Source organism: Streptomyces sp. NPDC030820 (assembly GCF_055572075.1).
In genome coordinates this window covers 380337-436924 of the sequence record NZ_JBVIEB010000002.1, presented here as the reverse complement: position 1 = coordinate 436924, position 56588 = coordinate 380337, and the positions used below count along the sequence as shown (strand labels likewise).

Sequence of the window (56588 nt, the reverse complement as noted above, 5' to 3'; positions counted from 1 at the left end):
TGCTCGCCGGTGCCGGGCGCGACGCCGAAGAAGCCGGCCTCGGGGTTGATCGCGTACAGGCGGCCGTCCTCGCCGAAGCGCATCCAGGCGATGTCGTCGCCGATGGTCTCCACGGTCCAGCCGGAGATCGTGGGCTCCAGCATGGCGAGGTTGGTCTTGCCGCAGGCGCTCGGGAAGGCGGCGGCGACGTACTTGGACTCGCCCTGTGGCGGGGTGAGCTTGAGGATCAGCATGTGCTCGGCCAGCCAGCCCTCGTCACGCGCCATGACCGAGGCGATACGCAGCGCGTAGCACTTCTTGCCGAGCAGGGCGTTGCCGCCGTAGCCGGAGCCGTAGGACCAGATCTCGCGGTCCTCGGGGAAGTGCGAGATGTACTTGGTGGAGTTGCACGGCCACGGAACGTCGTCCTGGCCCTGCTCCAGCGGGGCGCCGAGGGAGTGGACGGCCTTGACGAAGAAGCCGTCGTCGCCGAGTTCGTCCAGGACGGCCTGGCCCATGCGGGTCATCGTGCGCATGGAGACGGCGACGTAGGCGGAGTCGGTGATCTCCACGCCGATCGCGGAGAGCGGGGAGCCGAGCGGGCCCATGCAGAACGGCACGACGTACATGGTGCGGCCCCGCATCGAGCCGCGGAACAGGCCTTTCTCGCCGCTGAAGATCTCCCGCATCTCGGCGGGGGCCTTCCAGTGGTTGGTCGGGCCGGCGTCCTCCTCCTTCTCGGAGCAGATGAAGGTGCGGTCCTCGACGCGCGCGACATCGGTCGGGTCGGAGGCCGCGTAGTAGGAGTTGGGGCGCTTGATCGGATCGAGCTTCTTGAAGGTGCCCTTGGCGACCAGTTCTTCGCACAACCGGTCGTACTCGGCCTCGGAGCCGTCGCACCAGACCACGCTGTCCGGCTGGGTCAGTTCGGCGATCTCGTCGACCCACGAGATCAGTTCCTGGTGGTTTGTGGGAACGCTGGAAGCCGAGTTGTCGCGCGCCACGGTTGCTCCTAAGTGAGGGATTTTGTCCTTGTGGCCCCGTGGGGGCTACGACCCGGATGCTTCGGATGCTCATCCGGTGCCGACTGCACTCATTTGATCATCCGACGAGAGTGCGCATATGTCCAGGGGACGTCACAAGTGAGCGACGTGAGGAAGACCACGGTGTCCAGGCCTGTTTGCGTTCCCTTTACGTCCAGATTTGGGTCACCTGGAGGTCTTTTTGCGTTCGATCGACCAAGACCCGCGCTGACACCCGACTTACGGTGCCGTAGGTACCATGCCCCGCATGACTGCGTCCGTCCCCGACGCGCCCACGGACACGCCGGCCGATGGCCGCGGTCCCGCGCTCTCGCTGCCGCAACACGTCAAGCCGAAGCTCCGCGGCTGGCTGCACCTCGGTATGTTCCCGGCCGTACTCATCGCGGGCCTCGTGCTCACCGCCCTCGCCGACTCCACCAGAGGCCGCATAGCCTGCGGGATCTACGTCCTCACAGCCTGCCTGCTGTTCGGCGTCAGCGCGCTGTACCACCGGGGCAACTGGAGCCCGCGGATGGACGGCGTCCTGCGCCGCCTGGACCACGCCAACATCTTCCTGATCATCGCGGGCACCTACACCCCGCTGACCCTGCTGCTCCTGCCCGGGGCGAAGGGCGAGTGGCTGCTGTGGGGCATCTGGGCCGCCGCCGCGGCCGGCATCGTCTTCCGCGTCTTCTGGGTGGGCGCCCCGCGCTGGCTGTACACGCCCTGTTACATCGCGATGGGCTGGGCGGCCGTGTTCTTCCTGCCCGACTTCCTGCGCACCGGCGGCATCGCGGTCCTGGTCCTGGTCATCGTCGGCGGCCTGCTCTACAGCGCCGGCGGCGTGATCTACGGCATCAAGCGCCCGAACCCGTCACCGCGCTGGTTCGGCTTCCACGAGGTCTTCCACTCCTTCACCCTCGCGGCGTTCGTCGTCCACTACGTCGGCATCTCACTGGTGGCATACCAGCACGCGTAGACACCCTCCGCCCTCCCCTCACGGCCACGGCTCACCAGCCGTGGCCGTTTTCGTCTGCCTCAGGCCGACAATCTTTTGACAGTCAGGAGCTTTTGCCAGCTACTATCATTTTGTTGGCGCAAGCGCGCCGTCCATCGCCGGGACGGATGCCGGAGAATGACCGCATGACGGCCGCACGCTCCCCCCTCTCCTCCGCCGACCGCCCGCAGCCGGGGCTGCGCGAGCGCAAGAAGATCAAGACCCGGGAGGCGATCCGCGCGGCGACCTACGCCCTGGTCCGGGAGCAGGGCTACGACGCCACGACGATCGACCAGATCGCCGAGCGGGCCGAGGTGTCGCCGTCGACCGTCTTCCGCTACTTCCCGACCAAGGAGGACATCGTCCTCACGGACGAGTACGACCCGGTCATCCTGGCGGAGATCAGGGCGCGGCCCGCCGACGAACCCTGGTCCGAGACCATCCGGTACGTCCTGCACCGGGCGGTCGAGCTCGGCATGGACAACGACCTCGCGGTGTCCCGGCTGCGCACCCGCCTCATGGTCCAGGTCCCCGCGGTGCGCTCACGGATGATGGAGAGCATGTCCGCCACCGGCCGCATGCTCTGCGACGCCATCGGCGAACGCACCGGCCGCGAACCGGACAGCCTGGAGGTCCGGGTCTACGCCATGTCCGTGATCGGCGGCCTGATGGAGACCTCCATGTACTGGGCGGAGAACGACCACCGGGACGACTTCACGGCCCTGATCGACCGCGCCCTGGACGTCATGGAGCACGGCCTCACCGGCGAAAACCGCTGAGGTACGGGCGCCGTCCCGTGCGATCCTGACGAGGTGAACCGACCCGAGATCCACGTCGAAGTCGCCCCCGCGCTCCACCTGTTCGTGCCGCACGCCCGGCGGGCCGGTGCCACGCCCCTGGCCACGGACGGCGTCTCGACGCTCGGCCATGTCATCGAGTCCCTCGGCGTCCCGCTGACCGAGGTCGGCGCGCTGGTCGTGGACGGCAGCGAGGTGCCGGCCTCGCACATCCCGAAGGACGGCGAGACCGTGCAGGTACGGCCCGTCGACCGCCCCCAGCGGGTCCCCGGCGCCCCGCTCCGCTTCCTCCTCGACGTCCACCTCGGCACCCTCGCCCGCCGCCTGCGCCTGCTCGGCGTGGACACCGCGTACGAGTCGACGGACATCGGCGACGCGGCGCTCGCCGCCCGCTCGGCCGCCGAGAAGCGGGTCATGCTCAGCCGCGACCGGGGCCTGCTGCGCCGCCGCGAGCTGTGGGCCGGTGCGTTCGTCTACAGCCACCGCCCCGACGACCAGCTGCACGACGTCCTGGACCGCTTCGCCCCCGACCTGAACCCCTGGACCCGCTGCACCGCCTGCAACGGCCTCCTGAAACAGGCCACGAAGGCCGAGGTCGCCGACCAGCTCGAACACGGCACCCAGCGCTCGTACGACGTCTTCGCCCAGTGCACCGAGTGCGGCCGCGCGTACTGGAAGGGCGCCCACCACGAACAGCTGGAGGCAGTCGTGGAGCGGGCGTTGAGCATGCGTACCCAGGGGGATTGAGTACGGCAGCCGATCTCCGCAACCGGCTGGCGCGGTGGGATGGCTTCATGAACACCACGACCGAGCAGCACGTGACGCCGACCCCGCAGCAGAAGGACCGGTTCATCACCGGCTGGGCCGTCGCCGGACTGCTCTCGCTCCTGCCGATCGTCGCCCTGTCCTGGATCGTCGTGCTCTCCGGTGAGCGCGGCTCGAGGTGCCTGGAGTACGGCGAGCAGTGTTCGACGATCCCCGGCTACGCCCTCTACGACGCCTTCGGGCTGGCGGTGTTCGCCGGTCTGGTGGCACTGGTGTGGCCCAGAGGCCGGTGGATGTACGCCAGGCTCTGGGCCGTGTTCGTGCAGTGGGCCGCTCAGCTCACCCTCGGAGCAATGATCCTCAACGGCGCCTGACGTCCCCCTTCCCGCACGCCACCCCGTCCCGGTTCCGGTCCAGGCCCAGGGGATCGTCGGCGCCGTTGACCTTCAGCCGGCCGTAGTGGTTCTGGCGAAGCCAAGCGCACCGAGCCGCCGCCGTCTTCTTCACCTCCGGCGGGAACACCGTCGGCACGCACACGTTGGCCGAGCCGTAGTGCCGGTCGCAGCCGGAGATGGTCGGGCTGACCGGCTGTGCGGTCTTCCTCTTGCCGGGGCCCGACACCTTGCCGGTGAGGGAGTCGGCGAAGGCGTGGATGTGCGGGGAGGCGGCGCTGAGGGCCGCCGGGCCCGTCAGATGGACCCACTGGGCCACCGAGGGCACCCCGCCCGCGTCGACCGCGAAGAGCATGTACCAGCCGGGCGGGGCGATGTTCGGGTTGTTCGTGACGTTCAGGTCCACGTTGTTGCCGTCCATCGACAGGGGGAGATCCACGAACCGCTGGTTCGGGTCGGAGGAGTGCGTGACCGCCGCCGGGCGGATCAACTCCGCCTTGGCGATGGGGCGGTCGACCGTGATCCGCTGGGTGTCGCCGTACTTCCACTCCTGGTTGATCACCGAGGTGATCGTCGGACGCGTGCCCTTGTAGAGATACGGCGGGGTGTAGATCGACACGTTGTGGTTCCAGGTGCCGTTGCCCGGGTTGTCGCCCGTCGCCATCACGCGGCCGTCGGGCAGCAGGAACGCCGAGGAGTGGTAGCCGCGGGACTCGGGGTCGGCGGCCACGGGGTCGAAGGTGTTGCTGCCGGGGTCGTAGATCGAGGACTCGTACACCGGGTTGGCCCGGTTGTGCAGGGCGCCGCCGGTCTCCAGCACCTTGCCGTCGGGCAGCAGCACCGCGGAGACGTACATCTTGCCCTGGTTGCCGGTCTCCGGCTGGGGCCCGCCGCCCAGGTCGACCGTGCCCTGTGGGATCGGCGGCCCGGCGATGTAGGACGGGTTCGCCTGCTTGAGGTCGATCAGGTCGGTCAGGCGGTTCGCGTCCGGGTTGGAGTCGATGTTGCCGCCGCCGATCGTCAGCACCCGCTGATCCTGCGCGGGCGGCAGCAGCACGCTCGCCGACTGGTCGCGCTCGTCCTTGTTCTGCAGTCCCGGGATCTGGGTGATCGTGTTGGCGCCGTAGTCGTAGATCGCCGAGCCCGTGCCGGGGATGTTGTTGCCGAAGACGTGGCTGCCCGTGTAGAAGAGGCGGCCGTCCTGCATCAGGATCATCGCCGGGTACAGGCCCCAGTACGACCAGGTCTGGTTGACCTGCCACAGCGGCAGCCACTGGTTCTGCGCGTAACTGAACTTCTCCGCGGTCACCGAGCCGGTGGAGTCCTCGCGGAGCCCGCCGAAGGATATGACGTCACCGTTGCCGAGCTCGGTCGCCGACGGGTACCAGTGGCCGTCGTTGAGGTCGTTGGTCTTGGTGTAGGTCTCGGTCTTCGGGTCGAAGATGTACGAGTCCTTGAACCCCTCGTAGCCGTGCCCGCCCACGACCGGGTACGCCTTGTTGCCGCTCAGCACCAGCACCCGGCCGTCCTGCAGCTGGACGTGCCCCGCGCAGAACATGTCCTTCGGCGTCGGGATGACCTTGTACGTGCCGTTCGCCGGGTCGTACACCGCCGAGGTGAACGTGCCCGCGTTGAAGTTCTCCTCGCTGTTGCCGGAGCCGGCGATCAGCAGCACCTTGCCGTTGTCGAGCACGACGGAGTGCATGGAGCGAACCGGGTTCTGCGTCGGCAGCACCGACCAACTGCCGTTGGCGCACTGGTCGCTGGTGCCGGTGCACTGGGCCGGCGGGAGCGGGTCCGGGACCTGGTCCATGGTGTAGTCGTCGGTGGTAGCCGAGCCGGTGCCGTAGACGGAGACGCCCCAGGTGATGCGGTCGGTGCCGGCCGGGACCTCGGGGGTGCGGACCGTGGCCTGGGTCCAGGCGGAGGCCATGTCGAGGGTCTTGAGGTCGGTCCAGTACTGCCAGCCGGCGGTGGTGTCGTGCCGGAAGAGGGTGATGTTGGCGTCGGGGGTCGTGGTCTTGTACCAGAGTCCCAGGTCGTACTGCTTGCCGGCGCTCACCCCCGGTGCGCAGTCCGTCGACTCGGTGATCAGCGCCTTGCGGTCGCCGGAGACCCGGCGGGTCAGCGTGACCTTCATGGCCTTGGTCCCGGAGTGCGCGTCCGAGGTCGTCTCGAAGCTGAAGTCGTTGTCGCCCCAGCCCGACTTCTCCCAGCAGTACGGCATACCGTCCGTACCGGCGGTCTCGAAGCCGGGGTTCTTGATCAGGTTGGCGGCCTCCGCCGGCTGGGGCGCGGTCAGCAGCAGACCGGCGGTCAGGGCGCCCACCCCGGCCAGCGCGGTCCGTCTGCGGCGTCCGCGATACGTCGTCGTACTCACACGGCTCTCCTTGCTCGGCTCCCCCGCCGACGGGGGAGGTAGACCAGCGCCTCGGTGCCGACGAAGCGCAGGACGAACGTCATGACCAGCGCGAGCGCGGTGGCGGGCAGGGCGCCCATGCCGAACCGGCCGACGAGCAGGGCGATCAGCGGGATGCGCAGCACCAGGTCGGCGTTGGCGAGCAGCGCGAACCGGCCGAGCCGGTCCCACCAGCGGCGGTGTGCGCGCCGGTCGCGGAACAGCAGCTGCTCGATGAGCAGGAAGTTCCAGGCGACTCCGAGCTGGTTGGCGAGGATCTCGGCGGGCAGGTAGTGCATCCCGAGGGCGGTCAGTGCCCACAGCCCGAGGAGGTTCGGCGCGAATCCGCTCGCGCCGATCAGTCCGAAGCCGACCATGCGGGCGACCGGGGAGGCGGTGCGCAGGCCCGCCAGGTGGTGCAGGAAGCGCAGGCCCTCCTGGGCGGTGGACTTGGACTCGCCGGCGAACCGGTCCTGGAAGACGAACGGCACCTCGGCGACCCGGCGCGGGCGGCTGCGCACGGCCAGCTCCAGCAGGATCTTGTAGCCGAGGGGCTTGAGGACGTCGGCGGTGACCGCGCTGCGGCGGATGGCGAAGAAACCGCTCATCGGGTCGCTGATGCCGCGCAGTCTGCGCGGGAAGAGCGCCTTGGCGAGCCAGGTCGCGCCGCGCGAGACGGCCACCCGGTAGCCGCCGGCGAGCCCGGCCCGGCTGCCGCCCTCGATGTACCGGGAGGCGACGACGAGCCCGGCGTTCGCCCGCTCGCCGGTGGCCACCAGATCCGGTACCAGGGACGGCGGGTGCTGGCAGTCGCCGTCCATGACGACGATCCACTCGGAGGTCGCCGCCTTCAGCCCCTCGACGACCGCCCCGCCGAGCCCGCCGACGGGTTCCTCGCGGTGCAGTACGGCCACCGGGAACGGGCAGTCCTTGGCGGCCTCGCGGATGACCTCGGGGGTGTCGTCGGTGGAGTCGTCCACGAAGAGGACCTCGCAGGGCAGCCGCGGGGGCACCGACTCGGTGATCCGGTGCAGCAACTGCCGGATGTTCGCGGACTCGTTGAAGGTCGGTACGACGATGGTGACGGCGCCGGGCTCGGGGACTTCCACGGCGTCGAGCCCCTGTGCCGGGGCGGTGTACTCGCTCATCGCGCGCCTCCCACGGCCTGGATCCGCCGGATCTCGATGCGGTCGGGTCCGGTGCCGAAGGTGGCGACCGGCGTGGAGTGCCGGATCGCGGCCCGCACATTGGGCAGGTCCTTGGCGTCGCGGCGGACGGTCGGCGAGGCGACGACGTAGTCGATGTCCCGCCAGCCGTGCGGCATGGTCTTGGTGACGGCCGGGTCGAGGTCGGCCTTGTAGAACCAGATGGCGCCGAGCCCGGGCCGGTATCCGGCGTGCACGAGGTCCAGCCAGAGGGCGTCGTCGACGAGCACACGGGTGTCCTTCGGGTCCGCCACCTCGGTGCTGAGCCAGTGGGAGGCCTGCCGGTAGGGCTTGTTGGCGTCGGCGGTGACGGCGGTGCGGTCGCCGTCGTACCAGTGCGGTACGACGTAGGCGCCGGCGGCGAGGGCCAGGACGGCGGCGAGCGCGTACCGGCCGCCGGTGAGGTGGCGCTTCTCGCCCTCCTTGCGCCACCTGCTGAGGACCGCGTGGGCGACGGAGGCGGCGCCGCCGGCGAGGACCAGGGCGAGGAAGGGCAGCGCGCCGATGACGTACATGGCGGGCAGATAGCCGTTCGGGCGCAGGGCCACCGCGGCGAGGACGGCGACCGTGAGGGCCGGTCCGGCGAGGGCCCGGGCGGTGACCGACCAGCGCCAGGTGAGCAGCAGGAGCAGGGCTCCGGCGAGGCCGCCGAGGGGCAGCACGCGGTCGTAGTACAGCCAGGAGTGCAGGACGCCGTACGAACCGGAGGAGCGGTCCAGGATGAATCCGGAACCGGGCCTCGACATCTGGTAGGTGATGCCGTCCCACAGGGAGACGTGCCCGGCGCCCGGGAACAGCTCGCCCTTGAGCAGGGCGAACAGGGGATAGGAGAAGCCGATCAGGGCGCAGCCGGTGACGGCTCCGGTGAGGGCGAACTTGCGGGTGTCGCGGTGGCTGTGCCGCCACATGGTGACGAACAGGGCGGGCAGGACGACGAGCATCGTCTCCTTGGTGAGCACGCACGCGGCGGCGGCGAGGCCCGCGCCGAAGTGGTGCCAGAGATGCCGGCTGGGCGAGGCGGCGAGGCAGAAGGCCAGCAGCAGCCACATCACGGCGATGTTGTCGAGGAAGATCTCCCGGCTGAGCACGACCGCGAGCGGGGAGAGCCCGAACAGGGCCATGCCGAGTCCGGCGGCCCAGCGGGGCAGCGAGAGCCGGCGGCCGAGGACGTAGACGAGGACCGCGCTGACGCCGCTGACCAGCAGCATGGTGAGCCGCATGGTGCCGACGGTCATCGAGCCGGGGCTGATCGCCGAGGGGATCCAGCTGAGCAGGGCTATCTGGATCCAGCCGAGCGGCGGGTGGTCGTACCAGTAGGTGTAGTGGGCGAGGCCCCGGCCCTGCTGGACGGCCCAGGCCTGGGCGAGGTAGGTGCCCTCGTCGTCGCTGAGCGTCGGATAGGCGGTGATGTTCCAGCCCTGGACGAGGACGATCACCGCGAGCAGGACACCGCACAGCAGCAGGTCGGGGCGGGAGGAGCGGAGCCGTGTCGGCGGGTCTGTGCGGGTGGTCGTACGGCCTTCCGGCACAGGTGGGCGCTGCGCGGGGACCTTCGCTGCGGTCACCGCGGGAAGTGTGGAGGTCACGCAGGGACGTCCTCTCGGATGGGCTCGGCCGCGGTGAGGTGTGCGCCGACGTGTGTGGTCAACTCCCAGTCGTTGCGGCCGCGTTGCTCGCGCCAGACGGCACGGATCGCGGCTCCGGCGAGGAGGACCTGGTAGAAGGGGCCGCCCACGATGAGCTTCACGTAGTGGACGAGGCGGACCTTCAGGCCGTACTGCTTGCCGAAGTCGTGCAGCCCGACCACCTCGAAGACGAAGGTGACGGCGGCGGTGACCAGCGGCAGGAAGGTGAGGAAGGCGACGCCGACGGGCACGTCGAGGAAGAGTGCGACGGCCGCGTTGAGCGGGATGATCACGCCGGAGAAGGCCTGCATGAACGGGGTCATCAGGGTGTACCGGGCGAGCAACCGCTGGCCGAATCCGGGCAGTTGCTGCCAGTCCTTCTTCCGGTACACCTGCAGGAAGCCCTGGTTCCAGCGGGTGCGCTGCTTGAGCAGCGACATGAGGGAACCCGGGGTCTCCTCCCTGGTCACCATGTCGGAGTCGTAGGCGACGACGACCTTCTTGCCGACGCTGGAGAGGCGTACGCCCAGGTCGCAGTCCTCGGCGAGGCAGTTGGGGTCCCAGCCGTCCGCTTCCCTGAGGACGCCGGTCCGTACGAAGACGGTGTTCCCGCCGAGCGGGATGAACCCCTTCTGCGCGTGCAGATGCAGCCGGGAGCGGAACCAGAAGAAGTACTCCAGGCAGTTACGCAGGCTGTACCAGCTGGAGTGGAAGTTGATGAGCTGTACGCCGCCCTGGACGACGTCCGCCCCGGTCGTCCGGAAGGCGTGGTCGACGTGGGCGAGCAGCTCCGGATGGACCTGGTCCTCGGCGTCGAAGACCCCGACGACGTCACCGCGGCAGTGCGGCAGCGCCGTGTTCATGGCCTTCGGCTTGTTCTTCTTCTCGTGGGTGTCGACGACGACGCGGACGCGCGCGTCCCGTGCGGCGGCCTTCTCGGCCACCTCGGTGGTCTCCGGGTCGTCGTGACCGACGATCACGATGATCTCGAAGTCGGTGTGCGTGGATTCCAGCAGCCGCTGGATGGTGTGGTCCAGCACCGCCTGTTCGTGCCGGGCGGGCAACAGCAGTGAGAACGACAGGTGTTCGTCGCCGTCCGGTCTGCCGAACCGGGTGGAGGCCAGCACCTCGGGCGTGCGCCACGCGTGCATCTGCCACCACAGAGTGAAGGCCGCCATCCAGAACAGGGCCAGTGAGACGGCGGCGATGAAGACAGACGTGAGCAAAAAGATCCCCCCAGATCCCTGAATTCCCCCTGTGCGGGCGACGGTGAGTGACCGTCCGTCGACTCGCTGTGGAGAGAGTAGGGGGGATCTGTGAAGTGAGGGAGCTCTTCCGATAAATAGCTTGTTTCGGAACGGTGGTATGAGTAGTGGGACCTATCCGAACACGTACTCTCTTTCGGACAGTTCACGCCTTCCGGTACCTGGGATTCCGAAGGCTCAACGCCTGGTCAGGGACGCGCGGAGGCGTTCCGGATCGGTCGTCGGCGCGTCACAGGTGAAGTTACGGCAGACGTACGCGGTCGGTTCACCTTGCTGCAGGGGCCGGTCGGCGAGGAGCGGGAACTCGTCACTGTCCGCAGTGCCGACGGCTACGACGGCGCCCGGGGCGGTGCCCAGAAGTGCCGTACGGTGCAGGGCCGTTGTCCGCTCGTCCGTGAGGTCGGGTCCCGGTCCGACGACGGCGATCTCCTTGGGTCCGTCGAGGAGGGCCTCGGCGACGGCGAGCCCCCAGCCGATGAACCGGGGCACGCGCGGACCCAGGGTCTTCACGACCCCCAACGCCCGCTCGGCGGCGGTCCGGTGCGGCTCGGAGCCGGTGTGCGCGGCATAGCCCAGCAGGGCACCGGCCGCCGCGGTCCAGCCCGACGGGGTGGCGTTGTCGGTGGGGTCCTGGGGCCGGCGGATGAGCCGCTCGGCGTCGGACGCGGTGTCGAACAGCGCGCCGGTCCCGGGGTCGGTGAAGCGGGCGAGCACATGGTCGAGGAGCAGTCCGGCGAAATCCAGCCAGACGCCCTCGCCCGTCACGGACGCGAGCGCGAGGAAGCCCTCGGCGACGTCGGCGTAGTCCTCCAGCACGCCGGCGTTGGGGCCGACGCGGCCGTCCTTGCTGGTGCGGGCGAGCCGGGCGTGCTCGTCGAGGTGCACCCGGACGAGCAGGTCGGCGGCGCCCAGGGCGGCCTCGACCAGGTCGGGCCGGTCGAAGTAGGCGCCGGTCTCGGCGAGGGCGGCGACGGCGAGGCCGTTCCAGGCGGCGACGACCTTGTCGTCCCGGCCCGGTGCGGGGCGCTGCGCGCGCTCGGCGAGGAGCCGCTCCCTGATGGAGGTGATCTTCTCGGCGTCGAGGACGGTGTTGCTCTGCGGAAGTCGGAGGACGGACTGCCCGTGCTCGAAGGTGCCCTCGTCGGTCACGCCGAAGTACCGGGCGGCGAGGTCGCCGTCCGCGTCCCCGAGGACGGCGCGCAGCCGCTCGGGCGTCCACACGTAGTACGCGCCCTCGACGTGCCGGCCCGTGCCGTCGTCGCTGTCGGCGTCGAGCGCGGAGGCGAACCCGCCCTCGTCGGTGCGCAGTTCGCGTACGAGGAAGTCGGCGGTCTCCAGGGCGACGCGCCGCGCGAGGTCCGATCCGGTGGCCCGCCACAGATGGGCGTACACGCGGCAGAGCAGCGCGTTGTCGTACAGCATCTTCTCGAAGTGCGGCACGATCCAGTCACGGTCGACGGAGTACCGGGCGAACCCGCCGCCGAGCTGGTCGTAGATGCCCCCGCGGGCCATCCGCTCGCAGGTGTCCTGCGCCATCTGCAGCGCGCCCTCGGCGCCGGTCCGGGCGTGGTGCCGCAGCAGGAACTCCAGCACCATGGACGGCGGGAACTTGGGCGCCCCGCCGAATCCGCCGCGCTGCGGGTCGTACTCGCGGGTCAGGCCGAGGAGGGCCTGCGCGAGCTCCTGCTCGTCGGGTGCGCGGTCGCCCTGCCGGACGAGCTCCCGCTGGGCGAGGTCGCGCACGATCTTCCCGGCGACCTCCGCGACCTCGTCACGGCGGGTGCTCCAGGCCTGCTGCACACCCTCCAGCACCTGCCGGAAGGAGGGCATGCCGTGCCGGGGCGCGGGCGGGAAGTAGGTCCCGAAGTAGAAGGGCTCGGCGTCCGGGGTGAGGAAGACGGTCATGGGCCAGCCGCCCTGCCCGGTGGCGGCCTGCACCGCCTCCATGTAGACGGCGTCGACGTCGGGGCGCTCCTCGCGGTCGACCTTGATGGTGACGAAGTGCTCGTTGAGGTAGTCGGCGGTGACCCGGTCCTCGAAGGACTCGTGGGCCATGACGTGACACCAGTGACAGCTCGAATACCCGACGCTCAGCAGAACGGGTCTGTTGGTCCTGCGGGCCTCGTCGAAGGCCTCGGCCGACCAGGGCCACCAGTCGACGGGGTTGTCGGCGTGCTGGAGCAGATACGGGGACGTCTCATGGGCCAGTCGGTTCACCGTTCCACTCTCCCACGGGCTCGGGGACGGCGTAGAAGCGCAGGTTCATGTGGCGCGCGCCTTCGGGGGCGTCCTCGCGGGTGTGGCCGTAGCGGTCGAGCAGGGCGTGGTACTCCCGCATGAAGGCGAGCAGTTCCTCCCTGGTCAGCCAGGTGCCGTGGCGCTGGACCTGGGCCCAGCCCTCGGGGCCGCGGTACTCCTGGTGGGCGCGGCGGTACAGGGCGGTGTCGAACTCGATCTTCAGATGGGCGAGCTGGGCGGCGGCCTGGTACTCCTCGGGGGTCATCGTGGCCGGGTCGGGTGTGGTGTGGCTGAACGGCAGCGAGCGCCACCACCGCTCCCGCCCGCCGGACTTCTCCGGGATCTCCTCGATGAGCCGCTGCTCGGCGAGTTTGCGCAGGTGGTAGCTGGTGGTGCCGGAGCTCTCGCCGAGTTCGCGGGCGAGGACGGTGGAGTTCGCCTCGCCGTGCCGGCCGAGGTATTCGAGGATCCGGCGGCGCAGCGGGTTGCCGAGGGACTTGTAGAGGGCGGTGCGCTCCAGGCTGGTCATCTCGGGCAGGCCGTCGGTCATGCGGCCACCGTAACCCTGAGAACCCTGAGAAGTCCCCGACATCTGCCGAGTTTTCTTTGCAGAACTTTCTCTGCGGTCTACGGTGGAGGCAGTCAGGGATGACGAGCGGGGAGGATGTGAGCGCGACGATGACTGCGAGCGTGACCGGGCGGAAGAAGTGGCCCCTGGTCCTGCTGGGGGCGGCGGCGGTCCTGCTGGTGCCGTGGACGGTGGTGCTGGGGCTGACCCTGCCGGGCAGCACCGAGGTCGACAACTGGCCCCTGGCCTGGATCGGCCTCGACGTCCTCATGGCCACGGGCTGCGCGGCAACGGCCCTGCTCGGCCTGCGTGGTGACCCGAGGTCCCGCCTGACGGCTTCGGCGACGGCATCGGTGGCGGTGCTGGACGCCTGGTTCGACATAACCACCGCGGGCACGGGCGCCCCGCTGGCCGAGGCGCTGCTGTGCGCGGTGGCGGAGGGCGCGCTGGCGGGAGCGTGCGTGTGTCTGGCGGTGGGCAAGGGGCGGCGGACCGCCCGGCGCTGACGGGCCGCGCCCGCCCTCGGAGCGGACTCAGCCGGTGAGCGTGCCCAGGACCCGCAGGGGGCTGATCCGTATCACCACACGCGTCACCTCCGGTGGCAGCTCCAGGTACTCCTGGCCGGCGCCGGGACCCTCGTACTGCTCCGCCAGCCTGACGGCCAGCTCACGGCCGACGTCCTCGGTGACCGTCGCCGTGCCGCGCACCTCGACGTACCGCAGGGGGTCCGCCGGGTCGTACACGGTCAGGCTCACCCGCCCGTCCCGGCGGACGTTCCACTCCTTCCGGCGGCCGGCGGCCGTCGACACGAGCAGGTCGTCGGCGTACGCGATGCTGCTGGAGCGCGGGGTCAGCCTGGAGGACGGCTGGCAGGCCTGGCGGCTGCGCATGACGCCGGACCGCCACGCCCGGGAGGTGATGGGGGTGGCGGTGCCGGTGGCGCGTTGACGGCCGGGGTCAGCCCCGCTCGGCCGCGGAGTCGGCCTTCTCCGTCCGCTCGGCCTCGGGGTCCGGGAACTCCTTGAAGTCGACCTTGTTCATGTGCTTGCTCATCGACTTCATCAGGCCCCACACCGCCAGGGCCATCACCGCGAAGACGATGAAGCCGAGGACGCCGGGGGTGACCTTGTTCTCGTCGACCTCCTTGGCGAGGGGGACGAGGTGCGTCACTGCCAGGCTCACGCTTGCGCTCATGTCAGGCATTGTCGCGGATGCCCGCGAAGAGGTCGTCCTCGGGGAGGGAGGTGTCCACGAGTGACTTCGCCAGCTCGTACTCCTCCGTGGGCCAGACCTCCTTCTGCAGCTCCATCGGCACCTTGAACCAGCCGCCGTCGGGGTCGATCTGCGTGGCGTGCGCGATCAGCGCCTTGTCGCGGATCTCGAAGAAGTCCGCGCACGGAATGTGCGTGGTCAGCGTGCGCTCGACGCGCTCGAACTCCTTCCAGCGCTTGAGCCACTCCCCGTACGGCGACTCCAGGCCCCGGTCGAGCATCGCCTGGTGCAGCGCCTCGGTGCGGGGGCGGTTGAAGCCTTGGTTGTAGTACAGCTTCTGCGGCTGGTAGGCGGGGCCGTACTCGGCCTCCGGGTACTTCTCGGCGTCCGCCGCGCCCTCGAACGCCACCATGGAGATCTTGTGGGTCATGATGTGGTCGGGGTGCGGGTAGCCGCCGTTCTCGTCGTAGGTGGTGATCACCTGCGGGCGGAAGGCGCGGATCTTGCGGACCAGCTCGCCGGCCGCCTTGTCGACGTCCTCCAGGGCGAAGCAGCCCTCGGGCAGCGGCGGCAGCGGGTCACCCTCGGGCAGTCCGGAGTCGACGAAGCCGAGCCACTCCTGCTTGACCCCGAGAATCTCGCGGGCCTCGTCCATCTCCTTCTTGCGTACCTCGTGGATGTGCTCCTCGATGTACGTGTCGCCCTGCAGCTTCGGATTGAGGATGGACCCGCGCTCTCCGCCGGTGCACGTCACCACCAGCACGTCCACCCCCTCGGACACGTACTTCGCCATGGTGGCCGCGCCCTTGCTCGACTCGTCGTCGGGGTGCGCGTGAACGGCCATCAGTCGCAGCTGGTCAGTCAAGACTCATCCTCGGTAAGTCGGCGCCCCGTGGTCTCGGCGCGATCGGCGGCTTCTATAGTGACGGAATCGGGGGGCGAATAATTCCGGGTCCGGTTCCGGCCGAGAGGACGATCATGAGTACGGCGAGCGCGCGGCTGCCCGAGGGCCGCTACGGCCGTTCCTCGGACGAGCGTGCGGACCGCAAGCTCAAGGTCGCCGGTGCGGTGCTCGGCGCGGCCCTGCTCGCACTGGTCGGATACTTCGCCTACCACTATGTCGTGGAGAGCAGGATCAGCGCCCAGGTGATCGCCTTCGACGCGACGGACAACGCGGTCAAGGTGCATCTGGAGGTCCACAAGGACTCCGGTACCTCGGGCTACTGCACCCTGCGCTCCCAGGCGGCGGACGGCTCCGAGGTGGGCCGGGCCGACTTCCGCTTCACCGGGTCGGCCACGCGGATCGACAAGGTCGTCACGCTGCGTACGACGGCGAAGGGGACCACGGCCGAGCTGCTCGGCTGCCATACCGGCTGACCGGGGCCGGCCGGACACTCACCGGCTTCACCCGGAATACGTACACGCCGACCTGCGTTGATGTGATTCTGATGGCTTATGTCCTCCCCCTTCCGGCCTTGAATTGTTAGGCTCGTGGTTTCGCCCATCCATGAGGGAACATTCTTCTGGGTAGGGCGATGCTTTGTATTCCCAGTACCGACGAGGAGCACCCTGTGACCCAGACCAGCGAGAACGTCACCTGGCTGACCCAGGAGGCGTACAACAAGCTCAAGGACGAGCTTGAGTACCTTACTGGTCCTGCGCGCACGGAGATCGCCGCCAAGATCGCGGCCGCGCGCGAGGAGGGCGACCTGCGTGAGAACGGCGGGTACCACGCGGCCAAGGAGGAGCAGGGCAAGCAGGAGCTGCGTGTGCGGCAGCTGACCCAGCTTCTCGAGAACGCCAAGGTGGGCGAGGCTCCGGCCTCCGCCGACGGTGCCGTCGCGCCGGGCATGGTCGTCACGATCGCCTTCGACGGTGACGAGGACGACACGATGACGTTCCTGCTCGCCTCCCGCGAGTACGCCAGCGCCGACATCGAGACGTACTCGCCGCAGTCCCCGCTGGGCGCCGGCGTCATCGGCCACAAGGTCGGCGAGGATGCGGAGTACGAACTGCCGAACGGCAAGAAGGCCTCGGTGCGGATCCTGAAGGCCGAGCCGTACTCGGGCTGATCCCACCCACCCGATGTGACCTCGGGCCCCCGGTGTCCGCCGGATTCCGCCGGACGCCGGGGGCTTCGCCGTGCCGCTACCGGCCGACCGGTGGCGGCAGGTCCTGCTCGGTCCAGATGGTCTTGCCGGCGCGGGTGTAGCGCGTGCCCCATTGGTGGGTCATCTGGGCGATGATGAACAGCCCCCGTCCTCCCTCCTCGTCGCTCGCGGCGTGCCGCAGATTGGGTGCGGTGTGGCCGGTGTCGGAGACCTCGCAGATCAGGGTCCGGTCCCGGATCAGGCGTACCTGGATCGGACCGCCGACGTAGCGGATGGCGTTGGTGACCAGTTCGCTGGCGACGAGCTCGGTGGTGAAGGCCAGGTCGTCCAGCCCCCAGTCGCCGAGCTGCTTGGTGACGGCGGTGCGGATGGTGGCCACCACCGCCGGGTCCGGGCGTACCGACCACTCGACGAACTGGTTCCGGTCGAGCAGGCGGGTTCTGACCACGAGCAGTGTCGCGTCCACGTCCACCGGACCGGGCAGCAGCATGCCCAGCGCCCTGTCGCACAGCGTCTCCAGGGACGCCCGGCCGTCGGCCAGGACGCGGGACAGCTGCGCGAGCCCGGCGGCACGGTCGTCGGCCGCCTGGAGGAGGCCGTCCGTGCCGAGGGCGACGAGACTGCCCGGCGCGAGATCCAGTTCCGCGCTCTGGTAGGGCGGCCCGCCGATGCCCAGCGGCGGCCCGCTCGGCAGCTCCGGACAGTCGACGACGCCCGTGTGCGGGTCGACGACCGCCAGCACCGGCTCCCCCGCCCGCGCGAGACCGCACTTCCCCGAAACGGGGTCGTACACCGCGTACAGGCAGCTCACGCCCAGGGCCTCGTCGACGTGCGGCCTCCGGTGGCCCGGGCCTCGGGCGGGCACGGCCTCGTGGGAGGTCTGCTCGACCAGGTCGGCCAGGCGGGACAGGAGCTCGTCCGGGCTCAGGTCCAGCCGGGCCAGAACGCGCACACCGGTGCGCAGGCGTCCCATGGTGGCCGCGGCACGCAGGCCGTGACCGAGCACGTCTCCGACGACCAGGCCGACCCGTTTTCCCGACAGGGGAATGACGTCGTACCAGTCGCCGCCCACGCCGGACCGGCTGTCGGCGGGCTGGTAGCGGCTCGCCGAGTCGACGGCGGTGTGTGCCGGCAGGTGACGCGGAAGCAGGCTCCGCTGGAGTCTGAGGGCCACGGTGTGGCCATGGGTGACCAGCGGCATCAGCAGGAGACCGATCAGCAGGGCGCCCAGGCCCAGGACGGTGACCCCGCCCGTCCTGCCGATCAGCGGCAGGTCGACGGCGGTCGTGCCGTACCCGGGTTTCGCGTAGACGGCGAAGGCGGCGTAGAGGAACAGCGAGATCATGATCAGCCCGCCCAGCGCCGGGAGTATGCCCTTGAAGACCAGGTCCTTGGTGCTGCGGCTCAGGATCTTGCGGTAGTACCAGACGCAGGCGAAGCCGGTCACCGCGTACTGGAACGCGATCGCGAGACCGACGGAGTCGATCGAGTCGGCCAGGATGTTCCGGCTGGACGACGCCAGCAGGGCGAACAGGGCGATCGAGGCCGCTCCTATGCCGACCGTGCCCCAGGTCGGGGTGAGAAACCTGCGGTGGATCCGGGCGAGCCGGGAGGGGACCGCCTTGTGGACCGCCATGGAGAAGACGGTCCTGGACAGGGGCAGGATGGTGGTCTCGGCGGAGGCCAGCGCGGAGGTCAGCACCATCAGAATCAGCAGTCTCGACAGGATCAGCCCGGTGCCGCTTCTCCCGAACACGGCCTCGCCCAGTCCGGAGAGCACATCGTCCGAGTCACGCGTGTTGCCGAGCCCGATGCCCGAGGTGCCGACTCCCGCGAACGCCTGCGCGGAGGTGGACACCAGGCCGTACGTGATCAGGAGCAGCACGGTGGACATGACCGCGGCGCGCCCCGGGATGCGCGTGCTGTCGATGGTTTCCTCATTGACCGCGAACGCGGTGTCCCAGCCCCAGTAGATGAAGACCCCCGCGAGGACGCCCGAGGTCAGGGCCCTGGCCGAGGGCACCTCGAACGGGTTGAACCAGGAAGCGGACACATGGATCGCCGTCGGGGGCGGGTCGGTGTAGACCCTGACCAGCGCCGCGACGGCGAAAAGGATCAGCATCACCACTTCCAGGCACAGCAGCAAGCGCTGGACAGCCGCCGAGAACTCGATGCCGACGTAACAGATCGCGGTGAGCACGGCGATCCAGACGATGCCCGCAACGGTGGTCCACAGCCGGTTCTCCGCCAGTCCGTTCAGGCCCAGCAGCCGGAAGCCGTAGGAGGCGGCGATGTCGGCGAGGTTCGCCATGACGATGATGTTGGCGACGATGAGGCCCCAGCCGCCCATCCAGCCGACGCGCGGTCCGAAGGTGCGCGTGGCCCAGGTGAAGGTGGTCCCGCAGTCTGCGTTGCCCCTGTTGAGTTCCCGGAAGGCGTACGCGATCAGCAGCATCGGGATGAACGCCAGCATGGTGACGACCGGGGCCTGCAGTCCGACCCCGGCCACGATGATCCCCAGCGTGGCGGCCAGGCTGTACGCCGGTCCGGCGGAGCCAAGACCTATGGCCACCGAGGAGAACATGCCCAGGGCGTCGCTCTTGAGCCCCTTCCGGCCGGCCCCCGTTCCGGGAGCGGGGAGGCCGGCGGACACGCTGCCGCCAAAGTGCCTCACACTTGATTGCACCGCCGGGTCCCTTGCCTCCGCAACACAGAGGCGGCCGACCGCAGCAGTTGAACGCTCGACTTTATGATCATGTCCATGTACAAGTCTGTAAAGATCATGAACGATCTCGACTGCTCCTGCGAACGCCTCGACCAACACGTACGACGAGAACGCCTCGTTCGCCTGGTTCACGGCCTGATCAGCCTGCCGCTCGGCGCGTAGCTTCTTCTGGACTACCGAGGAGTTCTCTTGAAGCGTCGCGCGCGGTCGGCCACCGCTGCACTCGCCTGCTTGCCGGCGGCCGGGTGTTCGTCCTCGGCGGCGGGCTCGTGAACGCTGCCGCCACCGAACAGGCCAAAGCGGCGAGGACCCGGCTCGCCTCGGTCACCGAGGTGCTCCGATGCCCGCATCTGTGGCTCGGCGTCACGCTGTTCGTGATCTACACGGTGCTGTCCGTCGCCAGGTTCGAGCGGTTCGCCACCAGTTCATGGGACCTGTCGATCTTCGAGCAGGTCGTGTCCTCCTACGCCCGTCTCCAGGCACCGATAGCCACGGTCAAGGGACCGGGTTTCAATATCCTCGGTGACCACTTCAGCCCCGGCCTGGTGGTCCTTGCGCCCGCCTACCGGCTCTTCCCGACGCCGGTGACACTGCTGGTCGTCCAGGCCGCGCTGTTCGCCTGCTCGGCCACGGTGATCTCGGCGACCGCGGAGGAAGTTCTCGGCCGCGCCAAGGGCATTCTGCTGGGGGCCGCGTACGGCCTGTCGTGGGGTGTGCAGAAGGCGGTCGATTTCGACTTTCACGAGATATGTCTGGCCATGCCGCTGCTCGCCATGGCTCTGCGGTCGCTCGTGCTCGGCCGGTGGCGCCGCGCGGCGTGGTGGAGCGCACCCTTGGTGCTGGTGAAGGAGGACCTGGGGCTGACGGTGGCGGCGATCGGCCTGTGCCTTCTTCTCGCGGGCGAACGGCGCCTCGGGGCCGCGCTGGGGGCGTTCGGGGCGGCTGCGACCACGGTGGTGATGACGGTGATCATTCCGTGGTTCAACACCAACGGGGACTACGACTACTGGGGGAAGGTCAGCCACGGTTCCGGAACGGGCGGTCTCACCGACGGCATCGGGACGAAGACCGAGACCTTGCTGTGGGTGCTCGGGGTGACCGCCTTCCTGGTGCTGCGGTCCCAGCTCGTGTTGGTCGCCCTGCCGACCCTGGGGTGGCGTTTCCTGGCCGACGATCCGAACTACTGGGGGCGGGACTGGCACTACAGCGCGGTGCTCATGCCGATCGTGTTCGTCGCGCTGATCGACGGCATCCGCCGCGCCGAGGCCTCGCCGCGGGCCTGGGTGCGCGGGTATGCGCGTGGCGGGGTGGCCGCCGCAACGGCAGTCGCCGGCACGCTCTGTCTGCAACTGCCGGTACGCGGGCTGCTGGACCCCGGCACTTTCGACGGCGGCCCACGGGCCGAGGCCGGCACGCAAGCCGTACGGCTCATACCGTCCGGGGTGAGCGTGGAGGCGAACACCGGCCTCATGGCGCATCTCGCGGGCCGCACCCAGGTGTACTGGGTCGGCAACACCGGGCGCGTGGTGCCGCAGTACATCGCCCTGGATCTGGCTTCGGGTTGGTCGTCCCCGATCAAGGACGTCACGGGTTACGCGAACGGTCTGCACCCGGGCACCCGGTACAGGCTGGTGTTCAACGACCGGCAGTACGCGGTGCTCACCCGAACGTAGTCCGACGCGTGTCGGGGAACCCGATGACCAACCGCGGCGCGGGTCCCGCATCGCCCCTCCGTCCGGAGCGGGCGATGCGGGACGGCCGGGACATCAGCCGTGCGCCCGGCGGTACTTGCGGACCGCCAGCGTACGGAAGACCAGGATGATCACGACCGACCAGATCAGTGAGGCCCACACGGGGTGCTGCATGGGCCAGGCGCCGGACGTCTGGAAGCCCGGGGGAAGGTTGCCGAACAGCTCGCGACTCGCCTGCACGGTGGCGCTGAACGGGTTCCACTCCGCGATGTGCCGCAGGAAGGCCGGCATCTGGTTCGCGTCCACGAACGCGTTCGAGATGAACGTCAGCGGGAACAGCCAGATCAGGCCTCCCGAGGTGGCCGCTTCAGGAGTGCGCACGGACAGGCCGATGAGCGCGCCGATCCACGAGAACGCGTACCCGAGCAGCAGGAGCAGGCCGAAACCGGCGAGCACCTTGCCGAAGTTCTCGTGTGTGCGCCAGCCGACCAGGAGGGCGACGACCGCGAGGACGAGCAGGGTCAGTGCCGTCTGTACCAGGTCGGCGAGGGTGCGCCCGGTCAGCACCGCGCCGCGTGCCATCGGCAGCGAGCGGAAGCGGTCGATGAGGCCCTTGTGCATGTCGTCGGCGATGCCGGCACCGGCGCCCGCCGTGGCGAACGTGACCGTCTGGGCGAAGATGCCCGCCATCAGGAACTCACGGTAGGCGTGGGTGGAGTTGGACGACCCGACCTGGATCGAGCCGCCGAACACATAGGTGAACAGCACCACGAACATGATGGGCTGGATCAGCCCGAAAACGAGCATCTCGGGAATCCGGCCCATGCGGATCAGGTTCCGGCGGGCGATGACCAGGGAATCGCTCACGGCGCTCATTTCACGGTCTCCTTGTCCTTCGCCTCGGCCCGGTCGGCCTGGTCGGCTGCCTCGGCCACGTGTCCCGTCAGCGACAGGAAGACGTCGTCGAGGGTGGGGCGGCGCAGCCCGATGTCGTCGATCTCGATCCCGCGGGTGTCCAGCTCGCGGATGATCTCGGCGAGCAGCTTGGCGCCGCCGGTCACCGGGACCGTGAGCTTGCGGGTGTGCTCCTCGACCGTGACCTCGCCCTTGCCGAAGCCGCGCAACACCTCGGTGGCGCTCGCGATGTGCTCGCGCTCGTGCACCACGACCTCCACGCGCTCACCGCCGGTGCGGGCCTTGAGCTGGTCGGAGGTGCCCTGGGCGATGACCCGGCCGTGGTCGACCACCGCGATGTCGTGCGCGAGGTGGTCGGCCTCCTCCAGGTACTGCGTGGTGAGCAGCAGTGTCGTACCGCTGGAGACGAGCTGTTTGATGACCTCCCAGAGCTGCTGGCGGTTGCGCGGGTCCAGGCCGGTGGTCGGCTCGTCCATGAACATCACGGGCGGCGAGACCACGAGGGCCGCGGCGAGGTCGAGCCGGCGGCGCATGCCGCCGGAGTAGGTCTTGGTGGGGCGGTCGGCGGCGTCCGCGAGGTTGAACTGCTCCAACAGCTCCTCCGCGCGCGCCTTCGCCGCTTTGCCCTTCATCTGGTACAGCTGCCCGACCATCACCAGGTTCTCCCGGCCGGTCAGATACTCGTCCACCGCCGCGAACTGGCCGGACAGGCCGATGGAGCGGCGTACGGCGTCGGGGTCCTTCAGCACGTCCACGCCCGCGACGACCGCCTTGCCGCTGTCGGGGCGCAGGAGGGTGGTCAGGCAGCGGACGGTCGTCGTCTTGCCGGCGCCGTTCGGCCCGAGAAGGCCGAGGACCGTGCCCTCGGGCACGTCCAGGTCTACGCCGTCGAGAGCCCTTACGTCGCCGAAGGTCTTCACCAGGCCTTCGGCATGGATGGCGCCTGGCATGTCTGTCTCCACGTCATCGGGGTCGTCGTCCGGGATACTTCGGAAAGCACCATAACGCGATGTATCGCGTTCCTCAATGGGTTGGACCGGGGATTGACTCGAACGAGTGACCGATCGGTTACCAGGCCCGGAGTCGGGATTCTCAGCCGATAACGGTGTAACCGGCGTCGTGCAGGGCCTGGCCGACCTCGGCGCAGTGCGCCGGGCCCTTCGTCTCGAGGTGCAGCTCCACCTCCGCCTCCGTGAGCCCGAGCCGGGGGTCGGTTCGTACGTGGCTCACGTCGAGGACATTAGCGTCGACCACTGACAACACCCCGAGGAGCGTGGCGAGGGCGCCCGGACGGTCCGTCAGCCGGAGCCGAACGGCCAGGTAGCGGCCCTGCGCGGCCATGCCGTGCCGCAGCACGCGCTGCATCAGCACCGGGTCCACGTTCCCGCCGGAGAGCACCGCGACGACCGGCCCCTCGAAGGTGTCCGGCGCGGCCAGCAGCGCCGCGACCGGGCTCGCCCCGGCCGGCTCCACGACCAGCTTGGCCCGCTCCAGGCACAGCAGCAGCGCGGCCGACAGCTGGTCCTCGCTGACCGTGCGCACCTCGTCGACCAGGTCCCTGACGATCCCGAACGGCACCAGGCCCGGCCGCCCCACCTTGATGCCGTCGGCCATCGTCGCCGGGCTCTCCACCGACACCGGATGCCCGGCGGCCAGCGAGGGCGGGTAGGCCGCCGCGCCCTCCGCCTGCACGCCCACGATCCTGACGTCCGGCCGGATCGCCTTCACCGCCACCGCGATCCCGGCCGCGAGCCCGCCACCACCGACACCGACGACGATCGTGCGCACCTCCGGGCACTGCTCCAGGATCTCCAGGCCGACCGTGCCCTGACCGGCGATGACGTCCGGGTGGTCGAAGGGGTGGATGAACACCGCCCCCGTCTCGGCCGCGTACTGCTCGGCGGCGGCCAGCGTCTCGTCGACCACCTGGCCGTGCAGGCGCACCTCGGCGCCGTAGTCGCCGGTCGCGCTGATCTTGGGCAGCGGGGCGCCCTTCGGCATGAACACCGTGGAGTGCACCCCGAGCAGCGAGGACGCCAGCGCCACACCCTGTGCGTGGTTCCCGGCGCTCGCGGCCACCACCCCGGCCGCCCGCTCCTCCGGCAGCAGCCCGGCGATCCGCACATAGGCGCCGCGCAGCTTGAACGAACCGGTGCGCTGCAGGTTCTCGCACTTCAGATGCACCGGTGCACCGACGAGTTGGGACAGGTACCGGCTGCCCTCCATCGCGGTCACCCGCGCCACACCCGAGAGCATCTTCTGCGCTCCGCGCACATCGTCGAGGGTGACGGAACGCAAGGAGTCAGCCGTGCCGTAGCTCATGACTACAGGATCGCAGTTCACGGTCGTACACGACGGGTGTGACCAAGCTCCGAGACCGGTTTGCGCAGCGCCGGTACGGCCCGCCGCCGGGCCGCGTACCCTGTCCCCCAACCAGCAGCCCTTCATGAAGCGAGCCTCCGGCCATGCCCACAACACCTGAAATGTCGATGGACATGACAACCGTCGGTGACACCGGTCTCCTCGACACCCTCCAGCACGAGGTGGCGGTGTTCGCCCGCCGTGCCGAACAGACGCGGCTCGGCGGGGTCGGGCAGGTGCGCAACTCCATGGACCGCGCGGCGTATCTGCTGCTCAACCGCCTCGACAAGGAGGGCCCGATGGGCGTCAAGGCGCTCGCCGCGAGCATGGGCATCGACTCCTCCACCGTCACCCGGCAGGTGGCTCCGCTGGTCGACACCGGACTCGTCAAGCGCACCTCGCACCCCGAGGACGGGCGGGCGGTGGTCCTTCAGCTGTCCCCGCGCGGGGCCGCCCGGCTGGAGGAGGTGCGCTCCTCCCGGCGTCAGCTGATGGCCGAGCTGACGCAGGACTGGGCGCCGGAGGAGCGCGAGCAGTTCTGCACGCTCCTGACCCGGTTCAACCGCGCGCTGTCCGCGCGGATGACGGTGCAGGGGCCCGCGCCGGCGGAACAGCCGCCTGCGTCCTGAGGACCGGCGCCCAGCGCGGCACGCGCCGGTCGGTGTCGAAGTCTTGACCCCGGGCCCCCGGTGGCCTCATATGAGACCACCGGGTCCTGTGTCGTTCGTACGCGGTTCACCTGTCCCGTACCGGACAGGGCCCCTCCAGGGGGAGGCGCGGTGCGTGATCGGCAGGCGTCCCGGGGTGCCCGCCGGGCCCGGGAGTTCGAGGCGTTCGTCGCGGGTGCGGCCGGACGTCTGCTGCATGCCGCCACACTGCTGACGGCGGAGGCGCCGAATGCCAACCCGCGCGCGCGACGCCTGCTGACGCTCGCGCTCGCGCACACCTACGCGCGCTGGGACCGACTGCACGGCGAGGACCCGTACGACTGCGCCCGCCAGCATCTCGCCACCCGCTTCGCACGCGCGACCTGGCACCAGTACGGCGCGTTCGGCCGCACCCGCCCGGATCCGCGCAGCCCGCTCGCCGCGCTCACCCCGCAGGAGCGGCTGATCCTGGTACTGCGCCTCTACGAAGGCGTCGCCGAGGAACAGGCGGCGGCCCTCCTCGGACTCCCCCGGGAACGCGTCCACACCATCTGCGACCGCGCCACGGCCACGCTGCTCCACCCACCGAGCCGCCCCGCACCACGGACGGCGGACAGGGAGGTGGCGCCTTCATGAGGGGGTGGGGAGTGGTGCGTGTGGGCGGTCTCGGTGGCGCACTGGCAGCAAGAACCCGGCGTACCGGGAGGGCGTCGTGAACCGGTCCCAGCGGGAGGCCGCCGCGCGGCAGATCATGGAACAGGCCCCGGCACCGGTGCCGCCGGACCTGTGCGCGGAGGCGGTGCGCCGCGGCGAGCGCCTGCTGCGGCACAGGCGGTTCGTCCGCCGGGTGCTGTGGCTGCTGGCCTGCGCCGCAGCCGTCGCGTTCAGCGTGTGGGCGGCCCGAGTGCACCCGTGGACGGAACCGCCCTCCCAGACGACTCCGCCGATCACCGGCTGGTGAGCCGCGGGTCGATGGCGGCGCTTTCTGACACGGCCGCGGACCGGCGGGAGGTACGGCCATCCGCACAGCGGCGGCGGGCACGCCGTCCGCCCCGGCGGCGCGGCCCACCGGCGACCGGACGCCGGATCTGCCGGGGGCGGGTCGCCGTCGGTTCGCGCCCGCAGCGGAGCCGCACATCGGCACGGCCCCGCGCCCCTCGGAAAGTCACCGAGTCCCTTGACCCGGCCCCACCTCAGGGCGCCGGATTCCGTCAGCCCAGCGCCTGCTGAAGGTCCGCCAGCAGGTCGTCGACGTTTTCGATGCCCACGGACAGGCGTACCAGGTCGCCGGGGACCTCCAGCGCGGAGCCGACCACGGAGGCGTGCGTCATCCGGCCGGGGTGCTCGATCAGCGACTCGACGCCGCCGAGCGACTCACCGAGCGTGAACACCTTGGCCCGGTTGCACACCTCGACCGCGGCCTCCTCGCCGCCCTCGACGCGGAAGGACACCATGCCGCCGAACGTCTTCATCTGCTTCGCGGCGACCTCGTGACCGGGGTGCTCGGGCAGGCCCGGGTAGAGCACGCTGGTCACGCGCGGGTGCCGGGTCAGCATGTCGGCGATCTTCGCGGCGTTCTCGCTGTGCCGGTCCATGCGCACCGCGAGGGTCTTGGTGCCGCGCAGCACCAGCCAGGAGTCGAAGGGGCCGGCGACGGCCCCCATCGCGTTCTGGTGGTAGGCCAGCTCCTCGCCGAGGCCCTGGTCGGAGACGATCAGCGCGCCGCCGACCACGTCCGAGTGGCCGCCCATGTACTTGGTCAGGGAGTGGACGACGACGTCCGCGCCCAGCGACAGCGGCTGCTGGAGGTAGGGCGTGGCGAAGGTGTTGTCGACCACGAGCTTCGCGCCCGCGTCGTGCGCGACGGAGGCGACGGCGGCGATGTCGGTGATGCCGAGCAGCGGGTTGGAGGGGGTCTCCACCCAGACGGCCTTGGTCTTCGGGGTGATCGCGGCCCGTACGGCGGCCGGGTCGCTGGTGTCGGCGACGGACCACTCCACGCCCCAGCGGGTGACCACCTTGGCGAAGAGGCGGAAGGTGCCGCCGTAGGCGTCGTTCGGGATCACCACGTGGTCGCCGGGGCTGAGCAGCGTGCGCAGCAGGGTGTCCTCGGCCGCCAGGCCGGACGCGAAGGCGAGACCGCGACGGCCGCCCTCCAGCGCGGCGAGGTTCTCCTCCAGGGCGGTGCGGGTGGGGTTGGCGCTGCGGCTGTACTCGTAGCCGCCGCGCAGCCCGCCGACGCCGTCCTGCTTGTAGGTCGAGACCTGGTAGATCGGCGGGACGACCGCGCCGGTGAGGGGATCCGCGGTGTTGCCCGCGTGGATCGCGAGGGTCTCGAAGTGCTGACTGATGTGCCTGTCGCTCATGTGCACCGAGCGTAGTGCGCCCGGCCGGATGCTGACGCCCGCCGGGCACGGGGCAGGGACCGGAGTTTTCCACAGCCTGGCGGCGGGGTTGGCCAATTGTCGGCGGCGTCTGGTTCGCTTGAGGCATGTCGATTCTCTGGCTGCTCATGGCCCTGCTCATGCTGAGCTTCGTGCTGCTGTCGGTCATGCGGCGCAGGCGCGGCGTGATCGAGCAGGTTCCCCCGGGACACCCGGACGCCGCCGACCCGGCGGCCTACGGCTTCGTGCGCCAGGAGGAGCTGGACCTGCGCATGCCCGGCCCGGACCAGGACCTGCTGGACGTCCTGGAACTGGTGCAGCGCACGCAGGACTATCGCGCGGCCTCCCAGCTGCTGGCCGGCACCGAGACCGAGGGTGAGCTGCGCTGGCAGCGCGTCCAGGCCTTCGCGGGCGCGGCCGCGCTGGAGCTGCAGCAGCGGCCCGGCGGGGTGCATGAGACGCCGGGTGGCCAGTGGCTGCGGGTGTGGCGGGCCGAGCAGCCCAAGGACGCGGGCTGCGCCGCCGTCTACGCGGAGTTCCTGGTGCAGCAGGCCTGGCGGACCTCGACGCCGGGCACGGACGACTTCCGGATCATCATGGAGGAGGCCCGGGACGCGTGCGCGCAGGCGGCCCTGCTGGCCCCCGGGGACCCGGTGCCGTACATCGTCGAGCTGTCCATCGCACGCGGACTCGCCTATCCGCAGGCCGAGTTCGACCAGCTGTGGCTGAAGATCCTCGACCGCGCCCCGAACCATATGGGCGCGCATCTGGCGGCGCTGCACTACTGGTGCGAGAAGTGGCACGGCTCGCGCGAGCAGGCCTACTCCTTCGCCGAGGCCGCCGCGGCCCGCGCACCGCAGGGCTCGCTGCTCGCCGCGCTGCCCCTGTTCGCGGTCTTCGAGCACCTCCCCGAGGTGAACCTGGTGGCGGGCTTCTACCAGAGCGAGGTCGTCACCAAGGCGATGCACGGCGCCCTGCACGCAGTGCACTCGGCCCGCCCCGACGACCCGATGCTCGCGCACGTCCGCCATCTGCTGATCTTCTTCCTGGTCCGCGCCGAGCGCTGGCAGGAGGCCATGCACCAGCTGATACACGTCGACGGGCACATCGGCGCGCTGCCCTGGACGCTGTCCGCCGACCCGGCCGCCGAGTTCGCCCTCTACCGCGCCCTGGCGGTGGCCGGATACGAGGCCAACGGCGGCAGCCCGGCCACCCTGCCCGGCTAAACCGCCGGCTCCGTATCCGCATTGCCCCTCCTGACCTGCGGTAGGGCATACTCCGGCTTCCCCCACACCACGCACGCACCACCCGCACGCACCACACACGCCGACAGGCGTCCGCGTCGGTCCCGTGCTGCACCATGTCCTGTTTCTGAGGCCCCTCCTGCACGGTCCGGAACGCGGTGGCACGGTCGGTGACACAGACGGCGGCGCAGGCCTGACGAGACCGGACCGACCGGAATTCGCCCACCCTGCCGGACGTTCTACGGGCGGCCGGCCCCATGAGGCCGGCGCCCTCTCCACACCGACAGGGAGACCGCATGCTCTTCGGCCGCACTCCTCGGCTGCCCACGCCCGAGCAGGCACTCAAGGGCCGCCCGTCACTCGCGTACGAGGTGCCCGAGCGGCACACCGTCCTCGGTACTCCCCTCCTCGGTCCCTACCCCGAGGGCCTGCAGGTCGCCGACTTCGGCCTGGGCTGCTTCTGGGGTGCCGAGCGCAGGTTCTGGCAGCTCCCGGCGGGCGTGTACACCACGCTGGTCGGCTACCAGGGCGGCCACACGGAGAACCCCACCTACGAGGAGGTCTGCTCGGGCCTGACCGGCCACACGGAGGTGGTACGTGTGGTCTACGACCCCACGCTGATCACCTACGACCGCCTCCTGAAGACCTTCTGGGAGTCCCACGACCCCACCCAGGGCTTCCGCCAGGGCAAGGACGTCGGCACGCAGTACCGCTCGGCGATCTACACCCACACCCCGGCCCAGACCACCACCGCCGAGGCCTCCCGCACCGCGTACCAGAAGCTCCTGACCTCCTCCGGCCACGGCACCATCACCACAGAGATCCTCCCTGCCACCGGCCGCCCCTTCTACCCGGCCGAGGCGTACCACCAGCAATACCTGGACAAGAACCCGGCGGGCTACTGCGGGCTCGGCGGGACGGGGGTCAAGCTAAGTACCCCGTTCGAGACGAACTGGGGCGCGTCGTGCCCGACGGGCATCGCGTCGGCGCCGGAGGTTTCGGAGAAGTAGCCGAACCAGCTTGCGTCCGGCTCGACTGGCCATGGCACTCCTGCCGAAGCTCCGGGCCGAGAGGAACGTGAGAGTCGCGGACGGAGACCACGGGGAGGAACATCGGAGGCACGGAGGCAAGGTGGTGGCTATGGGGACATCGTCGATGCATTTCAGCGAGAGTCCTGAGGATCCATTCGCCCTCGGGCGTGGGGCCTCGGCTGTGCTTGACGATCAAGGCACCGTGGTCGGCTGGAGCCCACGCGCACAGGAGTTGCTGGGCTATCCGGCCGAGGAAGTGATCGGACGGGCGTGGCAGGACCTCCTCGTCGACGCCCGTGACCTGCCGGTCGCGCGCTCCGTGGTCGTAGACGCCTTGAAGGCAGGGGGCTGGTTCGGCGTCCTGCCCGTCCGGCACCGCGACGGGCGCCGTATGGAGATGGGATTCCGTGCCCGCGCGATCAACCGGGAGGGGGGCAGTCAGGAGTGGCTCCTGGTCGGTGCTCCTGCCGCGGAGGTCATCGCCTGGCGGCGGGACCGCGCGCTGCTGGACGGCCTGTACCACCGGTCCCCGATCGGTCTGGTCATCCACGGCCCGGACAGGAGAGTGATCCGGGTCAACCGTGCGGTCGAGAAGGCGAGCGGCGTCCCGGCCTCCGCGCCGGTGGGCCGCCACCCCCGCGAATTCATGGTCGACGAGGACGCCGGTCCGGCAGAGGAACGGGTGCGGCATGTTCTGGAGACCGGCGAGCCGTTGATCTTCACAGAGCAGTCCGCTCGGGCACGCCACAATCCAGGTCGGGAACGGATCGTGTCCGTCTCGGCGTTCCGGATGGAGGACCCCTCGGGCCGGGTTCTCGGCGTGGCCGAGACGATCGAGGACGTGACCGACCGCCACCGGGCGCAACGCAGGCTCGCCCTGCTGAACGAGGCGAGCGCCCGGATCGGAACCTCGCTGGACGTGACTCAGACTGCTCGGGAACTGGCCGAGGTGGCCGTCCACGGCCTGGCCGACTACTGCTCGGTGGACCTCCTCAAGCCCGTGACACTTGGTGACGAACCAGTTCCCGGTACGGCAGGTCCACTGCTCCGGGCCGCACTCTCACCACCGGAACAACGCGTCCCGTTCCAGGAAGGCGACGTGGTTCCGCTGCTTCCGGAATCTCCGCAGGCGCGGTGCCTGGCCGAGCGTCGCCCGATTCTCGAAGGGCTGCTGTCCCTCCGCCCCGAGTGGTACGCCATGGACCGGCGGCGGGTCGAGATCGCCTTGGGGCTCGGCGTTCATTCGCTGATCGCGGTGCCCCTGGTTGCGCGCGGCCTCGTACTGGGCCTGGTGAGCCTGTGGCGGTCGCGCAATTCGCAGCCTTTCGAGGATGATGATGCTGCGGTGGCCCAGGAGCTTTCCTCGCGTGCGGCCGTCTGCATCGACAACGCGCGCCGCTTCACCCAGCAGCAGAGCGCCGCTCTGACTCTTCAGCGCAGTCTGCTGCCGAGCACGGCGTCCGACCTGCCGGCCGTGGAGGTGGCTTGCCAGTACCTCCCGGCCAGCGGTGAACCGGGCATCGGCGGTGACTGGTTCGACGTGATCCCGTTGTCAGGGGCCCGGGTCGCCCTCGTTGTCGGAGACGTGGTCGGCCACGGGATCCACGCGGCGGCCTCGATGGGCCGTCTACGCGCCGCCGCGCGCACCCTGGCCAGCCTCGACCTGGAACCGGACGAGGTGGTGGCGCGGCTGGACGATCTGGTCAGTCTGCTGGCCACCGAGCTGGAGGCGAACGCTGATGGCAACCAGTCGGCGATTGAGCAGACGCTCGGGGCCACCTGCCTCTACGCGGTCTACGATCCGGTCTCCCAGCACTGTTCCCTGGCACGCGCCGGCCACCCGGCGCCGATGGTGTCCACCCCGGACGGCGAAGTGACCGTGCTCGATCTGCCCGCGGGGCCACCACTGGGCCTGGGCGGACTGCCTTTCGAAACGTACGATCTCGACCTCCCCGAGGGCAGCTTGCTCACGCTCTACACCAACGGCCTCCTGGAGGCACGCAACGGCGACATAGACGCCGCGCTGGAAGACCTGCGCACATGTCTCGCCCACGCCACCGAACCTCTGGACCACACCTGCCACGCCGTGGTCGAAGCGCTGCTGCCCAAGGACCACCTCCCCACCGACGACATCGCGCTGCTCATCGGCCGCACCCGGGTGCTGCGGCCACAGGATGTCGCCTCATGGCAGCTTCCCCTGGAGGCGACCGCCGCCGCCCGTGCCAGAGAGCTGACCACGTCGAAACTGACCGAATGGGGGCTGGCCGAACTGGTCTTCACCACCGAGCTGGTCGCCAGCGAGCTCGTCACCAACACCTACCGGTACGCAGCCGGTCCCGTCACCCTGCGCCTCATCCGTACGCACTGCCTGATCTGCGAAGTGTCCGACACCAGCCACACATCCCCCCACCTCCGGCGGGCCCTCAGCACGGACGAGGGCGGACGCGGGCTCTTCCTGGTCGCGCAGCTCACAGAGCGGTGGGGTACCCGCTACACCCACGACGGCAAGACCGTCTGGACGGAGCAGCTTCTGCCGCCCGCATGACTGGTGGAGTCCCCGTCCTCGGGCTCACCGGAGCGCGTCTGGTCGAAAATCAGTGGCCGCCTGTACCGGCTGACTCCACGCTGTACGCCATGGCACAACCGCAACGCGAGATCCGTGCGGCCCACACGGACTCCACGATCACCGTCTACCAGGCGTACGCCCCGGAAATCGGCCTGCCCGCCGTCCAGGAGGGCCGTTTCCCCGCCGCGTGGAAACGCGACAGGATGACGTGGATCAAGCCGTCGTTTCTATGGATGATGTACCGATGCGGCTGGGGCGCCAAGGAGGGGCAGGAGACCGTTCTCGCGGTCGAGATCAGCCGTGCCGGCTTCGAGTGGGCGCTGCGACACGCCTGTCTGTCGAGCTACACCCGCGAGATCCATCCCGACCGCGCCACCTGGCAGCGTCAGTTGAAGCGCGCGCCCGCGCGCGTGCAGTGGGACCCCGAGCGGGATCTGAACCTGCAACCCCTGCCGTACCGGTCCCTGCAACTCGGCCTCTGCGGTGAGGCCGCACGACGCTATGCGGACGAGTGGACAGTCGCCATCCGCGACGTGACCCCACTCGCCCACGAGATCCACGCACTGGTCAACAGCGGCGATCTGGACTCCGCCGCCCAGCTGCTGCCCCAAGAACGCCCCTATCCCGTGGAAGACGAACTTCTTGCCCACCTACGCGGATGACGGGCCGGTCCACCCGACAGCCGGCTCCGACCCATCGGTCACATGGCAGCACAGGCTCGGCGGGACCGGCGTGTCCTGTCCGATCGGTGTCGCGAACTTCGCCGAAGAGTGAGTGACTCGCTTCCGGGAGATCAGGCGGTACGGCTTGATTTCCCGGATCTGCCGGCGGACAGGGATTGGCCCGCCGAGACGGCCGCAAGCTGGGCGTCCACGGCAACGACGCCGTCGACGCCCTGGCACAGGCCCACGACCACCGCGACGAGACGCGGTTCCGGGACGTGACCCCGCAGGGTGACGGCGCCGTCCCGGACCTCGACGGCGACGGTGCCCTTTTCCAGACCGAGGATGCGCCCCAGGACGTCCCGCTCGACCTCGCCGCGGATCTCGGCGTCGGAGCGGATGAAGACGTCCAGGAGGTCGCTGCGACTGACGATGCCGGTCAGGAGCCCGTGGTCGCCGACCACCGGCAACTGCTTGACGTGCCGCCTGCGGAGTTCCCGCGCGGCCCGGGGGATCGTCCAGTCAGCACGGGCCGTGAAGACGGGGCTGCTCATGAGCGCGCCCGCGGTCCGGGCCCGAGCCTTGCCCCATGCGTGCTCGTCATTCCCGTCCCGGCCCTGCGGGTCGGGCATGCCGGTCTCGTGCCGCAGCACGTCGGACGCGGACACGACGCCGATGGGAGCGCCCTCGTCGTCGATGACCGGGGCCGCGGCAATGTCGTTGGCGTCCAGCAAGGCGGCGATCTCGTGGAACGGTGTGTCGGGGCGGAGGGTGATGACCTCCTCGGTCATCACGTCACTGACCGTGCGGCGCTGCAGCATGGCATCGGCCTCCTCCACATCGCGAAGGGGCGGAGCCCCGGCCTCCCCGGCCGCTCGTCCACACCCGTCTCCCTACCCATGACAACACCGCGCCGCTCCGGCGACCAGTGACGTTCGGCCTGGCGGGGTGGGCCGACTGTCCCACGGCGGCGGCCGGCGGGCCGCTCTTCTGAAGATCGGCTTCGAGTCATGGCGCCATCGAAGTCGTCCCGCGCCTGAACAGGCCGGCCAGTCAGGCCCGCGGTACACCTGTTCACGACACCTGTTCACGAGCGGTCTTCCACTCCGAGTGGCCACCCTTCGGCCGGCGTCACACGCGGTGCCGCTCGCCGCGAAAGGTGGCCACTCGCGGTTCTACCGGCCGGGAAGAGGCCTCGGCCGGGCCAAGTTCAGGAGACCGCGGACGTCAGGTACGTCACGTAGACCCCTCCCTCGCAGTCGGGCATCTTCCGCAGCGTCCAGCGGCCTCGGACGGTCGCGGAGGAGAAGTTCGACTCGGCGTCGTCCTTCTCCACCTCACCGTCCTTCGCAGTGAATCCGGCCTTGGGGAGCTGCTTGTGCAGAAAGGCCAGGGTGGCGTCGAAGCCGCCCCGTACGACCGTGGCGACGATCAGCCGGCCGCCGGTGCGGTGCTCCACCGAGGTCACGACCGCGCCCTCGGGCACCGGCAGATCCGCCGGGAAGTCCTTGGGAAGCGGCAGTGAGGCGGCGGTGGGGCAGCCGCCGGGCGCGGAGGCGGCGGCGTACGGTGTCGCGCGCAGGGGCCCGGCGTTCCTGGTGGCGGGCGAGCATCCGGTGATGGCCGCCAGACCGAGGACGGCGCCGATCAGCACGGCAGCCGGGGCGAACGGATTCACCTAACGGCCTCCCTTGGTCTTCCTGTGCTTGCCGGCGACCACTGCGTCGTACGCGCCGTACAGCGTGTTGCCCGAGGACTGGCGGGCGATGGAAGCCAGTGCGTCGTAGTTCTGCGCGCCGCCGGTGGCACATGTGCCGGTGCAGCCGTCCGCGTAGGCAGAGAGCACGCGGCCCTGGGCGTCGAGGGTGACGTCGATGAAGTCCAGGAGGTTGCGGTCCTCGCCGCAGGTGGTGCCGCCCGTGCAGATGGACCCCTTCTGTACCGGGTCGGCGGGGGTGGCGTCGACGGTGACCCAGGACTGGCCGCCGTCGTAGGTGGTGGCCACGTACAGGTGCCAGACGCCCTTGAAGGTGGCCGTGTCCTGGTAGTTGCCCCCGGTGGTGGTGCCCAGGAAGGTGAAGGCGGCGCGGTCGTCGTCGCCCGCGGTCACGGCGGGGAAGACGATGTTCTTGATGCCGAGGGACGCGCCCACGTTCTGGTCGTACAGCCACGTCCTGCCCTTGTCGTGGCTGACGGCGATTCGCGCGGTGCCGTCGCTGTTCTGGTAGCCCATGTAGACGGTCCCGCCGGCCCCGATGCCCACGCTCGGGTCGGAGTCACCAGGGGTACTGGACGGGTTCTTGCGGACGGTCCACGTGAGCCCGTTGTCCTCGGAGACGGCCACGGCCTGGTTGCCGCCGCAGCCCTTGTTGGGCACGTACACCGTGCCGTCCGGGGCGACCTTCACATGCCCGTGCAGGCCGCCGCAGTCCAGCAGCGAGTACATCGGAACGGCGGGCCCGTACGTCAGACCGCCGTCCCGGCTGACCGCGCAGGAGGCATCGGCGATGTCCTGGGAGCAGTAGTAGACGGCGTTGGGGTACGCCGTGACGGCGCCCGGCGCGCCCGTGGCGAAGGGGCCGCCACCGATGGTCTGGTGGTCCACACCGGAGTTGATGCCCGAGCCGCCTGTCGGCGTCCACGTCTGGCCGTCGTCGTCGGTGTAGCAGGTCAGAGCGGTCTTGCCGGCGAGCTGCGACTCGAAGGTGCGGTGGGTCGCCGGGTCGGTGAACAGGATCGGGTCGAGGCTGGTGGTGCTGCCCTGGGGACAGCCGTTGGCCGCGTCGGCGCTCTTGTCCTGCCAGGTGGCGGCGCCGGCGCCGTCGTAGGTGACCTTCAGCGTCGAGGTGTACGCCTGGAACATCGCGGCACCGGTCGCGCGGTCGACGCCGATCGAGGGTTCGCCGGCGTTGTGCGCGTCCTTGATGCTGTCGGGCGCCGAGGAGTTCGCGTACGTCGGCGGGGTCGCCGTACTCGGCGGCGGAGCGGCCGGGGCGGCGACCAGGCTCGCGGTGCCGGTGAAGCTGTCGCCGAGCGGGGCGTACGGCACCACGCGCACGGTGTACGACGCCGTCACCGCCGGAAGCAGCACGGTCTCCGGGTCGCTGGAAGAGGCGGAGGCGGCCACCTCGCGGCCGTCCGCGTCGAGGACGTACAGGTCGAAGTCGGCGGCGGGGTCCGGCCACTTGACGTCGACGCGCAGGCTGTGACCGGCGTCGTAGCCCACGGGCACTGACACCTTCAGGGTGTAGTCGTCGCAGGGTTGCCCATTCCCGCAGCTCACCGTCCCGGCAGTGCCGGAGACGTTCGGGACGGCGAAGGGACCGGCGCTCCACGTGGTCGTGGGCGCAGTGTCGCTGACCGATCCGGAGGGCGGGGTGGCGGCGTCGGCGGACACACTCGGCAGGGTTCCGGCGATGAGTGCCAGCAACACGACGGCGAGACGCCCCCGCGACCGCGGGTGGCGGTGAAGACGGAGTGTCGAGAGGAAAGCCACAGGTACCTCGTAGGTGCGCGAGTCGGACCAAGGGTGGTGGTGCGTAGCGGTACGGGTGGTGCCTTCGTCTGCTCTACGAGGAGGCAGGCGGCGTCCGTCGCGAGAAACCGAACTCTTTTCGAAGCGGGCCGGACGGTGCACACGGGGGTGTACCAGCGAGGACTGCCCGCCCGCGTGCAGTGGGACCCCGAGCGGGATCTGCACCTGCAATCCCTGCCGTACGAAAGCAGGCCGTTTAATTCCGGCGACGGGGGCGGGCCCTCCCCCGTACATTCACCGTTCGCGAGGTCACGGAAGCCACGCAAGGTGCAGAGCGAGGGGGAGGAAACCGGTGAGCACGTTTCTGATCGGTGGTGGGTGGGACACCGCCGAGGTGTACGAGCCGTTCGTCCGTGCGGTCGGCGCAGGCCGGCGTATCGGGTGTCTGATCGTCGACGAGGGCGACGGGGCGGCGCAGTTCGAGCGGTATGCCGAGGTGCTGCGGAAGGCGGGAGCGGGCGCGCCCGTGCCGTTGCTCGTGCCGCTCGGCGGCCGGTTCGAGCCGGAGGCGGCGCTGGAGGGGGTCGACGGGCTGCTGGTGTGCGGTGGGCTGACGCCCGCGTACCAGGAGGCGCTCGGGGACTGCCTGGAACGGCTGCCGGCGCTGCTCGCCGGGCGCGGGATGCCGTACGCCGGGTTCTCCGCCGGTGCCGCGGTCGCCGCCCGGCGGGCCGTGGTCGGCGGGTGGCTGGCGGACGGGGTGCCGGTGTGCCCGGAGGAGACCGGGGAGGACCTGGCGGAGGTCGAGGTGCGGGCGGGGCTCGGGCTGGTGCCGTTCGCGGTGGACGTCCACGCCGCGCGGTGGGGGACGCTCCCGCGGCTGATCGCGCTGGTCGGGCGGGGTGCGGTGCCGTACGGGGTCGCCGTGGACGAGAGCACACTGCTCCACGTGGCGGATGGCGAGGTCCGGGTGGCGGGGCTGGGGCGCGCCCATGTCGTACGGCCGGGCGGGGACGGCGGGGTGCTCGTGCGGGCCTACCGCGCGGGGGAAGGGTTCTCGATCGCCTAGGGCCCGGCCGAAGACGCCCGCCCGGAAGGGGCGGGCGCGGGGCGGGCGCGGGGCTGTGTCGACATGCGGCTCCGCCGCGTGGGCGCGAGGAACCACGACGACCCCGCGCCCGACGACGGGCAGCCGCCCCGGACAGCCGACCCGACGACGCGCAGCCGCCCCGACGACGGGCAGCCGCCCCGACGACAGGCAGCCGCCCCGACGACAGGCAGCCAACCCGACGACCCGACCCGACGACAGGCAGCCGGGCCAGCACCGACCCCGGCCCCCGGCGACGAAGCTCCCCGAGCGGGCCGCCCGTCAGATGGTCGCCATGTCGATCACGAAGCGGTAGCGGACGTCGCTCGACAGCACCCGCTCGTACGCCTCGTTGACCTGCTCCGCGCTGATCAGCTCGATCTCCGCGCCGATGCGGTGCTCGGCGCAGAAGTCCAGCATCTCCTGGGTCTCGGCGATGCCGCCGATCATCGACCCCGCGAGGGTCTTGCGGCCGCCGATCACCGAGAACAGGTTCAGGGCGATGGGCTCCTCGGGCGCGCCCACGTTGACCAGCGCGCCGTCCACCTTCAGCAGCGACAGCAGCGCGCCGAAGTCCATCGGTGCCGAGACGGTGGAGACGATCAGGTCGAAGGTGCCGGCCAGCTCCTCGAAGGTCTTCGGGTCGCTGGTGGCGTGGTAATGGTCGGCGCCCAGCTTCAGGCCGTCGTCCTTCTTGCGCAGGGACTGCGACAGGACGGTCACCTCGGCGCCCATCGCGTGCGCGATCTTGACGGCCATGTGGCCCAGACCGCCGAGGCCGACCACGGCGACCTTCTTGCCGGGGCCCGCGTTCCAGTGCCTGAGCGGCGAGTAGGTGGTGATGCCGGCGCAGAGCAGCGGGGCCGCCACGTCCAGCGACAGGCCGTCGGGGATGCGCACGACGTAGTTCTCGTCGACGACGATCTTCTCGGAATAGCCGCCGTAGGTGGGCTCGCCGTCCCTGCCGACGGCGTTGTACGTGCCGACCATGCCCTTGAGGCAGAACTGCTCCAGACCCTTCAGACAGTTCTCGCACTCACGGCAGGAGTCGACCATGCAGCCGACGCCCACCCGGTCGCCGACGGCGAACTTCGTCACACCGGGGCCGACTTCGGAGACCACACCCGCGATCTCATGGCCGGGGACCATCGGGAAGATGGCCTCGCCCCAGCCCTCGCGAGCCTGGTGGATGTCGGAGTGGCAGATACCGGCGAACTTGATGTCGATCAGGACGTCGAACTCGCCGACCGCGCGCCGCTCGATGGTGGTCCGCTCCAGCGGAGCCTTCGCGGCGGGGGCGGCGTACGCAGCAACAGTGCTCATGCCGGGGTTCTCCTAGCAGATGTTCCGTGCCCGGTCGCCTTCCGACCGGATACGGCCCCCAGCCTGCCGCGATCCCGGCCGGCCACCCAGACCACGCCTTTGCGTACGACCGCTGTGCCTACCACTGGCGGGGTCAGGCTCCGGCACGTACGACCAGGAATACTGGACGTATGGAACAGAGGAACTCAGCACCGCAAGCCGCAGCAGCCGCCGGGCGGCCGCTGGACCGGCGTGCCGAGCTGAGCGAGTTCCTGCGCAGCCGGCGGGCCCGGCTCAAGCCCGAGGACGTGGGGCTGCCGGACTTCGGACGGCACCGGCGGGTGCCGGGGCTGCGCCGCGAGGAGCTGGCGCAGCTGGCCGGGGTGTCGGTGGCGTACTACACCCGGCTGGAACAGGGCAACGGGCGGAACGTCTCGGCGGAGGTCCTGGACTCGATCGCCCGGGCGCTCAGGCTGTCGGACGCCGAGCACGCGCATCTGACGCATCTGGCCAAGCCGAAGTCGCACAAGAAGAAGCCGGCGGCACGGCAGCAGCAGGTCCGGGGCGCGCTGCGGCAGCTGCTGGACACGATGGACGGCGTACCGGCGTACGTCGTCGGGCGCCGCTCGGAGATCCTCGCCTGGAACCGGATGGCGGCGGCGGTCTTCGGCGACTGGGCGGAGCTGCCGGCGGGCGAGCGCAACTGGGCGCGTCTGGTGTTCCTGCGCCCGGACTACCGTGAGCTGTTCATCGACTGGGAGCAGAAGGCGATCGACATCGTCTGCGCCCTGCGCATGGACGCGGGCTGCCACCCGGACGACCCGAAGCTGTCGGCACTCGTCGGCGAACTGTCCGTCAAGAGCGAGGAGTTCCGGCGGTTGTGGGCGACGCATGACGTCAAGGAGAAGAGCCATGGCGTGAAGCGTCTGCACCACCCGCTGGTCGGCGATCTCTCCTTGAACTTCGAGTCCTTCCGGCTGCCGGACGACTCGGAGCAGTCGCTGATCACCTATCACGCCGAGCCGGGCTCCCCGTCCGCCGACTCCCTGCGCCTCCTGGCCAGCTGGGGCACGGACGCGACCCGCGCGGTGCCGTCGGCGTAGGGCCTTCGTAGACACGTTCGTAACGACACATTCGTACGACGAAGGGGCACCCGGAGCCTGTGCTCCGGGTGCCCCTCGCTCATTCAGCGGGCGCTACGGCTCACTTGCCGAAGTACGCGTCGTAGACCGTGATCTCCGACGTGTTGCCCTGCTTGTCGGTGATCTCGGAGCGGAAGGAGATGGACTTGCCCTTCGCCGGGTTCTTCACGGTGATCCTGCCGCCGCGGACGTCGACCTTCGCGAAGGTCTTGCCGTCGTAGGAGACGTACACCGCGAGGGACTTCAGGTTGCCGCCCGCGGCCGAGCCCTCGACGCTGACCGGGAAGGTGACCGTCTTGCCGGCGGTGACCCGGCTGTCCAGGCCGGTCGTGGCGCCGTAGTGCAGCACGGAGGCCGGGAGCTGGACGGCGGTGCCGGACACCTTCTTGGAGCGGAAGGTCCAGGTCGCGTCGATCCGCGAGGAGGCCTGGGCGACCTTCGCCGAGCGTTTGACCGAGGTGGTCAGCCGGTACGCGGCGTCACCGGCCGGGACCTTGAAGGTCGTGTCGCCGAACAGCGGGTCCTCGTTGGAGCCGACCTTGGTGCCGTCGCGGTACAGGGTGGTGTTCACCGAGGTGAACTCCGAGTACCCGGCATGCCTGCCGGAGTCGGCGAACAGCGGCAGCGAACCGTAGATCTCGTTGCCGTTGCGGAACAGGCCGAGGTCCTTGTCGACGTGCGGGCCGAAGACGGCGGTGTTGACCGTCCGTGTGTAGCTGTGGCCGGCCTTGAAGGAGGACTGGCCGAGCGTGTAGCCGGCGTCCTGGACCGGGAAGCCGTCCTGGTCGCGCCCGGCGTACTGGCTGAAGTCCAGGTCCCACAGGACCCCGCCGCCCGCGGACAGGTGCAGGGTGCGGGTGCCGGGCAGCTTCTGCGGGATGTCGATGGAGGAGGCGCTGGAGCTGCCGGGCAGCCAGCCGACGGCGCTGATCGAACCGGTCTTGCCGCTCGCCGCGGCACCGAGCCGGGCCTTGACGGTGGCCAGCTCACGCGCCTTCCAGTGCTTGGTGTAGCCGGTGGCGAGCTGCTTGACCGGGCCGCCGGATGTGACGTCGTACTCCTCGCCCGTGCCCTTGCTCCAGTGGCCGTCCCACTGCTGGAACAGCTGGCCGGCGGGCAGCTGCGGGCCCAGGTGGGCGGTGTGGAAGTTCTTGTACGAGTCCAGGAACCAGCCGTAGCCGTACTCGCCGTCGCCGAGCGTCAGGGAGTACCCCGGCGCGGCGAACTGTGGCTTCGCGCCCGCGGCCGGGACGGTGACGTCCACCGGCTTGGCTCTGCGCGCGTCGATCGTGACGGTCTGCTTCTTGGAGACGGTCAGCTTCGGCTCGGCGATCCAGTCGGTGCCCTTGGTGCCGTCCTTGTCCACGAAGACGGCGGAGTTCAGGATGTACGTGCCCTTGGGCGCGCGCACCTTCACCGTGCCGGACTTGTCGTAAGGGCTCAGCTCCGTGCCGCTCGCCAGGCCGGCCACACCGCTGAGGTCGGCGCTGTAGAACTGGGCCGGCTTGCCGTCGCGGCCGATGACCTTGAGCGTGATGTCGTACGACTCCACCTCGCGCTCCACCGCGGCGGCCGTGCGGACCGTCTGGCCGGCGCCGGTCGCGGTCACGTACGCGGAGTAGGCGCCGTCGAGGGTGCCGCCCAGCTTGGTGTTGACGGTGAGGCCGACGGAGGCCTTGCCGTGCGCGGGGATCGTCAGCTTGGTCGCGGCGAGCTTGAAGAAGCCCGACGGGGCCGCGTGGCCCTTGGGGTCGAGGGCGGTGCTGCTCAGGCTGAGCGTGACGTCCTTGTCGCCGAGGTTGCGGTACGTCACCTTCTTGGTGACCGGCTTGTCGTCGGTGTGCGGCCACTGCTGCATTCCGAAGCTCACCGACACGGGGTCGGCGATCACGGACTGCCCGATGGCCCTGTCCACCGCGATACGGCCGGAACCCTGCTGGTAGGGCGTGTAGTTGCCGCCCTTGGCGGAGCCGGTCAGCGCGCCCTTCAGCTCGGCGTAGCCCCAGTCGGGGTGCTCCTGCTTCAGGATCGCGGCGGCGCCCGCGACGTGCGGGGTGGCCATGGAGGTGCCGGAGATGGTCAGGTAGCCCTCGGGCTTCTCGCCGACCTCCTGGTCGATGACGCTGCCCTTGGCCGCGGCGGCGGTGATGTCCACGCCGGGCGCGGTGACGTCGGGCTTGATGGCGTAGTCGCCGAGGCGCGGGCCGGTGGAGGAGAAGTCGGCGAGCTTGTCCTTCTTGTCGACGGCGCCGACGGTGAGCGCGGCGTCCGCGCTGCCCGGCGAGCCGATCGAGTCGGGGCCGTCGTTGCCCGCGGCGATCGCGAACAGGATGCCCTTGGTGGCGGACAGCTTGTTGACCTCGGCCTCCAGCGGGTCGATGCCGGGGCTGTCGTACCCGCCGAGGCTGAGGTTGACGACGGAGGCGCCCTGCTGGGCCGCCCACTCCATGCCGGCGAGGATGCCGGAGTCGTCACCGGAGCCGGTGTCGTCCAGGACCTTGCCGTTGAGGATCCTGGCGTCCGGGGCGACTCCCTTGTACTTGCCGCCCGACTTGGCGCCGGTGCCCGCCACGATGGAGGCGACGTGGGTGCCGTGCCCGAAGTGGTCGGTGGCGTCGGCGGCGCCGGAGAAGTTCTTGGACGCGATCACCTGGTCCTTGAGGTCCGGGTGGCTGGTGTCCACACCGGTGTCCAGGACGGCGACCTTCACGCCCTTGCCGGTGTAACCGGCCTTCCATGCGACCGGGGCGCCGATCTGCGGCACGGACTTGTCGAGGGAGGCCTTGCGGACGCCGTCGAGCCAGACGTGTGCGATGCCGGAGGCGGTGGTGTCCCCGTGGGTGATGGCGTGCCACAGCTCGGCGGTGTCCTTGACCGGTGTCTGCACGGCGTCGGCGTTGAGGGCGCTCAGGCTCCGGCGCAGCTGGCCGGCGCCGCGAACGTCCGCCTTGGCGGCCGCGGCGGAGCCGGTGTAGCCGACGATGACCTTCAGGCCGTTCTTCTGGGCCCGGCGGGTGGCGGCCTTGTTCAGCTCGGTGACGTCGAACAGGCGCTGGTCCAGCTTGCCGGAGGCGACCAGGTGGGCCGCGTCGACCGGGACGACCAGCGTGTGGCCCGCGGTCCTGCGGACCTGGAAGGGTATGTGCTCGCGGCCCTTGGCCCGCTGGAGGCCGACGATCCGGCCCTTGGCGTCGAGGGCGACGCGGTCACCGGTGATGAGCGTGACATGGGTCTTCGCGGTGAGCGCGGAGGCGGCGGCCGGGGTTCGCTCGGCGGGCTTCGCCGATGCCGGGCTGGTCATACCCGCTGCGAGGGCGACGGCTGCGGCCGTGGCCACACTGGCCGCAGCAGCTCTTTTCACTTGTCTGCGCAAGTTCTCCCCCTGGAGATGGAGTACCGGGCGAATTCCCCGTTCACCCGGCCGGGGGTGGTCTCGTACGCAGAAGCGTCACCCCCCGGATGACGCAGTATGCCGGGGGGTGATCAGACGGCTCAATGGATGAGAGGACGGTAAGAAAGAGCGACGGGAAACTGTTACGCGGTGGCCGGGACACCGTTACAAAGCCGCGAAGTGCGCTGTCTGCAAGCTGAGTTACGGTCCGTCAGGCGCCCGCGTTCTCCTTCACCGTCATCTTGCCCTTGCGGATGGTGGCCAGCCGCGGGGCCTTCTTCGCGATCGCGGAGTCGTGGGTGACCACGATGAAGGTCAACCCGTGCTCCTTCCACAGGCGTTCGAGTACGTCCATGATCTCGTCCCGCATGCCCTCGTCGAGGTTGCCGGTGGGTTCGTCGGCGAGCAGCACCTTGGGCTTCTCCACCACGGCCCGGGCGATGGCGACGCGCTGCTGCTGTCCTCCGGACATTTCGCCGGGAAGGTGGGAGAGGCGTTCGCCGAGGCCGACGGACTTCAGTGCGTCGGCGGCGAGTTCGCGGCGTTCCTTGACCTTGATGCCGAGGGGGACGAGGGCCGTCTCCACGTTCTCCTGGGCGGTGAGGGTGGGGATGAGGTTGAAGGACTGGAAGACGAATCCGATGTTCTCGCTGCGGACACGTGTCAGCCGGGCCTCGCTGAGCTTGGCCAGGTCGGTGCCGTCCAGGACGACTTCGCCGGAGGTGGGGCGGTCGAGTCCGCCGAGCATCTGCAGGAGGGTGGATTTTCCGCCGCCGGTGGGGCCCTGGATGACGAGTCGGTCGCCGTCGGGGATGGTGAGGTCGACCCCGTCGAGGGCGTGGACGGTGTCCTTGCCGCGGGTGTAGCGCTTGGTGACGTTTCTGAGTTCGTACATGGTGGCTCCTGGGTGAGGTTCGGGGGTGCCTTCGGGGGCGCTTGCCCAGCCGGCTTCGGCTACTCGACCCGGCGCAGGGCATCCGCCGGACGGAGCCGCGATGCGCGCCAGCCGCCGAAGGCGCCCGCGATGAGGCCACCGGCCACCGCCAGGCCCACCGCCAGGGCGATCGTCGTGACGCTGACGGGGGCCGTGAGGGCGACCTCGAGGGACTTCGCCGCCTGGCGGCCGGGCCCGCCGAAGCCGCCGCCGGGCCCGCCGCCGAAGCCACCGCCACTGCCGCCGCCCAGCTGGGCCTGCAGGGTCGGGCTGATGGCCGTGACCGTGTACGCGCCCGCGAGGCCCAGGGCGCCGCCGACCAGGCCGCCCACGACGGCCTCGCCGACCACCTGCCGGGTCACCCGGACCGACTTCCAGCCCAGCGCCTTGAGCGTGCCGAACTCACGGACGCGGCGGGAGACCGCGGAGGAGGTCAGCAGGCCCGCGACCAGGAACGGAGAAGGCTGTGGCCCGGTCCATGAAGGGCCCGGAAACGCCGGTGCCGCCCTCGAGGGGCGGCACCGGGAAGCTGTGCGGCGGATCGTCGGACCGCGAACCGTCAGACGGCCGAACCGGCCTTCCACTGGGCCCAGTCCATGTTCCAGCCGTTGAGGCCGTTGTCCGGGGAGACCGTCTTGTCGCCGGTGTTCTGGACGACCACGACGTCACCGACCAGCGAGTGCTCGAAGAACCACGCGGCCGGGGTGCTCGGGTCGTTCGCGCCCTTCTTGTCCTGCAGGCCGACACAGCCGTGGCTGGTGTTGACGCTGCCGAAGACGGACGGCGCGCCCCAGTAGTTGCCGTGGATGAAGGTGCCCGAGGTGGTCAGGCGCATGGCGTGCGGCACGTCCTTGATGTCGTACTCGCCCTTGCCGTCGGAGTCCTTGAAGCCGACGGTCGCGCCGTTCATGCGGGTCTGCTTGAACTTCTCCGAGATCACCATCTGCCCCTCGTAGGTGGTGTGCTCGGGGGCGCCGGCGGAGATCGGGATGGTCTTGACGACCTTGCCGTCCTGCGTGACCTTCATCTGCTTGGTCTTCGCGTCGACGTAGGAGACCTGGTTGCGGCCGATGTGGAAGGTGACCGTCTTCTGCTGGACGCCGGTGATGCCGGGCGCGCCCTGGACGCCGTCGAGGGCGAGCTTCAGGGTGACGGTGGAGCCTTCCTTCCAGTACTGCTCCGGGCGGCAGTCCATGCGGTTGGCGTTGAACCAGTGGCAGGCGACCTCCTGGCCGCTGCTGGAGGTGACCGTGACGCCCTTCTGCACGGCCGCCTTGTTGGTGATCGCCTTGTCGAAGTTGATCGAGACCGGCATGCCGACACCGACCGTGGAGCCGTCCTCCGGGGTGAAGGTGCCTATGAAGCTGTTGGCCGGGGAGACGGTGGTGAAGGAGGCGTTCTCGTTGGCTATTCGGCCCTGGGCGTCCTTGGCCGCCGCGGCGACCTTGTAGGTGGTGGAGCGCTGCAGCTGGACGGTGGGCTTCCAGCTCTTCCTGTCGGCGGAGAGCTGACCGGCGACGGCCTTGCCGTCCTGGGTGGTCATCGTGACGCCGGTGAGCGTGCCCTTGCTGACCGTGACGGCGGCGGAGTTGTTGATCGACGCGTTGTCGGAGCCGTCCTTCGGCGTGATCGTGATCTGGGCCTGCGAGGACTTCTTCGCCGCCGCCGCGTCGGCCTGGGCCTGCGAGGATTCACCCTGGTCGGACGCCTTGGCGTTGCCGCCGCCGGAACAGCCCGTGAGGGCCAGGACACCACCGAGCAGTGCGGACGCGGCCATCAGGCCCTTGCGCCGCTTGCTGTCCGTCATCACACGCTTCTCCATCGTTGCCGATTCGCCGAAAACCCCGAGAGCCCCCGCAAGAACCCTCAACGCTACGGCCGTGCCGTCCCGTTCCACATCCGTTGGATCTGTGGGGCACACCACGTCCGCGGTGCGCGGGTGGTGCCGTCGGTACGGGAGTCGGTCCGTGCGTCCCCCTGGGACGACGAAACCCCGGACGGCGGTTGCCGTCCGGGGTCAGGAGTGCCCCATGACGCTCAGCCGATGCCGTCCTCTTCTTCGTCGCCCTCCTCATCATCCTCGTCCAGCTCCCAGTCAGGCGAGTCCGGGTCGTAGTCGATGCGCTCACTCGACCAGGACGCCTGCTGGAGCTCCACCCCGGGCACCTCGCTGACCAGGTCGAACGGATCCACGAGATACGCCAGGGCCTCCGCGGTGTCTTCCGTCACAGCGGCCTCGGCCTGGCCCCGCTCCGCCGTCGGCAACTCCGGATCGGCGGCGAGCCGGCGCAGCGCGGCCTTGGTGACCGCGTCCTCGTCCTGCACCTCGAGGACCAGCTCCACTCGAAGCCGTACAAAACGTGATGTGTCTTCAGCGTTCATGGCGGGAGCGTACGACTGAAACCTCCCGTGACTTTCCTGTGACCCGCGACTTTCACTAACATCGCTCCCCACGGCCAATTCGCCAGCGTCACAAGGGGATCGATATTCCGTGTCATCCGCTCGCCGTCCGCTGCTGACCGCCACCGCCGCGGGCACCCTGTTGTGCGCGCTGTGGTTCGTCCCGTCCGCGCACGCGTCGCAGGACTCCCCGGGCAGAGCGAGCACGGAAACCTCCACCACACACCTGACCCAGCAGGCCAGGGCGGTGTCGCAGGCGACCGCCGAGACCGCGCGGGAGGCGGCGGACGACACCCAACTCGCCGACACCGGAAGCATCGACACCACGCCGTACGTCGTCGGCGGCACCCTCTTCCTCGGCGTGGGCGCCGGCTTCGTGGTGTATTCGGTGCGCCGCGAACGCATGGGCTTTTAATTTCCCTTGACGAATCCTTGACTGGCCGCACATGGTTCGGCCATGAAGAGATCATCGGGCGTACGGCTGTGCGCCGCCGCAGCTGTGGGCGCGCTGTCGTTCGCCCTTGTCACGGGCTGTTCCGGCGGGGATTCGGGCGGAGACGCGAAGGGCTCCGGCAGGCCCGCGAAGGCGCTGGGCGCCGCGGAGTTGAAGAAGCTGATCATCGCCGGGGGCGAGGTGCCGGGCTTCAAGGTGGAGGCGGTCAAGGGGGGCCTCCCGTCCAGGAGCACCCTGAAGGTCGCCGACGCCAAGTGCCGGCCGGTGGCCTACGCCCTGTTCGGTCAGCCGCCGGGCGACGCGGCGGCGCAGACCAGCCGCGAGGCCACGGAGAACAAGAAGGACCCGACGGACGACGCGACCTCGATGGACGACCTGGCCGACGGGAAGTTCGAGGACGCGCTGAAGAAGTCGATGGACCTGGACGTCACCGTGGTGACCCTGTCGTCCTACGACGGCGACGGCGCGGAGAAGGCCCTGCGGTCGGTCTCCGACGCGGTGAAGGCGTGCGCGGGCGGTTTCGACGCCAAGCCGGCCGGTGACGCGCAGCAGATCACCAAGATCGCCGAGGAGAAGTCCTCGGGCGGGGGCGACGGTTCGGTGGCCTTCGCGGCGACCAGCGAGTCCGACGGCGACGAGGGCGTCATGCACGTCGAGGTCGTCCGGCACGGGACCACCCTGGCGTCGTACCCCACGATGAACATCGGCGCGGTGATGGCCAAGAAGGCCTACACGGTGTCGCCGGAGGTCGTCAAAGCCCAGCAGGCCAAGCTGAAGTGACACGAGAACAGGGCCCTGCACCGGCAGGGCCCTGTTCTCGTGCGGAGACGTTACTGCAGCGGGCCGGTGACGGTCTCCACCGCGGTGACGAGCCGGCCGTCCCGCACGAACGAGTCGGCGGCGGCCAGGTCGGGCGCCAGGAACCGGTCCGGGCCCGGACCCTGCACACCGGCGGCGCGCACGGCCTCGATCACCGCCTGGGAGGCGGGCGCCGGGGTGAGACCCTCGCGCAGCTCGATGGCGCGGGTCGCCGCGTACAGCTCGATGGCGATGATCCGGGTCAGGTTGTCCACGGCGGCGCGCAGCTTGCGCGCGGCCGACCAGCCCATGGACACGTGGTCCTCCTGCATGGCGGAGGACGGGATGGAGTCCGCGGAGGCCGGTACGGCGAGCCGCTTCATCTCGCTGACCAGGGCGGCCTGCGTGTACTGGGCGATCATCAGGCCGGAGTCGACACCCGCGTCGTCGGCGAGGAACGGCGGAAGACCGTGGCTGCGGTTCTTGTCGAGCAGCCGGTCGGTGCGGCGCTCGGCGATGGAGCCGAGGTCGGCGGCGGCGACGGCGAGGAAGTCCAGGACGTAGGCCACCGGCGCGCCGTGGAAGTTGCCGTTGGACTCCACGCGACCGTCGGGCAGCACGACCGGGTTGTCGACGGCGGAGGCCAGCTCCCGCTCGGCGACCAGCCGGGCGTGCGCCATGGTGTCGCGCCCGGCACCGGCGACCTGCGGGGCGCAGCGCACGGAGTAGGCGTCCTGGACGCGCGGGGCGTCGTCCTGGTGGTGCCCGGTGAGCTGCGAACCCTTCAGTACCGCCAGCATGTTGGCGGCGGAGGCGCCCTGCCCCGGGTGCGGCCGGATGGCGTGCAGCTCGGGGGCGAGCACCTTGTCCGTCCCGAGCAGCGCCTCCAGGCTGAGGGCGGCGGTGACGTCGGCGGACTTGTAGAGGGTGTCGAGGTCGGCGAGGGCCATGATCAGCATGCCGAGCATGCCGTCGGTGCCGTTGAGGAGGGCCAGTCCCTCCTTCTCGCGCAGCTCGACCGGCTTGATCCCGTGCTCGGCGAGCAGCTCACCGGCGGGACGGACGGTGCCGTCGGGTCCTTCCGCGTCCCCCTCGCCCATGAGGGCCAGGGCGCAGTGGGACAGCGGGGCCAGGTCGCCGGAGCAGCCGAGGGAGCCGTACTCGTGCACGACCGGGGTGATCCCGGCGTTCAGCACGTCGGCCATGGTCTGCGCGACCTCGGGCCGGACGCCGGTGTGGCCGGAGCAGACGGTCTTCAGCCGCAGGAACATCAGGGCCCGTACGACCTCGCGCTCGACCCGCGGACCCATGCCGGCGGCGTGCGAGCGGACGATGTTGCGCTGCAGCTGGGCGCGCAGTTCCTGGCTGATGTGCCGGGTCGCCAGGGCGCCGAAGCCGGTGGAGACGCCGTAGACCGGGTCCGGCTTGGCCGCCAGCGCGTCCACGATCTCGCGGGCCGCCGCCAGGGCCGCCACCGCCTGAGCCGACAGCTCCACGCGGGCCCCGCCGCGCGCCACGGCGAGCACGTCGGACGCCGTGACACCCGACGTCCCCACCACCACAGTGTGCATATCCATATTCAGGAGCGTACGCATTGAATGCGGGGATGTCACTAGTGGAGTACGGGAGCGACCCTTACCGATCCGTGTGGGCTTCGCCTCACGGCCGGCGTCCCCGGAACCGGCGCCGTTCGGCGGGCGACACGTGCGGCGGCTCGTCGGCCAGCCGTACGACCGGATCCTGAGGCCCGTCCCGGCCCGCCACCACTGGCCGGTCGGCGCGCAGGGCCTTGGCCCGGTACTGGGCGGCGTCGGCGAGCCGGAACAACCGCCGTGCGTCACACACCTCCCCGATCGGGTCCTCGGTCGAGGCGACCCCGCACGCCACCCCTTCCCCCAGCTCCAACTCCCCTGCCCTGCGGCACAGTTCATCGGCGGCTTTGACCACATCATCGGCGGGCGGCCCCACGGCCAGCAGACAGAACTCGTCCCCGCCGAGCCGCGCGACCAGCGTGCCCGGCACCATGGCGCCACACAGCGAGAGCACCGAGCCGAAACGCTCCAGGAGCCGGTCGCCGACGGCATGCCCGAGGGTGTCGTTGACCCGCTTCAGCCCGTTGAGATCGCAGACGACGAGGCTGACGACCACGCCCTCCGTACGGTGCCGCTCGACCGCCTCCTCCAGACGCACGTCCACGGCCCGGCGGTTGGCCAGTCCGGTGAGGGCGTCGGTGTACGCGAGCCGGCGGGCCTCCTCCAGCCGCTCGGTCTGCGCGAGCCCGGCGGCGACGACGGCGGCCAGCACGGTCGCGAAGTCGGAGTCGGCCCGGTCGAACACGGGGGCCTTGACGGGCCGGGCGACGTACAACTCGCCCCAGGCCCTGCCGTGCAGCAGGACGGGCGCGACGACACAGCATCCGCGTCCGCGGCGGCGCAGGGCGGCGACACGCCGATGGAAGTACCCGGGGGTGCCGGCGGCGGTCCCCTCGGCCGTCTCCACCCACGCGTTCGGTCCGCCCCCGCCGGCCCAGCGTTCGTGCAGGAACTCGGTGATCTCCGGGAACTGGTGCACCGGGTAGGCCTCGGACTCGGGAAACTCCTCCTCGTCCGGGCGCCGGTCCCCCACGTTCACGAGAACCCGCAGCCGGCCCAGCTCGCGCTCCCACACCGACAGCGCGGCGAAGCTGCCGTCCAGCGCCCGGCAGGCGCCGAGCGCGGCGGCCTGCCACGAGTCCCGCGGGGTGTGCGCCGCCGCCATCCCCTGCGCCAGCGCCACGACTGCGGCTAGCCGCCTATCCTCGCCCATTACTCCAGGTTAGGGATGATTTGGGGTAATCGGGACATTGATAGGGCGATCGAGTTCCCCGCGCCCCGTGCGGGGCGCCTCGGCACAGGGCGCTCACTCGCCCGGCCACTCCGGCTTGCGCTTCTCGTTGAAGGCCGCCACGCCTTCCGCCCGGTCCCCCGAGAAGGCCACCGCACGCCACGCGGCGTCCTCGACCTCCAGGCCCGTCCGGAGGTCCAGACCGTACCCCAGCCGCAGCGCGCGCTTGGCGGCCCGCAGGCCGACCGGTGAGTTGCCGGCGATGGCGGCGGCCAGCGCCAGGGCCTCCTCGCGGTCGCGGCCCTCGTCCACGACCCGGTCGACCAGCCCCAGCTCGGCCGCCTCGGCCGCCTCCACCCGCCGCGCGGAGAAGATCAGCTCGGCAGCCCGGGCCGCCCCGACCCGCCGCGGCAGCAGCTGCGTACCGCCACCCCCGGGAATCACGCCCACGGACACCTCCGGCAGCCCCACCACCGCCGTACGGTCGGCCACGATCAGGTCGCAGGACAGGGCCAGTTCGAAACCCCCGCCCAGCGCGAACCCGTGCACCGCCGCGATGGTCGGCATCGGCAGCTCCAGCACCCCGGTGTACGCACCGCGCGTCAGCGGCCGCTGCCGCAGCAGATCCGCGTCGCTGAAGGAGTTCCGCTCCTTCAGGTCCGCGCCGACACAGAACGCACGCTCATGGGTCGAGGTCAGGACCACCACGCGCGCGTCCCGGTCGCCGGCCAGCGCCGTGCAGGCGGCGGTGAGGGAGCGGGCCATCTCCGTCGAGACGGCGTTCATGGCCTTGGGCCGGTCCATGACCAGCTCCGCGACCTGCCCGTGCCGCCGCACCAGCACGAACTCCCCGAACCGCTCCTCGCTCATGGCATCCTCCGGCTCACGTGTTAACCCCGGTTAACGCATTGTCGGCCCGATCATCGCAGCCGTACCCGATCCCGGGAAAGTGCAGGGGGCTACGCCCGTTCGAGTGACATCCCGGCCTTCTCACCCCACATCACCCACAGGACCGCATAGCGTGCGTCCGCCACGGCACGCCCGGGGCGCGGCCGGGAGGGGAACCGGGGAGGGGAACCATGGCAGCACCGATACGTGCCCAGGCCCGTACGGCAGAGACGGAAGAGGGCCGGGACCCGGAAGAGCGCGGCGAGCCGGCCGGTGCGTCCGGCGTACGGCGCGGTCGGCACCGCAAACCGCGCCCGCGCAAGGTGCTGCTGGCCGCCGGCGGACTCGCCCTGGCGGCGGGCGTGCTCAGCCTGGTCCGGGTCTCGCCGGAGTCGGGCGTCGGCGCCCCGGGCACGGCGGACGCCGAGCCGCGCGTCGGCGCGGGCGGCGGCGCCACGGACCACGGGGCGAACACCGTCGCGACGGTCGCCGTCGGCCCCACGGCACTGCCCTCCGCGACCTCCGTCATGGGCGGCAGAAGCCTCGCGCCGACCGGCACCGCCACGGCCACCCGTCCGGTGCCGCCGAGTGCAGCGGGACGCACCACCGCACCGACCGCGACCGCCCTCCCGACCGCTCCGGGCTCCACCTCCGGCACCACACCGGGGCCCTCGGCGACGACGTCCGCCCCGCGTCCGGCCCCCACGACCGCCGCGCCCGCGCCGGCCACCCCGGCGCCCAGCCCCAGCAGCACCCCTGCCCCGGGCCCGGGCGGGCTGTGCGTACCGGTGCTCGGCCTGTGTGTGGACGTCCGCTGAGGAGGTCCGGGCGCCTACGCCTGGCCGTCGCGACGGGTGAGCAGCCAGGGCTCCACCACGCCGAGGCCACGCACCGGGCGCTGCCACATCGGCTGGAGCGCGAAGCGGTACTTCGGCGGCTCCTCGCCCTCCTTCTCGGCGGCCGCCGCGGCCTCGGCCGCCGCGGCCTCGGAGGCGGGAGCCTCGCCGGTGCGGATCAGCTCCTCGGCGAAGGCGCTGTCCACCAGCACGGCGTCCCGGGGCGCTATCGACGTCAGCCGGGAGGCGAGGTTCACCGTCGTGCCGAACACATCACCCATACGCGTGGTGACCGTGCCGAACGCCATGCCGACCCGCAGCTCGGGCATCGTCTCGTCGTTCGCCAGCGTCTCGACCAGGCGCAGCGCGATGTCCGCGGCCGTACCGGAGTCGTCCGCCGCGTACAGCACCTCGTCGCCGAGGGTCTTGATGAGCCGGCCGCCGCGCGCGGCCACCAGGTCGGCGGCGGTGGTCTCGAAGGCCTCGACCAGCTCGCCCAGCTCCTCCTCCTCCATCCGGCGGGTCAGCCGCGTGAACCCCACCAGATCGGCGAAGCCGACGGCGAGCCGACGGTCGACCATCTCCTCGTCATCGGCCGACTGCACGACACGCCCGGCCGAGGCGGCGAGCTGCCGCCGCCACACATAGACCAGGAACTCCTCCAGCTCGGGCAGGAGCAGCTCGACGATCGGGTACGTCACCTCGGTGCGGGTCATGCCGGGCTCGGGCGGCTCGGTCAGGCCCTCCAGGAAGGAATCCATCTGCCACTCGGCCAACCGGGCGGTGGTCTGCCCGGTGGACCGGGCCACCTGCACCGCCATGGCCTCGCTGAGCAGCCCCGCCTCGACGAGACCGGCAAGGCGGCGCAGAGCCAGTACGTCGGCCTCCGTCAACGCCTTGGCCTGCCCTATGTCCGCGAACCCCATCGCCCGCCAGAACCGGGACGCCAGCTCCATGGAGACACCGGCACTGCGGGCCGCCTGGAACGGCGTGTAGCGGCGCTCGGCGCCCAGGATGAGCTGTTCGAGGCGCAGGGCCAGCGGGTCCTCGCCGGGGTCGGCGGCGTCCGCGCCCGCACCGGAGCCCGTGTCGTCGACGGTCACGCCTGCTGCCCTTCCGATCTGTCGCGGTCAGGTATCGACCGGCCTCAACTCTACGGCAGGTGTGCGCCAGCTCACTCCGTTGGGTTTGGCCGACGGTTCACTTCCCGGTACCGGTTGCGCTTCCCGGCGTTGGTGCCGGCCACCCCGGGGGCTGCGCCCCCCGACCCCCGCATCGGAGCAGGTCCGGGGCACCCCCCGCCGTCGCCGAGCACCGGTCCACCGTGGCTGATCGCGCAGTTCCCCGCGCCCCTTGCGGGGCGCTGCCCGTTCGGGGGGTGTCCGCCCGCAGCGGTTGGCGCGTCAACACCGGAACCTGTTCGGCCGACCGATTCCGCGCCGTTCCGAGGACGGACACCCCCCCGGCGCGGCCCGACCCCAAAACGGCCCTCGGCGCTACACGCACCCCACCCAGCCGCAGAGGCGCCGCAGGCACCCCCACCCAGCCCGCAGACACGCCACAGGCACCCCCACCCAGCCCGCAGACACGCCACACGCACCCCCACCCAGCCCGCAGATGCGCCGCAGGCTCACGCAGGCCGCAGATGCACGATGTCCCCCGCCCCCACAGGCTCCTGCACCCCCGCCTCCGTAGCGATGACAAGACGGCCGTCCCCGTCGACGGCCACCGCCTCGCCCACAACGGACCGCTCCCCCGGCAGCTCGGCCCGCACGGTGCGCCCCAGCGTCGCGCAACCTGCCGCGTACGTCTCCTGAAGACCACTCACCGCAGGGTCACCCCCCGCACCCCGCCACCGCCCGTACCAGTCCTCCAGCGCCCGCAGCACCGCCCGCAGCAGCGGATCCCGGTCCGTGCTCACCGCGCCCGCCAGCGCCAGCGACCCCGCCTGCGGCACCGGCAGTTCCTCCGCCCGCAGGGTGACGTTGATGCCGACGCCGATGACCACACCGTCCTCGCCGGCCCGCTCGGCGAGGATGCCCCCCGCTTTGCGCTCCTCGCCCGCCACGGTCACCAGCAGGTCGTTCGGCCACTTCAGGGCCGTGTCCACGCCCGCCGCCCGGGACAGCCCGGTCGCCACGGCGACACCGGTGAGCAGCGGCAGCCAGCCCCACCGGGCCACGGGCACCTCAGTGGGCCGCAGGAACACGGAGAAGAACAGGCCCGAGCGCGCCGGCGCAGTCCACCGGCGGTCCAGGCGCCCCTTGCCGGCCGTCTGCTCCTCCGCCACCAGCACCGCCCCCTCGTCGGCCTTCCCGGCGGCGGCCCGGGCGACCAGGTCGGCGTTGGTGGAACCGGTGCGCTGCACCACGTCCACGGCGCTGTACAGGCTCCCCTCGCGGACCAGCGCGCGCCGCAGTGCCGCGGCGTTCAGGGGCGGACGGTCCAGGTCGGACCAGCGGCTGTCATCTGATGCATTGTGCGGCGTCATGCAAGTCACCCTAGGTGTGGGAAACGCCGCACTGCCGACCCACAGGCCCAGCACTACTCTACGGATGAGTAACCGTCCCCCCTTTTGAGCAGGCAGGGAGCCGCGATCCCGATGTCCGAGCCGGAAGAGATCGATATCCACACGACCGCGGGCAAGCTCGCGGATCTGCAGCGCCGCATCCACGAGGCGACGCACGCCGGCTCGGAACGCGCCGTCGAAAAACAGCACGCGAAGGGCAAGCTGACGGCCCGTGAGCGGATCGAACTGCTGCTCGACGAGGGCTCCTTCGTCGAGCTGGACGAGTTCGCCCGGCACCGGTCCACGAACTTCGGTCTGGAGAAGAACCGCCCCTACGGCGACGGCGTCGTCACCGGCTACGGCACCGTCGACGGCCGCCCCGTGGCCGTCTTCTCGCAGGACTTCACCGTCTTCGGCGGCGCCCTCGGCGAGGTCTACGGCCAGAAGATCGTCAAGGTGATGGACTTCGCGCTGAAGACCGGCTGCCCGGTCATCGGCATCAACGACTCCGGCGGCGCCCGCATCCAGGAAGGCGTGGCCTCCCTCGGCGCCTACGGCGAGATCTTCCGCCGCAACACCCACGCCAGCGGCGTCATCCCGCAGATCTCGCTGGTCGTCGGCCCGTGCGCGGGCGGCGCGGTGTACTCCCCGGCGATCACCGACTTCACGGTCATGGTCGACCAGACCTCGCACATGTTCATCACCGGCCCGGACGTCATCAAGACCGTCACCGGCGAGGACGTCGGCTTCGAGCAGCTGGGCGGCGCCCGCACCCACAACACCGCCTCCGGTGTGGCCCACCACATGGCCGGGGACGAGAAGGACGCCATCGAGTACGTCAAGCAGCTGCTGTCGTACCTGCCGTCCAACAACCTCTCCGAGCCCCCGGTCTTCCCGGAGGAGGCGGACCTCGCGATCAACGACGAGGACCGCGAGCTGGACACCGTCGTCCCGGACAGTGCGAACCAGCCGTACGACATGCACACGGTGATCGAACACGTTCTGGACGACGGCGAGTTCTTCGAGACCCAGTCGCTGTTCGCGCCGAACATCCTCACCGGCTTCGGCCGGGTCGAGGGTCACCCGGTGGGCGTGGTCGCCAACCAGCCGATGCAGTTCGCCGGCTGCCTGGACATCGACGCGTCCGAGAAGGCGGCCCGTTTCGTCCGCACGTGCGACGCCTTCAACATCCCCGTGCTCACCTTCGTCGACGTACCCGGGTTCCTCCCCGGCGTCGACCAGGAGCACACCGGCATCATCCGGCGCGGCGCCAAGCTGATCTACGCCTACGCCGAGGCCACCGTCCCGCTCATCACGGTCATCACCCGCAAGGCCTTCGGCGGCGCGTACGACGTCATGGGCTCCAAGCACCTGGGCGCCGACCTGAACCTGGCCTGGCCCACCGCCCAGATCGCCGTCATGGGGGCCCAGGGCGCGGTCAACATCCTGCACCGACGCACCATCGCCGAGGCGGAGTCCGCCGGACAGGGTGAGGCCACCCGGGCCCGGCTGATCCAGGAGTACGAGGACACCCTCCTCAACCCCTACGTCGCGGCCGAGCGCGGCTACATCGACGCGGTGATCATGCCGTCCGACACCCGCGCCCACATCGTCCGCGGCCTGCGTCAGCTGCGCACGAAGCGGGAATCCCTGCCTCCGAAGAAGCACGGCAACATCCCCCTCTAAGGAGCCGCTGTGACGATCAGAGTCGTACGGGGCAACCCGACCCCGGAGGAGCTGGCCGCCGCT

At 70.5% G+C, this 56588-nt stretch carries 51 protein-coding genes and 1 pseudogene (2 of these 52 cut by a window edge); 23 read left to right on the top strand and 29 right to left on the bottom strand.

Annotation, left to right across the window (positions count from 1 at the left end; translation table 11 throughout):
• Positions 1 to 983, bottom strand: partial view of a phosphoenolpyruvate carboxykinase (GTP) gene (locus ACZ418_RS06595; RefSeq protein WP_468357868.1) — the 5' portion only. It extends 838 nt beyond the left edge of the window; the window shows 983 of its 1821 coding nt (coding positions 1-983); it begins with the start codon at positions 981 to 983; the stop codon falls past the left edge of the window.
• Between the two features lie 286 nt (positions 984 to 1269).
• Between ACZ418_RS06595 and trhA the strand changes: the two genes are divergently transcribed.
• The 4 genes from trhA (at position 1270) to ACZ418_RS06575 (ending at position 3934) form a co-directional block, all read left to right on the top strand.
• Entirely contained in the window at positions 1270 to 1980 is a 711-nt protein-coding gene (trhA, locus tag ACZ418_RS06590; protein ID WP_468357865.1) for a PAQR family membrane homeostasis protein TrhA, read from the top strand.
• 164 nt (positions 1981 to 2144) lie between these two features.
• A complete protein-coding gene (locus tag ACZ418_RS06585; RefSeq protein ID WP_468357862.1) occupies positions 2145 to 2777 on the top strand; it encodes a TetR/AcrR family transcriptional regulator in 633 nt (210 codons plus the stop codon).
• A 33-nt stretch (positions 2778 to 2810) separates the two neighbouring features.
• Positions 2811 to 3542, top strand: coding sequence for a Mut7-C RNAse domain-containing protein (locus ACZ418_RS06580; protein ID WP_468357859.1), 732 nt, complete (start codon positions 2811 to 2813; stop codon positions 3540 to 3542).
• Positions 3543 to 3589: 47 nt separating this feature from the next.
• Positions 3590 to 3934: a hypothetical protein gene (locus tag ACZ418_RS06575; RefSeq protein WP_468357856.1), complete on the top strand. Its 345-nt coding sequence runs from the start codon at positions 3590 to 3592 to the stop codon at positions 3932 to 3934.
• Here ACZ418_RS06575 and ACZ418_RS06570 read toward each other — a convergent pair.
• The 6 genes from ACZ418_RS06570 to ACZ418_RS06545 all read right to left on the bottom strand — a co-directional run bounded on the left by ACZ418_RS06570 (position 3921) and on the right by ACZ418_RS06545 (position 13233).
• Positions 3921 to 6332 (bottom strand): galactose oxidase-like domain-containing protein, encoded by a 2412-nt coding sequence (locus ACZ418_RS06570; protein WP_468357853.1) that lies wholly within the window; start codon positions 6330 to 6332, stop codon positions 3921 to 3923. The two genes, ACZ418_RS06575 and ACZ418_RS06570, sit on opposite strands and share 14 nt — an antisense overlap.
• A complete protein-coding gene (locus ACZ418_RS06565) occupies positions 6329 to 7498 on the bottom strand; it encodes a glycosyltransferase (protein WP_468357850.1) in 1170 nt (389 codons plus the stop codon). The genes ACZ418_RS06570 and ACZ418_RS06565 overlap by 4 nt, the downstream gene beginning before the upstream one ends.
• Entirely contained in the window at positions 7495 to 9141 is a 1647-nt protein-coding gene (locus tag ACZ418_RS06560) for an ArnT family glycosyltransferase (protein WP_468357847.1), read from the bottom strand. The genes ACZ418_RS06565 and ACZ418_RS06560 overlap by 4 nt, the downstream gene beginning before the upstream one ends.
• A complete protein-coding gene (locus ACZ418_RS06555) occupies positions 9138 to 10406 on the bottom strand; it encodes a glycosyltransferase (protein WP_468357844.1) in 1269 nt (422 codons plus the stop codon). Before ACZ418_RS06555 ends, ACZ418_RS06560 begins: the two co-directional genes overlap by 4 nt.
• Before the next feature lie 216 nt (positions 10407 to 10622).
• Complete coding sequence (locus tag ACZ418_RS06550; protein WP_468357841.1) at positions 10623 to 12662, bottom strand: thioredoxin domain-containing protein; 2040 nt, start codon at positions 12660 to 12662, stop codon at positions 10623 to 10625.
• Complete coding sequence (locus tag ACZ418_RS06545; protein WP_468357838.1) at positions 12643 to 13233, bottom strand: helix-turn-helix domain-containing protein; 591 nt, start codon at positions 13231 to 13233, stop codon at positions 12643 to 12645. Before ACZ418_RS06545 ends, ACZ418_RS06550 begins: the two co-directional genes overlap by 20 nt.
• Before the next feature lie 128 nt (positions 13234 to 13361).
• Between ACZ418_RS06545 and ACZ418_RS06540 the strand changes: the two genes are divergently transcribed.
• Complete coding sequence (locus ACZ418_RS06540; RefSeq protein ID WP_468357835.1) at positions 13362 to 13757, top strand: hypothetical protein; 396 nt, start codon at positions 13362 to 13364, stop codon at positions 13755 to 13757.
• A 27-nt stretch (positions 13758 to 13784) separates the two neighbouring features.
• On the opposite strand, the gene ACZ418_RS06535 is transcribed toward ACZ418_RS06540, so the two are convergent.
• The 3 genes from ACZ418_RS06535 to mca all read right to left on the bottom strand — a co-directional run bounded on the left by ACZ418_RS06535 (position 13785) and on the right by mca (position 15328).
• Complete coding sequence (locus ACZ418_RS06535) at positions 13785 to 14084, bottom strand: TIGR03618 family F420-dependent PPOX class oxidoreductase (RefSeq protein WP_468358895.1); 300 nt, start codon at positions 14082 to 14084, stop codon at positions 13785 to 13787.
• Positions 14085 to 14208: 124 nt separating this feature from the next.
• Positions 14209 to 14454, bottom strand: coding sequence for a hypothetical protein (locus ACZ418_RS06530; protein WP_468357832.1), 246 nt, complete (start codon positions 14452 to 14454; stop codon positions 14209 to 14211).
• Complete coding sequence (mca, locus tag ACZ418_RS06525) at positions 14447 to 15328, bottom strand: mycothiol conjugate amidase Mca (protein ID WP_468357829.1); 882 nt, start codon at positions 15326 to 15328, stop codon at positions 14447 to 14449. Before mca ends, ACZ418_RS06530 begins: the two co-directional genes overlap by 8 nt.
• A gap of 113 nt (positions 15329 to 15441) precedes the next feature.
• Here mca and ACZ418_RS06520 point away from each other — a divergent pair, with 113 nt between their 5' ends.
• On the top strand, positions 15442 to 15840 hold the full coding sequence (locus tag ACZ418_RS06520; RefSeq protein ID WP_450981660.1) for a DUF4307 domain-containing protein: 399 nt from the start codon (positions 15442 to 15444) through the stop codon (positions 15838 to 15840).
• Between the two features lie 194 nt (positions 15841 to 16034).
• Positions 16035 to 16535, top strand: coding sequence for a transcription elongation factor GreA (gene greA, locus ACZ418_RS06515; protein WP_351798939.1), 501 nt, complete (start codon positions 16035 to 16037; stop codon positions 16533 to 16535).
• Positions 16536 to 16611: 76 nt separating this feature from the next.
• On the opposite strand, the gene ACZ418_RS06510 is transcribed toward greA, so the two are convergent.
• Entirely contained in the window at positions 16612 to 19158 is a 2547-nt protein-coding gene (locus ACZ418_RS06510) for an amino acid permease (protein ID WP_468358892.1), read from the bottom strand.
• A 177-nt stretch (positions 19159 to 19335) separates the two neighbouring features.
• On the opposite strand from ACZ418_RS06510, the gene ACZ418_RS06505 reads away from it, so the two are divergent.
• Together ACZ418_RS06505 and ACZ418_RS06500 are read left to right on the top strand one after the other, a co-directional pair.
• Positions 19336 to 19461 carry a hypothetical protein gene (locus ACZ418_RS06505; protein ID WP_468357825.1) on the top strand — a complete coding sequence of 42 codons (126 nt, stop codon included), beginning with the start codon at positions 19336 to 19338 and terminating at the stop codon, positions 19459 to 19461.
• Between the two features lie 107 nt (positions 19462 to 19568).
• The gene (locus ACZ418_RS06500; protein ID WP_468357822.1) at positions 19569 to 20972 is read left to right on the top strand and encodes a DUF2079 domain-containing protein; all 1404 of its coding nucleotides are present in this window, start codon (positions 19569 to 19571) and stop codon (positions 20970 to 20972) included.
• A gap of 93 nt (positions 20973 to 21065) precedes the next feature.
• Here the strand turns inward: ACZ418_RS06500 and ACZ418_RS06495 are convergent, their stop codons facing one another.
• From ACZ418_RS06495 to ilvA, 3 genes are all read right to left on the bottom strand, one after another.
• Positions 21066 to 21866 carry an ABC transporter permease gene (locus ACZ418_RS06495; RefSeq protein WP_468357819.1) on the bottom strand — a complete coding sequence of 267 codons (801 nt, stop codon included), beginning with the start codon at positions 21864 to 21866 and terminating at the stop codon, positions 21066 to 21068.
• Complete coding sequence (locus ACZ418_RS06490) at positions 21863 to 22855, bottom strand: ATP-binding cassette domain-containing protein (protein ID WP_468357816.1); 993 nt, start codon at positions 22853 to 22855, stop codon at positions 21863 to 21865. Before ACZ418_RS06490 ends, ACZ418_RS06495 begins: the two co-directional genes overlap by 4 nt.
• 142 nt (positions 22856 to 22997) lie before the next feature.
• Positions 22998 to 24227, bottom strand: coding sequence for a threonine ammonia-lyase (gene ilvA, locus ACZ418_RS06485; RefSeq protein WP_468357813.1), 1230 nt, complete (start codon positions 24225 to 24227; stop codon positions 22998 to 23000).
• A gap of 161 nt (positions 24228 to 24388) precedes the next feature.
• Here ilvA and ACZ418_RS06480 point away from each other — a divergent pair, with 161 nt between their 5' ends.
• The 3 genes from ACZ418_RS06480 to ACZ418_RS06470 all read left to right on the top strand — a co-directional run bounded on the left by ACZ418_RS06480 (position 24389) and on the right by ACZ418_RS06470 (position 25874).
• Positions 24389 to 24895 (top strand): MarR family winged helix-turn-helix transcriptional regulator, encoded by a 507-nt coding sequence (locus tag ACZ418_RS06480; RefSeq protein WP_450981782.1) that lies wholly within the window; start codon positions 24389 to 24391, stop codon positions 24893 to 24895.
• Positions 24896 to 25045: 150 nt separating this feature from the next.
• Positions 25046 to 25549 (top strand): sigma factor-like helix-turn-helix DNA-binding protein, encoded by a 504-nt coding sequence (locus ACZ418_RS06475; protein WP_468357810.1) that lies wholly within the window; start codon positions 25046 to 25048, stop codon positions 25547 to 25549.
• 76 nt (positions 25550 to 25625) lie between these two features.
• Complete coding sequence (locus ACZ418_RS06470; RefSeq protein ID WP_468357807.1) at positions 25626 to 25874, top strand: hypothetical protein; 249 nt, start codon at positions 25626 to 25628, stop codon at positions 25872 to 25874.
• Between the two features lie 250 nt (positions 25875 to 26124).
• On the opposite strand, the gene ACZ418_RS06465 is transcribed toward ACZ418_RS06470, so the two are convergent.
• On the bottom strand, positions 26125 to 27279 hold the full coding sequence (locus ACZ418_RS06465) for a cystathionine gamma-synthase (RefSeq protein WP_468357804.1): 1155 nt from the start codon (positions 27277 to 27279) through the stop codon (positions 26125 to 26127).
• A 125-nt stretch (positions 27280 to 27404) separates the two neighbouring features.
• On the opposite strand from ACZ418_RS06465, the gene ACZ418_RS06460 reads away from it, so the two are divergent.
• The 4 genes from ACZ418_RS06460 to ACZ418_RS06445 all read left to right on the top strand — a co-directional run bounded on the left by ACZ418_RS06460 (position 27405) and on the right by ACZ418_RS06445 (position 32800).
• Positions 27405 to 28523: a hypothetical protein gene (locus ACZ418_RS06460; RefSeq protein WP_468357801.1), complete on the top strand. Its 1119-nt coding sequence runs from the start codon at positions 27405 to 27407 to the stop codon at positions 28521 to 28523.
• A 314-nt stretch (positions 28524 to 28837) separates the two neighbouring features.
• Positions 28838 to 29551 carry a peptide-methionine (S)-S-oxide reductase MsrA gene (gene msrA, locus ACZ418_RS06455; protein ID WP_468357798.1) on the top strand — a complete coding sequence of 238 codons (714 nt, stop codon included), beginning with the start codon at positions 28838 to 28840 and terminating at the stop codon, positions 29549 to 29551.
• A 130-nt stretch (positions 29552 to 29681) separates the two neighbouring features.
• On the top strand, positions 29682 to 32117 hold the full coding sequence (locus tag ACZ418_RS06450; protein WP_468357795.1) for a SpoIIE family protein phosphatase: 2436 nt from the start codon (positions 29682 to 29684) through the stop codon (positions 32115 to 32117).
• Positions 32118 to 32206: 89 nt separating this feature from the next.
• Entirely contained in the window at positions 32207 to 32800 is a 594-nt protein-coding gene (locus ACZ418_RS06445; protein WP_468357792.1) for a DUF4291 domain-containing protein, read from the top strand.
• Positions 32801 to 32931: 131 nt separating this feature from the next.
• On the opposite strand, the gene ACZ418_RS06440 is transcribed toward ACZ418_RS06445, so the two are convergent.
• The 3 genes from ACZ418_RS06440 to ACZ418_RS06430 all read right to left on the bottom strand — a co-directional run bounded on the left by ACZ418_RS06440 (position 32932) and on the right by ACZ418_RS06430 (position 36197).
• The gene (locus ACZ418_RS06440) at positions 32932 to 33621 is read right to left on the bottom strand and encodes a CBS domain-containing protein (protein WP_468357789.1); all 690 of its coding nucleotides are present in this window, start codon (positions 33619 to 33621) and stop codon (positions 32932 to 32934) included.
• 389 nt (positions 33622 to 34010) lie between these two features.
• Complete coding sequence (locus ACZ418_RS06435; protein ID WP_468357786.1) at positions 34011 to 34478, bottom strand: hypothetical protein; 468 nt, start codon at positions 34476 to 34478, stop codon at positions 34011 to 34013.
• The gene (locus ACZ418_RS06430) at positions 34479 to 36197 is read right to left on the bottom strand and encodes a hypothetical protein (protein ID WP_468357783.1); all 1719 of its coding nucleotides are present in this window, start codon (positions 36195 to 36197) and stop codon (positions 34479 to 34481) included.
• Positions 36198 to 36627: 430 nt separating this feature from the next.
• Here ACZ418_RS06430 and ACZ418_RS06425 point away from each other — a divergent pair, with 430 nt between their 5' ends.
• Entirely contained in the window at positions 36628 to 37344 is a 717-nt protein-coding gene (locus ACZ418_RS06425; RefSeq protein ID WP_468357780.1) for a type 1 glutamine amidotransferase family protein, read from the top strand.
• Positions 37345 to 37644: 300 nt separating this feature from the next.
• Here ACZ418_RS06425 and ACZ418_RS06420 read toward each other — a convergent pair whose 3' ends face one another.
• Positions 37645 to 38685, bottom strand: coding sequence for an NAD(P)-dependent alcohol dehydrogenase (locus ACZ418_RS06420; protein WP_468357777.1), 1041 nt, complete (start codon positions 38683 to 38685; stop codon positions 37645 to 37647).
• Positions 38686 to 38855: 170 nt separating this feature from the next.
• Between ACZ418_RS06420 and ACZ418_RS06415 the strand changes: the two genes are divergently transcribed.
• Entirely contained in the window at positions 38856 to 39767 is a 912-nt protein-coding gene (locus tag ACZ418_RS06415; protein ID WP_468357774.1) for a helix-turn-helix domain-containing protein, read from the top strand.
• A gap of 100 nt (positions 39768 to 39867) precedes the next feature.
• Here the strand turns inward: ACZ418_RS06415 and ACZ418_RS06410 are convergent, their stop codons facing one another.
• The 5 genes and pseudogenes from ACZ418_RS06410 to ACZ418_RS06390 all read right to left on the bottom strand — a co-directional run bounded on the left by ACZ418_RS06410 (position 39868) and on the right by ACZ418_RS06390 (position 46513).
• Positions 39868 to 43107, bottom strand: a complete 3240-nt coding sequence (locus tag ACZ418_RS06410) for a S8 family peptidase (protein ID WP_468357771.1) — start codon at positions 43105 to 43107, stop codon at positions 39868 to 39870.
• A 301-nt stretch (positions 43108 to 43408) separates the two neighbouring features.
• On the bottom strand, positions 43409 to 44092 hold the full coding sequence (locus ACZ418_RS06405; RefSeq protein ID WP_468357768.1) for an ABC transporter ATP-binding protein: 684 nt from the start codon (positions 44090 to 44092) through the stop codon (positions 43409 to 43411).
• Positions 44093 to 44151: 59 nt separating this feature from the next.
• Positions 44152 to 44586: pseudogene (locus ACZ418_RS06400) on the bottom strand (FtsX-like permease family protein); the annotation flags it as partial.
• Between the two features lie 104 nt (positions 44587 to 44690).
• Entirely contained in the window at positions 44691 to 45938 is a 1248-nt protein-coding gene (locus ACZ418_RS06395; protein WP_468357765.1) for a L,D-transpeptidase, read from the bottom strand.
• A gap of 230 nt (positions 45939 to 46168) precedes the next feature.
• Positions 46169 to 46513 carry a hypothetical protein gene (locus ACZ418_RS06390; protein ID WP_468357762.1) on the bottom strand — a complete coding sequence of 115 codons (345 nt, stop codon included), beginning with the start codon at positions 46511 to 46513 and terminating at the stop codon, positions 46169 to 46171.
• A gap of 109 nt (positions 46514 to 46622) precedes the next feature.
• Here ACZ418_RS06390 and ACZ418_RS06385 point away from each other — a divergent pair, with 109 nt between their 5' ends.
• Together ACZ418_RS06385 and ACZ418_RS06380 are read left to right on the top strand one after the other, a co-directional pair.
• Positions 46623 to 46946 carry an LPXTG cell wall anchor domain-containing protein gene (locus ACZ418_RS06385; protein ID WP_468357759.1) on the top strand — a complete coding sequence of 108 codons (324 nt, stop codon included), beginning with the start codon at positions 46623 to 46625 and terminating at the stop codon, positions 46944 to 46946.
• Between the two features lie 42 nt (positions 46947 to 46988).
• A complete protein-coding gene (locus ACZ418_RS06380) occupies positions 46989 to 47765 on the top strand; it encodes a hypothetical protein (RefSeq protein WP_468357756.1) in 777 nt (258 codons plus the stop codon).
• Positions 47766 to 47815: 50 nt separating this feature from the next.
• Here ACZ418_RS06380 and hutH read toward each other — a convergent pair whose 3' ends face one another.
• The 3 genes from hutH to ACZ418_RS06365 form a co-directional block, all read right to left on the bottom strand.
• Positions 47816 to 49354, bottom strand: a complete 1539-nt coding sequence (gene hutH / locus ACZ418_RS06375; protein WP_468358889.1) for a histidine ammonia-lyase — start codon at positions 49352 to 49354, stop codon at positions 47816 to 47818.
• Between the two features lie 88 nt (positions 49355 to 49442).
• Complete coding sequence (locus tag ACZ418_RS06370) at positions 49443 to 50588, bottom strand: GGDEF domain-containing protein (RefSeq protein ID WP_468357753.1); 1146 nt, start codon at positions 50586 to 50588, stop codon at positions 49443 to 49445.
• Positions 50589 to 50681: 93 nt separating this feature from the next.
• The gene (locus ACZ418_RS06365) at positions 50682 to 51476 is read right to left on the bottom strand and encodes an enoyl-CoA hydratase/isomerase family protein (RefSeq protein WP_468357750.1); all 795 of its coding nucleotides are present in this window, start codon (positions 51474 to 51476) and stop codon (positions 50682 to 50684) included.
• Positions 51477 to 51685: 209 nt separating this feature from the next.
• Between ACZ418_RS06365 and ACZ418_RS06360 the strand changes: the two genes are divergently transcribed.
• On the top strand, positions 51686 to 52312 hold the full coding sequence (locus ACZ418_RS06360) for a hypothetical protein (protein ID WP_468357747.1): 627 nt from the start codon (positions 51686 to 51688) through the stop codon (positions 52310 to 52312).
• Between the two features lie 14 nt (positions 52313 to 52326).
• On the opposite strand, the gene ACZ418_RS06355 is transcribed toward ACZ418_RS06360, so the two are convergent.
• Positions 52327 to 53433: an adenylate/guanylate cyclase domain-containing protein gene (locus ACZ418_RS06355; RefSeq protein WP_468357744.1), complete on the bottom strand. Its 1107-nt coding sequence runs from the start codon at positions 53431 to 53433 to the stop codon at positions 52327 to 52329.
• A 527-nt stretch (positions 53434 to 53960) separates the two neighbouring features.
• Positions 53961 to 54821, bottom strand: a complete 861-nt coding sequence (locus tag ACZ418_RS06350) for a biotin--[acetyl-CoA-carboxylase] ligase (RefSeq protein WP_468357741.1) — start codon at positions 54819 to 54821, stop codon at positions 53961 to 53963.
• Positions 54822 to 54932: 111 nt separating this feature from the next.
• On the opposite strand from ACZ418_RS06350, the gene ACZ418_RS06345 reads away from it, so the two are divergent.
• Positions 54933 to 56525 carry an acyl-CoA carboxylase subunit beta gene (locus ACZ418_RS06345; RefSeq protein ID WP_468357738.1) on the top strand — a complete coding sequence of 531 codons (1593 nt, stop codon included), beginning with the start codon at positions 54933 to 54935 and terminating at the stop codon, positions 56523 to 56525.
• Between the two features lie 9 nt (positions 56526 to 56534).
• A protein-coding gene (locus ACZ418_RS06340) for an acyl-CoA carboxylase epsilon subunit (protein WP_468357736.1) crosses the window boundary here: on the top strand, positions 56535 to 56588 show its start. 156 nt of this gene lie beyond the right edge of the window; the window shows 54 of its 210 coding nt (coding positions 1-54); it begins with the start codon at positions 56535 to 56537; the stop codon falls past the right edge of the window.

Coding starts and splice junctions, on each gene's coding strand:
- ACZ418_RS06420 (WP_468357777.1), bottom strand. CDS start 38,685: ATGAGCACTGTTGCTGCGTACGCCGCCCCCGCCGCGAAGGCTCCGCTG.
- msrA (WP_468357798.1), top strand. CDS start 28,838: ATGCTCTTCGGCCGCACTCCTCGGCTGCCCACGCCCGAGCAGGCACTC.
- hutH (WP_468358889.1), bottom strand. CDS start 49,354: ATGCACACTGTGGTGGTGGGGACGTCGGGTGTCACGGCGTCCGACGTG.
- trhA (WP_468357865.1), top strand. CDS start 1,270: ATGACTGCGTCCGTCCCCGACGCGCCCACGGACACGCCGGCCGATGGC.
- ACZ418_RS06510 (WP_468358892.1), bottom strand. CDS start 19,158: ATGTTCTCCTCGGTGGCCATAGGTCTTGGCTCCGCCGGACCGGCGTAC.
- ACZ418_RS06365 (WP_468357750.1), bottom strand. CDS start 51,476: ATGAGCGAGGAGCGGTTCGGGGAGTTCGTGCTGGTGCGGCGGCACGGG.
- ACZ418_RS06405 (WP_468357768.1), bottom strand. CDS start 44,092: ATGTACGAACTCAGAAACGTCACCAAGCGCTACACCCGCGGCAAGGAC.
- ACZ418_RS06415 (WP_468357774.1), top strand. CDS start 38,856: ATGGAACAGAGGAACTCAGCACCGCAAGCCGCAGCAGCCGCCGGGCGG.
- ACZ418_RS06445 (WP_468357792.1), top strand. CDS start 32,207: ATGGCACAACCGCAACGCGAGATCCGTGCGGCCCACACGGACTCCACG.
- ACZ418_RS06370 (WP_468357753.1), bottom strand. CDS start 50,588: ATGGGCGAGGATAGGCGGCTAGCCGCAGTCGTGGCGCTGGCGCAGGGG.
- ACZ418_RS06360 (WP_468357747.1), top strand. CDS start 51,686: ATGGCAGCACCGATACGTGCCCAGGCCCGTACGGCAGAGACGGAAGAG.
- ACZ418_RS06585 (WP_468357862.1), top strand. CDS start 2,145: ATGACGGCCGCACGCTCCCCCCTCTCCTCCGCCGACCGCCCGCAGCCG.
- ACZ418_RS06540 (WP_468357835.1), top strand. CDS start 13,362: ATGACTGCGAGCGTGACCGGGCGGAAGAAGTGGCCCCTGGTCCTGCTG.
- ACZ418_RS06530 (WP_468357832.1), bottom strand. CDS start 14,454: ATGCCTGACATGAGCGCAAGCGTGAGCCTGGCAGTGACGCACCTCGTC.
- ACZ418_RS06505 (WP_468357825.1), top strand. CDS start 19,336: ATGTACAAGTCTGTAAAGATCATGAACGATCTCGACTGCTCCTGCGAA.
- ACZ418_RS06490 (WP_468357816.1), bottom strand. CDS start 22,855: ATGCCAGGCGCCATCCATGCCGAAGGCCTGGTGAAGACCTTCGGCGAC.
- ACZ418_RS06380 (WP_468357756.1), top strand. CDS start 46,989: ATGAAGAGATCATCGGGCGTACGGCTGTGCGCCGCCGCAGCTGTGGGC.
- ACZ418_RS06350 (WP_468357741.1), bottom strand. CDS start 54,821: ATGACGCCGCACAATGCATCAGATGACAGCCGCTGGTCCGACCTGGAC.
- ACZ418_RS06495 (WP_468357819.1), bottom strand. CDS start 21,866: ATGAGCGCCGTGAGCGATTCCCTGGTCATCGCCCGCCGGAACCTGATC.
- ACZ418_RS06460 (WP_468357801.1), top strand. CDS start 27,405: ATGTCGATTCTCTGGCTGCTCATGGCCCTGCTCATGCTGAGCTTCGTG.
- ACZ418_RS06545 (WP_468357838.1), bottom strand. CDS start 13,233: ATGACCGACGGCCTGCCCGAGATGACCAGCCTGGAGCGCACCGCCCTC.
- ACZ418_RS06480 (WP_450981782.1), top strand. CDS start 24,389: ATGTCGATGGACATGACAACCGTCGGTGACACCGGTCTCCTCGACACC.
- ACZ418_RS06565 (WP_468357850.1), bottom strand. CDS start 7,498: ATGAGCGAGTACACCGCCCCGGCACAGGGGCTCGACGCCGTGGAAGTC.
- ACZ418_RS06410 (WP_468357771.1), bottom strand. CDS start 43,107: ATGACCAGCCCGGCATCGGCGAAGCCCGCCGAGCGAACCCCGGCCGCC.
- ACZ418_RS06575 (WP_468357856.1), top strand. CDS start 3,590: ATGAACACCACGACCGAGCAGCACGTGACGCCGACCCCGCAGCAGAAG.
- ACZ418_RS06440 (WP_468357789.1), bottom strand. CDS start 33,621: ATGCTGCAGCGCCGCACGGTCAGTGACGTGATGACCGAGGAGGTCATC.
- ACZ418_RS06520 (WP_450981660.1), top strand. CDS start 15,442: ATGAGTACGGCGAGCGCGCGGCTGCCCGAGGGCCGCTACGGCCGTTCC.
- ACZ418_RS06465 (WP_468357804.1), bottom strand. CDS start 27,279: ATGAGCGACAGGCACATCAGTCAGCACTTCGAGACCCTCGCGATCCAC.
- ilvA (WP_468357813.1), bottom strand. CDS start 24,227: ATGAGCTACGGCACGGCTGACTCCTTGCGTTCCGTCACCCTCGACGAT.
- ACZ418_RS06395 (WP_468357765.1), bottom strand. CDS start 45,938: ATGACGGACAGCAAGCGGCGCAAGGGCCTGATGGCCGCGTCCGCACTG.
- ACZ418_RS06450 (WP_468357795.1), top strand. CDS start 29,682: ATGGGGACATCGTCGATGCATTTCAGCGAGAGTCCTGAGGATCCATTC.
- ACZ418_RS06345 (WP_468357738.1), top strand. CDS start 54,933: ATGTCCGAGCCGGAAGAGATCGATATCCACACGACCGCGGGCAAGCTC.
- ACZ418_RS06390 (WP_468357762.1), bottom strand. CDS start 46,513: ATGAACGCTGAAGACACATCACGTTTTGTACGGCTTCGAGTGGAGCTG.